The following is a 52,866-nucleotide window of genomic DNA, read 5'->3' as shown; positions in this document are numbered from 1 at the left end:
GGGGGGTTCCTTCATTCAAGCCGACGTCATCACGACGCCCGCAGCCGATGGGCGTGCATCACCCTCGTGTGCAGAAGGGCGATCGATCATGCCCGTATCGACCGCAAACCTAACTGTCGTGCCGCCCGGAGAATAGGTACATCATCAAAACCCAGTCACCTGTCATATACGACACGCCTCCGCACGGTGTTGTCCCACACGGGTGCTCGTCGACCGACATATAACCCGTATCTCATGGATCGGCCATGAGCAGCAGGGCTGGACGCGACCGCGGCGCGTGCTTGCGATGGCGAGGCCGGGACTCGGCGAGACGGCGCTGGTGGAATACGTGGGCTCCGGATGGGAGAGAGGCTGAAGGCTGGGGATGAGTGGACCGATCACGATTTGATCTTCACCACCCGGCCCGGAGGCGCATGGGGCGATCAGGCGGAGATCTTCATCAGTCCAAACTGATCAGGAGGGACGACCACCGCGCGATTCATCGAGGCCGAGTGCTCGGCGAATCTCATTCCGAAACGACAGCCACAGCACCCGGCATCGCCTCCGTTTGCAGAGCCGTTTCGACGATGCGGAGGCCGTATATCGCCAAGGTATGTCCGACCGGCGGCAAACCCGCCCGGCATGCCATCTTCCCGGAACGGGACGACATCACGGGGGACTGCAACCTGACCGGGTTGCATGATCGGCCCCCGCGAACCCAGCGGAGTAGACGGATAGCGAAGTATCTGAATGCCCAGCGTCAATGACAACTTAACATGATGTCTGCAGACTGGAAATCGGAAAAGCCCTTGCGGCCCACGAGACCACGTGGAAGAGAGCCGCCTGCCCCTGTGGAGGGAACACGGTGAGCAAAATGCTACTCCGCGCCATTCCGGCTTCCGTCGGCGTGCTGTCTGCACTATTGGCGACAGCGGCCGTACAAGGGCCGGCTTCGGCATCAGCACGCGACACCTACAAAGCCAAGCACGGGTCTGACACTGCGACTGTCTGGATCGCCTCCGAAACGATCTATGTGAACGACGGCGAGAAGGATGGACGTGATGTCGTCGGGCAGGTCAAATGGTGGGATTCTCGGTACGCGCAGATACGCGTGCACAACGTATGGGACCGCAAAGCGGACGGTGAAAGCGTCACGGGCAACGCCCCCGGCCCCGTACGCGGAATCCGGGTCTGCGAGAACGATGGGACGCCCGACGGCGCGTGCTCCGCATGGGTAGGCTGACCGGCCCTCGCGGAGATGGATGACTCGGGAGAACTCGCCTCCGGGTGCACGACACGCCACAACGCCGCGACCTCCTGATCGAGGAGGGCGTCAACCTCCGAGTCGTCCAGGGGGTCCTCCGCCACACCCGTGTCACCACGACAGAGCGCTACACCATGTCGCCACACTGCAGATGAAGGACGCCGGCCAGCGCGTGGACGAAGCCCTTTGGGGACCGGCCCTGACGGGCACCTGCAACCCTGATGTCCACAGGCAAGGAGAAGGCCCTCACCCGCTCTCAGGGTGAGGGCCACTCAACTGCGGAGGATCGGGGATTTGAACCCCGGATGGTGTTGCCACCAAACCGCATTAGCAGTGCGGCGCCATAGACCTGACTAGGCGAATCCTCCCGGAAGCCACCGCGGCTCAGCACAGCGTACCGGCCTTCAGGCGAGGCGGCAAAGCGATTCCCCGCCCGGCTTCGCCAAGAGTTATCAACAGGCTGTGGGTAACTGTCTGTGGATGAAGCCCGCCCACAGCGTGGACGGGCTTCGGGGCTGTGGATAACCCTACCCGCGGACGGCTGCGACCCCAACGGGCGTCAGGCGGGGTTGGCTTCGCCCTCGATCTCGATCTTGACCTTCTTGCCCACGAGCACGCCGCCCGTCTCCAGGGTCTGGTTCCAGGTCAGGCCGAACTCCTCGCGGTCGATCTCCGTGGTGATCGTGTAGCCCCACACGGCCTGGCCCCACGGGTTGGTGCCTGCGCCGCCGTACTCGACCGTGAGCTCGACCTCCTTGGTGACGTCACGGATGGTCAGGTCGCCGGCGACGGTGAACTCGTCGCCCTTGTGCCCGACCACGCGCGTGCTCCTGAAGGTGATCTCCGGGTATTTCTCGGCGGACAGGAAGTCGTCGCCGCGCAGGTGGCCGTCGCGGTCGGCGACGCCCGTGGTGATGCTGTCGGCCTTGATCGTGAGCTCGGCGGACGACTCGAGCGGGTTCTCGGCGATCGTGACCGAGCCGCTGAAGGTGTCGAACGAGCCGCGGACCTTGCTGACCATCATGTGCTTCACCACGAAACCGACGCGCGTGTGGGCCACGTCTAGGTTGTAGGTGCCGGCGGCCGGGATGGTCAGGGACTCCCAGGTACGAGTGCTCATAGGGGTTCTCCTCAGAAGGGGGTTCCGGTGCAGTTATCTGCGACAACAACTATGTACACGAGGAATATTCCGAACGTCAACTATCGTCGGTTAGGCTGTGAGTGTGCTGAACTTCGACGACCCCCGGCTGACGGCCATCGGACTCCTGAGCGAGGCGTACGCCGGTCTGATGGCCCGCTTCCAGCCCGTGCTGACTGCGGCGGGGTTGTCCGAGATCGACTTCGAGACCCTCATCCGGCTGGCCCGCTCGCCTTGGCAGCGGCTGCGGATGAGTGATCTCGCCGCCCAGACCGGGCTGTCCACCAGCGGCGTGACCAGGGTCGTCGACCGGCTCGAACGCGAAGGGCTGGTGCGCCGCGAGGCGTGCCCCACCGACCGCAGGGCCTCCTACGCGGTGCTGACCGACGCCGGGCGCGAGCGGCTGGAGACCGTGGTGCCGCAACATGTGCAGGACATCGACGACTGCTTCACCGGGCTGCTGAGCAGGTCCGAGTTGGAGGCGTTCCTGGGCAGCCTGCGCAAGATCAGAGCCGTCGTACGCCCCTGCGCCACCGCCGGCGCGGTCGAAGCGGAGGCCGAGGCGCCGGCCTCCTCGTGAGGAGAGGGCCGTCGCCGGCTTCCTCATGACGAACGCGGAGAAACGCGGAGAGAGGCGTCCGGCCTCAGCGTGACGGCAGCAGGGCGCTTCTCAGCTTGGCCATCGCCCGCGACACCGTGCTCTTGACCGTGCCGACGCTGATCCCCAGCGTCCTGGCGATCTCCGGCTCGGTCATGTCCTCGTAGTAGCGCAGCACGATCGCCGCCCGCATCCGCTCGGGCAGTTCCTCCAGCGCCTGTTCGAGCTGCTCGTGCACCTCGCCGCCGCCCACCGGCTCGGACATGGTCGCCTCGGGCAGGTCGGCCGACGGATATTCCTCCAGCTTGCGGCGCCGCCACTGCGAGATGTTGATGTTCACCATGGCCCGCCGCACGTAGCCGTCGAGTGCGCCCCTGTCCTCGATGCGATCCCAGGCCAGGTACGTCTTGGTCAGCGCGTTCTGCAGCAGGTCCTCGGCGTCCAGCGGATGCCCGGTGAGCTGGTTGGCCGCGCGCAGCAGTGCGGGCCCGCGGGCCTGCACGTACTCGCGGAACTCGTCTTCCCAGCCGGTGGTCTGCATCGTGGCCAGAATCGCAGCCCGATGCCCTATTGGGCCTGAACCGGAATTCAGGTTTCGGCCCGCCCACGACAAAGGTCCGTCAAGGTCGGTGGCGGTTTGTACGCCGCCGGGTGTCTAGTCACTTCCCCGGGGTTGCGTATTTTGCTCTTGTCTGCCCCGGTACGGTGTAAGCCACCCCCAAGTCGTGTGAATCTAGTACCCGACGAGGGAGGGGCGCATGGGGTATCCGAGCGTTGAGCGCCGCCGGGTGCTCGCCGCCGCCGTACTGGGTCGCGATTCGGATCCCGCTCCGGACAACGCGGACCCTTTACGCGCCGTCGCCGGCGAGATTCTGGACGTCAGCCCGCACCTGATCATCATCGAGACCCCCGGCGGCGCCGAGGAACGGCTCGTGATCGCGCCGTGGGCCACCGCGTGGCACGGGCGGGACGCGGCTCCCACCGACCTTCCCGTAGGGGCCATGGTCATGATGCGCGCCTTACGCGACGGGCGGGTGGTGGAGCGGATCTGGGCCGACGCCACGCGCGTCACGGGAACGATCCTGTCCATCCAGGGACGCAGGGACCTGACGGTCGAGCTCGACTGCGGCCCGCACCGCGGCCACCGGACGATCACCATCCCCTACCGGGCTTCAGGACGGATCCAGGTACGGCATCCCAAGTTCGAGCCCGGTTACCTGTTCGACGCGATCGGGATCAGGCAGGACGGCGGGAGCCTGGCGCTGCTCCCCGCGACCTCCCAACCTCCTTACCCGGCGCGGGCCGTGCCCTCGCCACCGCACGTGCACGCGGGGATGGCGGGCGGCATCTCGGGCACCGCCACCTGGTCCGACACGTTCGACGAGGAGGAGCGGGGCGCGGCCTACCCGATGCTGGAGCGGGCCGACACCGGCTGCGCCCAGGCGGGGGTGTCGTGCGCCGGGCTGCCGTACCTGTCGGTCGGGTCGCTGCTCCGGGTCACGAACGTGTGCTCCGAGCGCGCCGCCGACGTGCCGGTGGTGGCGTGCGGATGTCTGGCCGGGCGGTTCTGTGACCGGTGCGTCGAGTGCGACACCTCGCCGCGCGGGCGGATCGTCGAGCTGTCGCCGTTCTCCTACGTGGAGCTCGGCGGTGACCTGGTCAAGGGGTGCTTCAACGCTCAGATCGGATTGGGGTGACGCACGTGTGGGAATCGCAGCTCCCGCTGCTGGTCGTGCTGCTCGTTCTGGGCACCATGGCCAAGGTGATCACGGTGCGCTCGGGGGGTGAGCCGGGCGCGCTGTCCAACCTGGGGCCGGCGGTCCTGGTGCCGGGGCGCCTGCGGGTTCCGGCGCTGCTGGCGTGCGCGGCCGGCGAGCTGGTGCTGGCCACGGGCCTGCTGGTGACCGACCACGCGATCTTCAGGTGGGCGACGGTCGCCTTCTTCGCGATGTCCACGTACGTGCTGCTGGAGCTGCGCAGGCGGCGGCCGGACGCGGGGTGCGGCTGCTTCGGCGAGGTGAGCTCGGCGCCGGTCGGGCTGCGTTCGATCGGCCGGACCGTGGTGTTGACCGGGATGGCCGGGGTCTCGGTGCTGGCACCGGTGCCCGGGTGGGTGGCCGTGTCGCACCCGTCGTGGCTCACGGCCGCGGGGATGGCCCTGCTGCTCGGGTTGTCGCCGGAGATCGACGAGCTGATCGAACGCGCCCGCTTCCGTGCGCCGTGCGAGCGGCGGCGCGGCCCGTCGGAGTCGGCGACGCTGGCCCGGCTCAGGTCGAGTGGCGCCTGGCGCACCCATCGGGACGGGCTGGCGTCGCCGGAGCCGTACGACAGCTGGCGCGAGTTGTGCTGGCGGTTTTTCGCCTTCCAGAACCACGACCACGACGACGTCGTCTTCGCCGTCTATCTCAGCGGCCGGCGCCCGGCGGTGCGGATGGCCGTGGTCGGTTCGGAGGGCAGCGAATCTCTGACGGAATATACGCCAGTATCGGCCTGACGCTAGAGAGCGTTAGATTTCGCTCGACAGGCAGGCTGATATAGCTCTATTGGGCTGTCTAGCTTCCCCACTAGACAGCCCAATAGAGGTCTAGGGGCGTCGCTCAAACGGGTTGAGCGCGCAGGAACTTGCCGAAGTGCGGCACCGTGAACGCGATCAGGCCGCGCTCGGCGCTGTAGATGAGCCCTTTCTTGATGAGGCTGTCGCGGGCAGGCGAGAGGCTGGACGGCTTGCGCCCGAGGGCGTCGGCCACCTCGGCGGTCGCGACCGGCTCGTCGCCGATCTGCGCCATGGCGTGCATGTAATCGCGCTCGGCGGGGGTGGCCCGCTCGTAGCGGCTGCCGAAGAACCCGACGGCGAGCTCTTCCTCTGCCTCCGGGGCGGAGACCTTGACGTCGTCGATGGTGATCGGGCTGCGCGGCGCGAGATCCCACGCGACCTTGCCGTAGGCCTGGACGAAGTAGGGATAACCGTCGGCGGCTTCGTAGAGGGCGTCGAGCGCCTCCTGGGTGAACTCCACCTCCTCCTCACGCGCCGGCAGGATCAGCGCCATGTCGGCGGCGTCGCGGTCGAGCTTGTCGATGCGCGCGTAACGGAAGAGCCGCTCGGAATAGCTCTTGCTGGCCGACAGCACGCTCGGCAGGTGCGGCAGCCCGGCGCCCACCACGATCAGCGGCCCGCCCGACTGCGACAGCTCGTGGCAGGCGGCGCAGAGCGCGGAGACGTCGGCGGGCTGCACGTCCTGCATCTCGTCGATGAACAGCGCGATGCCCACCGCCAGGTCGGTGGCGACGCCGGCGGCGTCGACGAACAGCTCGGTGAGGTCGATCTCCAGGTCGCCGGAGTCGGCGCGCCCGCGGCTGGCGGGCACCTCGATGCCGGGCGACCAGTGCGAGGTGCCCTTGGCCGCGGACGGATCGCGCATGGCGAACGCCTTGAGCACCCCGAGGAACTCCTCGATGCGCTCGGGCGCGCGGTGACGCGGGGCCAGCTCGCGGATCGCCATGTGCAGGGCGGCCGCGACCGGCCGCCTGATCGACTGGTCGGGCCGGGCCTCGATCTTGCCCGTGCCCCACAACCGCTGCATGGCCATGGACTTGAACGTGTTGAGCAGGACGGTCTTGCCGACCCCCCGCAGGCCGGTGACGACCATGCTGCGCTCGGGCCGCCCACGGGCCACTCGCTCCAGCACGACCTCGAACTGCTGCAGCTCTCGATCGCGCCCGGCGAGCTCCGGCGGACGCTGCCCGGCGCCGGGGGCATAGGGGTTGCGCACAGGATCCACGCTCTCGGACTCTATTGCCGGATATAGCGGCCGTCTTAGATTTGGGAAGAAAGTGCTACGGCGTGTCCGGACAGGGGCCAGTGCGAGCACCGTCATCGGACACACCCCCTCTCACCAGGCCGAACCCTTGTTCGATTGCGGTACTGAAGACTGTAGCGCGGACTCGAACATCTATGCGATGGTTTCGAGTAAAGATCTTCGCAACAGCTCGACGCGTCCTGCTGAAGGCGGCGAACTTGGCAGCCGCGCCACCCGGGCAATAGCGTTCGGGACCATGCGGACCTTCGCGAACGTTCAGGAGCTCAAGGTGGCCGTCGGCGAGACCTTCGGCCCGACCGAGTGGCAGACGGTGACCCAGGACCAGGTCAACCTCTTCGCCGACGCCACCCATGACCACCAGTGGATCCACGTGGACGTGGAGCGCGCCAAGGAGGGCCCGTTCGGCGGCACGATCGCGCACGGCTATCTGAGCCTGTCGCTGCTGCCGTCGTTCATGTTCGAGATGGTCAAGGTCGAGGGCATCGCCATGGGCGTCAACTACGGCCTCAACAAGGTCCGCTTCCCCCGGCCGGTGCTCGTCGGCGCACGCATCAGGGCCACCGGCGAGCTCACCGACGTCAAGGGCACGCCGGCCGGCTACCTGTCCAACCTGAAGATGACGATCGAGATCGAGGGCGAGAAGCGCCCGGCCTGCGTCGCCGAGACCCTCAGCCTCTACGTGCCCGCCCAATAGCGTCAGAGGACGATCGCCGCGATCGCCGCCAGGCCGATGAGGGCGAGGTAGGCCAGCACGAGCCGGGTGTCCCTGAGCAGGCACTTGCTCCGGGTCAGCCCGGCTCGCCGCGCCCTCCAGTAACCGGCGAACCCCAGGACCGCGAACGCCAGCACCGCCCACGGCCCGAGCAGCCAGGCCAGCAGCGCGACGGTCGCGTACACGCACAACCGGAGCGGATCGTACGGCTCCTTGTTCACAACACCACCTCGAACGGGGCGCGGGGCCGCGCGGCCACCGCGGACAACCGCTGCCGGGAGAGCTGCGGCCAGGCCTGCACGGCGCAGAACGGCGCGCACTGGTCCTGCTCGGCGCGCGTCCCCACGTGCACGCAGCACTGTGTGAGCCGCTCCTCGATCATGGTCGAGATGTCCATGAACGGTTTGACGGTGATGCGCACGATCCGCTCCCCCATCATCCTGCGCAGCTTCTTCCGCCGGCCCGGCAGGGCCGACGACGCCAGGGTGAGGAGGGTGGAGACGCCGAGGTCGCAGTTCTCGCAGATGTTGCGCCACAGGTCGCCGATCTGGGGGTGCGAGAGCGACGACTGCTCCGACAGCAGCCCGAGCAGGGACTCCTGTACGGCCAGCCGCAGCTCGCGCGGGATCTCCGAGTCGGCGATGCGGTTGGAGACCAGGCCGAGGTTCTCCTTGAGCCGGTCGTGGCCGATCAGCGCCGTCAGCGAGCGCCACTCGCGGGCGTCGTCGCGGATGAGGTAGCCGACCGAGCAGCAGTGCGGGTGGGAACAGGGCAGCGCGGTCAGGTCGCGCCAGGTGACCAGGCCGCCGGTCTGCGGGCCCAGGCGGCTCAGCACGCCCGTGTGCGTGAGGCGGTCCTCCGGGTCGATGGTGCCCGACCTGCCGGAGCCGAACTGGGGCTGGAGTGACACGCCTCCGACGTACGGGGTGTCGAGGGCGAGGCGTACGACGTCGCCGATCTCACCGTCGTTGACGCCGAGCGCGGCGGTCATGACGAGGGTGGTGAAGATCTCGCGTCCGGACAGGCGCTGCACGGCCTGGGCCTTGATGCGGGTGAGGTCGCCGCCCCTGTGGTGTTTCGAGGCCTCGGCGGAGCCGTCGTACTGGAGGTAGACCTCGACCCGCTCCCTGTGCTCGGTGAGCAGGTCGAGCAGGGCGTCGTCCCTGGCGATGAGGACGCCGTTGGTGTTGATCAGGATGCGGGTGACCGGGCGGTCCGCCAGCTCGGCCAGGAGGGTGCCGAGCTCGGGGTGGAGGGTCGGCTCGCCGCCGCTCAGCATGAGGACGTCGAGCTTGCCGTTCTCGCGCTGGAGGCGCTGGTCGACGTTCGCGAGGATGTCGGGGACGGGGACGATGCCGGTCAGGTCGGGCGAGCTGTCGGCGAAGCAGGTGGGGCAGCGCAGGTTGCAGGCTTCGGCGATGTCCTCGAGGAGGATGCAGGTGTGCTGGGTCTGCATCTCGGGGAGTCCGTGGAGGTAGGCCTCGGGGATCGGGAGGAAGTTCCCCGACATATCCGGCATGTGCTGCTTGGTGGGGGCGGTCCATTCCTCCAGGTACGCCAGGATTTCTGGGTCTTCGTCGTACAAAGTCCGGATATATCCGTGTTCTCGGCATCCGCGTTCCAGCCAGACCTTGCCGTCACGCTCGGCCAGATAGCCGCTCAGCCGCTCCACCCGGTCGAGGTCCCGGCCATGGCACCTCGGGCAGAACGCGTTGACGTACCTGAGAATGCGGTCGCCCCGCAACCCCATCCCTGTGCTCACGACAGGACCTTCCGGTTGAAGAGGGAAACGTAGTAGCCGCGCCGCCAGCCGTACCCGAGCCTGAGGGCGAGCAGCAGCACGCCCGGGATCAGGAACCACTGCGGCCTGGTCAGATCCAGCCAGACCGTCTCGTTGGCCCTGGTGAACTCGACGAGGAAACGGAAGACGGCGTACGCGGCGACGTAGAGGGTGAACAACTCCCCCGGCTGGGTGAGCCGTCCGCGGGCCCAGAGCAGCGCGGCGAACGCGGCGAGCTGGAAGACGATCTCGTAGACGAACGACGGATGCATCGCCTGGCCGGTGAGGCAGCCGGGGCATTCGGGGGTGGTCGCCGGGGCGTGCACGCCCCACGGCAGGTCGGTGGGCCTGCCCGGCGCCTCCGTCAGATGGCAGCCGATCCGGCCGACCGCCATCCCCAGCGCCACGGCCGGGGCGAACAGGTCACCGGTGCGCTCCTTGTAGCCGATGAGCTTCTTGGCCACCAGGACGCCCGCGTACGCGCCCGTCAGGCCGCCGAGAATGCTGCGGGAGCCGTACAGCCAGAGGTCCTTGGCGTCGAGCGTCTCCAGCCAGCCCGCCAGGCGCATCCCGATGGCGCCGCCCACCAGAGCCCCGGCGACAGCGATCAACGACTGCTCGCTGAGCGCCCCACGCCTTCTCGCCTCCCGCACGAAGACCACGGAGGCCACCAGGACGCCCAGGCCGACGAAGATCTCGTGGTAGGGCATGCTTCAGCCGTACAAGCTGGGGTTGAGCCCCGTGCAGAGGCCGGCGGTCAGGATCGACCAGAGCGCCCACCCGATCATCAACCCGAGACCGGTGCCCCTCGCCCAGACCTTGCCGCGGACCAGGCACAACCCGATGCCCGCGCCCAGGCCGACCAGGGCGAGCACGGCCGCGCCGACGATCACGTAAGGGGTGGAGCTGCCCTCGGCTTCCATGGCGGCGACGAAGACGGCGAACCCGAGCACCGCGTTGATGAGGCTGTAGACGGTCAGGCCGACGAACACGAACGCGACCAGCACACCGGTGGAGGCGCCGCCCGACGGGGGCGGCGGGCCGTACGGGAGGTGCTGGTAGGGCGGTTGTCCCTGGTGCGGACCTTGCGGGCCTTGGGGCGGACCCTCGTGCGGTGGTCCGTGCGGCGGCCCTTGAGAGGGAGGCCCTTGGGACGGAGGCCCCTGCGGTGGCACCCACCGCTGCTCCGGCCCCTCATCACCCGGCGTGCTCACTGACGCTCACCTCCTAGTCGGGATCAGACTAGGAGGAACCGGTTGACATTGGCCAACAGGCCCCGGCTAGGCATACAGCTCCGTGCACAAGCGACGCCGGCGCCCGCCCGATCGTCCCTCCCCGACGAGGCTTTCCGGTCAGCCAGCCTTATGCCCCTTCCGAGTAGTAGATCGCCGCCTGCACGCGACTCTTGAGGCCCAGCTTGTTGAGCACCCGGCTGACGTGCGTCTTCGTCGTGGCCTCCGCCATGTCGAGCTCTCTGGCGATCTCGGCGTTGGACAGGCCCCGCCCGACGCAGGCCAGCACCTCCCGCTCCCGCGGCGTCAGAATCTCCGGGCCGGGGCGCGGCTCCCTGCGCGGCGCCTGATCCGCGAAAGCGGCGATCAGCCTCCGCGTGACACCGGGCGAGATGAGCCCGTCGCCCCGCGCCACCAGCCGGACCGCCTCGACCAGCGCGTCGGCGTCGGTGTTCTTCAACAGGAAGCCGGCGGCCCCGGCCCGCAGCGCCCCGAAAACGTAGTCGTCCACATCGAACGTCGTCAGGATCAGCACATCACACACCCCCGACAGTTCCCTGGCGGCGGAGATGCCGTCGAGCCTCGGCATGCGTACGTCCATCAACACCACATGCGGCCGCAACTCCCGGGCCATCGCCACGGCCTGCTCCCCGTCGGCCGCCTCACCGACCACCTCGATGTCGTCCACACCGTCGAGGATCAGCACGATCCCGGCCCTGACCGCCGCGTGATCGTCGGCCACCAGCACCCTGATGCTCACCCGCGCACCTCCACCACGTCACCCCTTCTCACGACTTCTCACCAGGAGCCGCGGGAAGCACCGCGGCCACCCGCCATCCGTCTCCCCGAGGACCCGCCTCGAAGGAGCCCTCGACCAGGGACGCCCGCTCCCGCATCCCGATCAGCCCCGCCCCGGCCCCTGGCAGCCGCGCGTCGCTCCCCTGGACCGCGTTGACGACCGTCAACGACACCTGCTCGGGGCCGTAGGACACGACGACCTCCACCAGCGGGTCGCCGTGCTTGAGCGCGTTGGTCAGCGCCTCCTGCAGGATGCGGTAGCCGGCCAGATCGACGGCCGCAGGGATCTCGCGCGGCTCGCCCTCGACCCGGAACTCCGCCTCCATGCCCGCCCGCCTGGCCCTGTCGACCAGGCTCTCCGCGTCAGCCAGCCGCGGCCGGGTCGCCTCTTCCGCCTCATCGCCCTCCTGTCGCAGCAGCCCGATCATCGCCCGCATCTCGGCCATGCCCTTCAGGCTGTTCTCGCGTACGGACTCCATGATCTTCTGCACCGTCGCCCGATCGAGGTCCTTGCGCGAGAGCGCGGCCGTGGACTGGATGGCGATGGCGCTGAAATGGTTGGCGATCATGTCGTGCAGCTCGCGAGCCATCCGGGTGCGCTCGGCCGCCACCGCCGCCTGCCGATCGAGCTCGGCCAGACGCGCCACCTGCTCGGCCCGTTCCCGCTCGGCCGCCGCCCGATCCCGCTGCTCGCGCAGCACCATCGCCGTGAGGACCGGAGTCACCAGCACGAGCCCCGCCTGGATGCCCATGACGGCCGGCACGAGCCAGTCACCCTCGACGAACCCCGTCACCGCCCCCACGACCACCGCCAGCACCGAGCTGACGCCGAGCAGCCACCGGGCCAGCCTGGCCGGCCCGTAGAGCGCCGCGGCGTACAGGTTGTCGGTGAAGACGAGAATGGTGCCCAGCGACGGACCCACCGCCACGTCGAGGGCGATCCCCGCCGTCCCCAGCCCCAGGCACAGCAGCGGCGCCCGCCGCCGCACCAGAACCGCGGCACAGGTCAACGCCAGCGGCCCGGCGAGCCACCATTCGGGCAGGCCACGCTGGAAGTGCGCCCCGCCCGCGATCAGCACCAGCCCCGTCGCGAACGCGAGCCCGGCACCCAACGCCACCCGTTTCATGTCCTCATCCCACCACCCTCCGGACCCGGTTCCCTCCTGCTGCGCGACCGCCTGTGGATACACCCTTCGATGTATCCACAGTCTCGTTTTCACTGACGATGTGCCGGCCCGCCCCCGGCCGGAGACTGGAACACGTGATTGTCGCCATCATCATCGGCTGCGAGATCGGCTTCTGGATCCTGCTGGCCCTCGGACTGGCCTCCCGCTACCTCTGGCACCGCCGCACGCTGAGCACCGCCCTCCTGCTCGCCGTCCCCCTCCTGGACGTGATCCTCCTGGCGGCGGCCGTCATCGACATGCGCGGCGGCGCCACGGGCGACGTCCGCCACGGGCTGGCGGCGGCGTACCTCGCCTATTCCATCGTCTTCGGCCACCGCACCATCCGCTGGGCCGACGCCACCTTCCACCACCGCTTCGCCGGCGGCCCCCCACCCTGGAAACCGCCCGCCGGGGGCATGGCGAGAGCCCGGTACGAATGGGTGCTGTGGCTGCGCATCGTCCTGGCGTACGGGATCGCCTGCGTCGTGCTGCTCGGCCTGGTGTGGCTCGTCGACGACCCGGCGCGTACGGAGGGCCTGGTCGCTTTCATGGAAGGGCTGTTCAAGATACCGCTGATCGCCGTACTCTGGCCGCTCAGCTACACGCTGTGGCCCCGCAAGGTGGAATCGGCGAGCTCATGATTGCGGCATGTGGTTCGAGGCACTCCCAAGGACCCGCTATGCTGGTCTAGCAACAAGCGGCCGTAGCTCAATGGATAGAGCATCTGACTACGGATCAGAAGGTTACGGGTTCGACTCCTGTCGGCCGCGCACCTGGTCAAAGGCCCTCCGGGATGATTCCGGAGGGCCTTTTGCGTACGGCAGCGCAGCCCGGCACAGCCGATCCCCCCGCGAACAGCCCATGCCGATGGGACGCCCGCCACTGAGGTGCCGGCGAGCCCCTCGAAGGCTGTGGACTCGAGCCGCAGAAAAGGCCTGCTCAACTCGCACCCTGCCGGTCTCCAACAGCCCCTCTTTGCCGAGATCGCAACGAGCCCTTTCACCTCAGGATGAAAATTTCATAAGAATGCAGAAACTTTCTTGTCAAGGGTCCTTTAATGATCAATGATCGCCGAGTAAGGGAACTTTAGGCATAAGCACCAAGGGAGGCAGCCGTGAAAAAGAGTCACCGCGCCGCCAGGGCAGCGCTCGGCCTGACGGCAGGACTGGCCATCACCTTGGCCGGCAGCCCACCCGCGTCGGCGGCCACATGGGACCTCTGGGGGGAAAATCAAATCTGCATCCAACATCCCCACTCCCACTGGACATACTTCGTAGCCGCCATCGTCGGCAGCTGGTCGTCGACCGTTCACGTCACGCTGGAGGACCTGCCCCCCGGTGCGGTCGTCACCAATGCCGACGCGATTCCCCCCGGCTCTAACTACACCAGGCCCAACGGTTCGACAACGCTCAACGGCTGGGTCACCGCAGAGTTCGAGCCGCTGCCGATCGGCGTCTACACGGCGCAGTTGACGGCTTCGGACGGGACGCAGACTCTGTCCGACCCCGTCACCATCACCGTTAAGGAGCGCTGCCCCTGAAACGCGCATCCACAAAATATGCTCGGAAGTGGGCAAGGGATCTGCTCTATTCGGTAGGTGTATCAGCCTTTGCATAGCGGCAAAACACCGTCCGCGGCGCCCGATGGCTATGTGGGTGAATCCGAGAGCCAGATGTCAGTCAGTTTGAGAGCCATTTGGTGACCAACTGGGCCTGGAGTGTCGGTGAAAACGAGTGCCATGCCCCAGCGGGCGGGGCATGGCTCGGCTGGACCCGCTGGTCACGCAGGTGGCGCACGCGCTCCACCGCGCCGTCGCCGATGTGCACGGGCCGGCACTCGCGCGGCCGCCGTCGACGAGCTGGACCTGGCGGGCTACCACCTGCTGCCCGCCACCCGCGCGGACCTGCTCACCCGCCTGGGCCGCACGGGCGTCCGGCGGACGGAGGCCGCGCGGAGGCCTGGCCGACGAGGCCGTGCAGGTGGGCGTAGGCGACCGCGTGGATCCGGTCGCGCAGGTGCAGTTTGCCGAGGATGCGCGACACGTGCGTCTTGACGGTCTCGTCGCCGATGCCGAGGCGGTCGGCGATCTCGGCGTTGCTGTGGGCCTCGGCCAGCAGCAACAACACCTCACGTTCCCGGGTGGTGAGAAGATCCAGGCCGGTCGGGGTGGGGGGCGGGGCGATGCCTTCGGCGAGGCGGGCGCTGAGGCGCCGGGTGACCGACGGGTCGATGAGGGTGTCGCCGCGGGCGGCCACCCGGATGGCTGCGATCAGTTCCTCCGGCGGCAGGCTCTTGAGCAGAAACCCGCCGGCTCCGGCCCGCAGTGCACGATGGACGTAGGTGTCCTGGTCGTAGGTGGTCAGCAGGATCACCTTGGTGGTGTTGGCGGGGTCGGCGAGTATCGCCTCCGTGGCGCGCAGGCCGTCCAGGCGCGGCATGCGGATGTCGATGATCGCCACGTCGGGACGCAGCCGCGACACTTCGTCGACCGCGCTCCGCCCGTCGGCAGCCTCCCCCACGCATACCAGGTCGGCCTGGGTGTCCAGGACGGCGCGCAGGCCGGAGCGGAACATGGCGTGGTCGTCGGCGATCAGGACGCGCAGGGTCACGAGGGGTCCAAGGGGAAGGTCACGGTGGTGATCCAGGTGTTGCCGTCGGGGGCGGGCCCGTAACTGGTCGACCCCGCGAACATGGTGACACGGTTGCGGATGCCCTGCAGGCCACGGTGAGGCGAGTCCGGCCGGGCGCGGATGGCGGGGGCGTTCGCGCCGAGGGGGTTGGAGGTGGTCACGGTGAGCCCGGCGCGGTCGTAGCGCAGTTCGACCTCCGCGACGCCGCCGGCGCCGTGCCGCAGGGCGTTGGCCAGCGTCTCCTGCACCACCCGATAGGCGGCGATGTCCAGTGACTCCGGCAGCCGGGACGGAACGCCGTGGACGCTCACCCGCGCCCGCAGGCCCACGGCGCACAGGGTGTCGAGCAGTTCGGGCAGGTTGTCCAGCCCGGGCTGGCTGTCCTCCTCGGCCGGGTTGCCGTGCAGGACATCCAGCAGGCGTCGCAGGTCCAGCATGGCGGCCCGGCTGGAGGTCTCCACGGCGGTCAGCGATGCCGTCAGGTCCTGGGCGCCGGCCGTCGTGGTGGCCCGCATCCGGGCCACCCCCGCGTGCATGCCGATCGCGCTGACGTGGTGCGAGATCACGTCGTGCAGGTCGCGGGCGATGTTGCTGCGCTCTTCGGCGATGGCCGCGGCCATCGCCTGCCGGGCTTCGGCCTGTTCCCGCTCGGAGCGCTGCTCCAATTCGGCGATGTAGGCGCGGCGCGCGGTGGTGTAACGCCCGACGAGCCAGGGCAGCAGGGCATCGCCCAGGACGTTGAGCAGGAACCGTCCCTGCTCGAAGGGCGCCCCGCCGAGGATCGGCCGCATGGCCGCGCCCGCGGTCAGGCAGAGCAGGGACACCACCGCCGGCGCCCGGTTCAGCCAGGCGCCGACCCGGTAGGCGGAGATGAGCATGCCCGCCCTGTTCAGCAGGGGCACCGGCCTGGGCTCGGCGGGCCCTGCCTGACCGGCATGGGCGAACAGGACCGCGCCCGCCACCATGACGGCCGCCTGGGCGACGGCCACCACGCCCGACAGGCGCGGCGCGCCGGCCAGGGCCGCGTCCACCACGACGATCGCCGCCAGCACGGCCCAACTCCACACCGCCGGAGCGGGGCCGTATCCCATGAACAGGGCGAAGGCCAGGACGTCCACCCCGAGGGTGACAGCGGCGATCATGATCGCCTGGCGGGTCAGCGACCCGCTGACGTCGCGGATGCGGACCGGCCCTGCCCCGCGCCCGCCACGCCCTTCGCTGCCGGACACCGGCACCCCTCCCGTCCTGCGCCGCAACGGGCCCGCGGCTACGTGGGCGGGCCACCATGATCACCCATAATGCCTGGTCATGCAGCATAGGTGGGTCCCCCGTCCGGGGGACCCCCATCCCCTGACACCGTGACGACAGCGGCAGGCGGGCATCCCTAGGCTGCCCGCACGATGAACGACACCGCAGCGCGCACGATGACGGGGCACGACAGCACGGCTCCTCCGCCACGCCGCCTCCGCGCCGTGCTCGCCGTCCTGCTGAGCGGCGTGACGCTGCTGCTCGTCCTGGGCCCGGTGGCCGAAGCGGACTCCGCCGACGGCGCGGACCTGCACGTCGCCCAGACGCTCGGTGATCGGGAGCTGACCGTCATCCTGCGCCGCGTCACCGGCGTGCCCGGGCCGCTGCACGTGGACGTGATCACCCACACGGGCACGGCCGCCGGCCGGCTCGACCTGGCGGTGGTCCCCACCGGCGTCTCCGCCTCCGCGTCCGCCGGCTCGGCGTCGGGCACGACCGTCGACACCGCCGTGGTCACCTTGGGCAGCCGGCCCGGCACCTACTCCGCGGTGCTGGACGTCACCCGGGCCGGGCCGTGGGAGTTGTCGCTGCGCGACGAGAAGAGGACCGCGACGATCCCCTTCGTCGTGCCGAAGCAGGTGACCTCGCCGCCCGAGACCGCGGTGTACCTGGGGTTCAGCGGTGCCGGGCTGCTGGTCCTGGTCGCCGTCCTGGTCGCCGTGCGCGCGCGCCGCGGCTGGTGGACGCTGGTGCCGGGCGGCGCCCTGGTCGCCTGCCTGGCCGTGGCGGTCACCGGCGCGCTGCTGTCGTCCCGGCTGCCGCTGCCGCCGTCCCAGGGCGGGCAGGTCGACGCCACCATCGACGGCGTCACCGATCCCTATGCGTACGTGGAGCAGCAGGTGAGCAACTATTCCCGCCCGCCGGGCACGCTGCTGTTGTCGTCGTCCACCAACCGAGCGGGACAGGTGGCCGATCTGCGGCTCGCCCTCTCCGACGCCGCCACCGGCCTGCCCCTGGACGACATCGTCGTGCACGACGGGGCGCTGCTGCATCTGCTGGTCGTCAGCCCTTCGGGCCGGTTGCGGCATCTGCACCCGGTGCGGACCGGGACCGGCGTGTACGAGGTCCCGTTGTCGCTGCCCGAGGCCGGCCATTACGCGCTCTCCGCCGAGTTCGCCCGCCGGGGCGGCGGCGTCCAGCAGGTGCGCTCCGCCACCGGCATCGACGCGGTATCGGCCGCCCCCGCGCGGACGGAACCGGGCGGTCTCCAGGTGGGCACCGGTCCGCGGACGGTGGCCGGCGTCAAGGTGCGGCTCACGGCGTCCTCGCTGGTGGCGGGCGAGACGGCCGTGCTGACCGCCCGCGTGGGCGACACCGCGACCCTGCAGCCCTGGCTCGGCATGATCGGGCACCTGATCGTCGTCGGCCCGCTCTCTCCTACGGCGGCGGCGGGGACGGGGACGCAGGGTGCCCAGGTCTGGGCCCACTCCCACTCCATGGGCGCGTTGCCGGACGGCCCTCACGAGATGAGCGATCCGGCGGGCACGGGGCACGCGACGCATTCATCCGCCCATGACATGGACGCGGGCATGCCCGGGATGAGCGGACTGACCTCCGTCAACGGCGACAGCACCGCCGACGAGACCGTGGCCGCCTACGGCCCCGACGTCTCCTTCGTCTACACCTTCCCGGCGGCCGGCCACTACCGGGTCTGGATCCAGGCCGAACGCGGCAACACCATCCTGACCGTCCCGTATCTGCTCCACGTCACCGGCGCCGCGGATAAGACGCCATGAGCCGGCGGTTCCTGGTCGCCGCGGTGCTCCTGGCGGGAACCCTGCTCACCGCGTTGTCGGTGCGTGCCCTGTGGGCGCCGTGGTCCGGCACGGCGCAGCCCGCCTCGGATGCCCCGCCCGGTGCGGCGACGCTCACCGGCGGCACCGCCCGCGAGACGGTGACATTGACGGTCTCCACGCCGGTCACCGGCACCACGGCTGTCGACGTCCGGCTCGTGCCGCGCGACGCGGCGGCGACCGGCGGGGCCCCACCGGTGGTCACGGTCTCTGCGGTGCTGCCCACCGCAGGTCACGCGGTACCGGACCACCCCGCTGCGCGGACCGTGGACGGCCGTTACCACGTGGCGGACCTTCCGCTGATGATGCCGGGCCGCTGGCAGGTCGTCGTCGCCGTCGACGGCGACGGCCGCCACGACCGGCTCGTCTTCCCGCTCACCGTCCCCCGTTGATCCCCCCGAAAGGCATGAGCCTGATGGCCCCTGTCCCCGCATCCACGTCCCGGCAGGCGGCCCCGGCCGGCGCGTACACCGTGCTGGCCGGCACCCTGTTGTCGCTGGTCGGCGTCAACTGGGACGTGCAATGGCACGTCGACGTCGGCCCGGACACCTTCTTCACCCTGCCCCACCTCCTGCTGTACTCAGGAAGCGCCGTCGCCGGCGTCGCCAGCCTGGTGATGGTGCTGGGCGCCACCTCCGCGCAGCGGGCCGGGCACCCGCCCGATCCCACGGTCGGCGGCAGCCCGGTCCGGGTTCTCGGCGGCACGTTCACCGCGCCCCTGGGTTACCTCGTCGCCGGGATCGGCGGCGCGTTGTTCCTGCTGTACGGCCTGCTCGACCTGTGGTGGCACTCCCTGTACGGCTTCGACGCCGTCCTGGACTCCCCGCCCCACGTCGCCCTGTTCATCTCCATCAGCCTGACCATGCTCGGCAGCGTCATCGTCTTCGCCGCCGCCCGCGCACGACGGTGGGGGCAGATCGGGCTCATCACCAGCATCCCTGTGCTGATCATGTTCACTCCCCTCACCACGAGCGCCTTCAACAGGCTGGGTCTGCCCGTCAGCCCTCAGCTCGCGAGCAGCGTCTTCTTCGCCGTTTGTTTCGTCCTGATGGGCGCGATGACGCTGCGCCGCTCGCGGGTGGCCGTGTCCATCGCGGTCGTCCTCGGCCTCATGCAGCTGTTCCTCTGGTGGTTCGCGCCGTGGGCGGCGCGGGTTTACGCGGACTACGTGCGCTTGCCGCTGCGCGACAACCTCCTGGACGTCCCGCCGCAGTTGCCCTCGGGCATCCCGATGTTCCTGCTCGCCGCGGCCCTGGTGATCGAAGGGCTGCTCCGGCTCGGACGCGGGCGCGGCTGGCCGGCCCGCTGGCTGCCCCAACTCACCGGCGCGGCCGGCGGCCTGGTGGTGAGCCTGTCGATGCTCGTGCAGACGTCGCTGCTGCGCGCGGGAGGGCCGATGGGCCGGCCCGCCACCTCCGTGACCTCGGTGGTGGCCAACGTGCTCCTCGGGCTGGCACTTGGCGCGCTGGCCGGGTTCCTCGCCGCCCGCTTCGCGGTCCTGCTGCACCTCAACGCTCCCGCCCCCGCCCTCGACCAGGAAGGACGCTGAACCGATGCGTCTCACAACGCTCCTCGCGCCCTGCGTCGTCGGCGCGGTCGTGCTCCTCGCCTCCCCGGCCGCTCAAGCCGAGCCCGAGCCGGAGCAGGCGTACGCGCCGGTCGGGGTCGTCCACACCGAGCGGGTGCAGGCCGGCCCCTACCACCTGACCGTTGGCTTCTCCACCTGGCCGCTGCGCGCCATGCAGTCGCTGGACTTCACCTTCGTCCCCGACGGAGGGCTGACCGGCAAGTCCGGCACCCTCAGCATGACGGGCCCCGGCATGAAGCAAGGGATGCGCAGGACGAGCCCGCTGTCCCGCCACCCACGCAAACGGGACGTCTGGGGCCTGGACATCCACGCCCTGCCCACGGCCGGGCCGTGGAGCTTCACCTTCACTGTGAACGGCCCGCAAGGCCAGGGCACGGCCACGCTCGCCGATGTCACCGTGCTGGAGCAGCCCGGCCCGCCGCTGGCACTGAGCTGGACGTTGTGCACGCTGCCCGTGCTCGGGCTGATCGCCTTCCTGGTCGCCGCCTGGCGACGGCACCGCCCGTCCCGCCGCCTCGCGACGCTGGGCCTCTGACAGCGCGGCGCACGCCCCGGCCAACCTCACAGGGCCATCTCTCAAGCAGAGGTCAGGTGGCCCCCGGCAGCGCGAGCGCGTCCGATTGTGACACCCGGCGGCCGGGCCGGGTCGCTTTTGACCCTGCTCGCAGGCCAGATGCAGCTTGGTGGTCCAGCCGCCGCGGGAACGGCCCAGCGCATGATCGGCCGGTTCGAGACGCTCGCCGCCGGGCGGCTCGGCCTGCAGATCCCCCTTTTACGCGCACCGGCGGCGTGCTGGTGCGCGCGGGTGATGGTGGAATCCACGCTGACGTTCCGGTGATGTGCCCGGCCGCATCGGCCATCGCCTGCAACGCGGTCAAGATCCGCTGCCAGGTCCCGTTGCGTTGCAACCGTCGAAACAGCGCATAGACCGCCTACCAGGATCCGTGGCAGGCGGGCACGTCGCGCCACGGGGCGCCGACTCGCACCTGCCAGCGGATCCCGTCGATCAACTGCCGCTTGCCGAACAGCGATGGCCGTCCCGGCCGCTTGGGCGCAGGTGGCAACGGCTCCAGCACCGCCCACTGCTCATCGGTCGGGTCGAACCGTCTCGTCACCGCTAGGGTGGCCTCCTCACGCGGAGTAACGCATCGATGTTCCCACCGTTATTCCTCAGGTGGCTCCCGAATTCACCAACACGACCCCGGCCCTCTCGGGCGGCACAGAGCCACTGACTGACATCTGGCTCCCCGTTTCACCTACAGAGCCAGCCCGATTTGGTCGCGGACGGTGGATCACTTCGCCGCTGATTAGGCAGGACGAAGAACACCTGCACGGTCGTGGCGGAGCGGGCAGCGACGCAACCGGGCCAGGATCTTCCAGGTCTTCACCCCTGTGGCGGTCAGCGCTTCGATCAGGCCGGCGACGCGGGCCGCGGTCAGGTCATGCGGGGCGCCCCTTGCGGAATGGCCCAGCAGAGCTGAGCGTGCTCTGGCTCCGGCACCCGAAAAGGTCAGAAGACACATGCCTAGGTCCAAGGCTGTAGGGTCTCTCGTTCGCGGGACCGAGGTGCGTGCCGGCGATCGCCACTAGCGTCCACTGTCATGAATGACACCGGGACGTTGGAAGAAGCGTACGGGCGGCTGCACAGGACGGGCCCCGAGTTCGACGGATGGCTGTCCAACCACGGTCCGATGGCGGTCGAATCCATGGTCAGACACGGATACAGCCGTGAAGTGCACCGTTGGCTCGACGCATACGTCGGCCGCCTGGACGAGCTTCCACGCGGCATCTCGCCGATCGACGCCGAGGATTGGCGCGAGGCGCTCGGCGACCCGAACCGTCTCGGCGACTGGCTGACGTACTTCGACAAAGAGTTGGGGCAGCAGCCGTGGCGTGCCGTACTGGAAACCTGGTGGCCACGATTGCTGCCCGGTATCGCGGCCGGAGCCACCCACGGGGTGATTCGCACGGGGCATGCGATCCATGCGTTGTTGCGGCAGCAGGACGAGAGGCGTCTTGCCGAACTGGGCCAGTCACTCGGTTACTGGGCAGCGCGCTGGCAGGCCATCGCGGGCGTCGACGCGCCGTCCGGCGCCGCCGGGCCGGAGCGCGCCTTCGCCGGGATCCCCCGCGTGCCGGACCAGAGCAAGGGCATCAACCATCGCCTCGAACAGCTGGCTGGCATCACCGAGTGGGGCTCCTCGCTCACCGCGCTCAAACCGGCCGCCGACGCCGAGCAAGCTCGTGCGCACCTCACCGGGCTCGCGGACGCGGCGACCCTGCGTTACGCCGCTCACGCGCACGGCAATCCCATCATGCTGGTCCACACCGCGACGGCGCCGACAGCCGTGCTGCGGGCTCTACCCGCGTTGCCTGCCGGTGTATGGGGCGCCAGCCTCAACGCGGCGTGGGCGGCAGGCGCCGCGGTGACCGCCGCCTACGCCCCGGGCGAACCCGCGCCCCGCCGGGATCTGCCTGTTGTCCCCGGATCGGCGGAGGAGGTGTTCGAACTCGCCGTCCGGCACGGGGATGAGCACGTGATCAAACTCGCCGACACGGCCCTGGACGTCTACCACCGCACCAACGATCCCGATGCCCTCGCCGCGGTGGTCCGCGCGGCCGCTCTGATCAAACCCTTCATCTCCTGAACCGGGGAACCGCCGGCCCGTGTAATGCGCTCAACCGGATCGAAAGCAAAGATAAATCGACGCACACTACCGTAGCCATGAAAACACAACGGCATCACAGGGGGAATTCAGCTCATGAATCTACCGAGATCAACGGCTGTCGCGCTGGCAGCTGTCGCGGTGATCGGGCCGCTCCTGTCGACGGCCTCGCCGGCGGCGGCGCAGTCGGTGAGTGCATGGAACTGCACCAGCCTCAGCGGTTCGGGCGAATCGACCGATGACAAGGGCGGCCGAGATGTATGGGCCGAGTGCCACAAGGGCAGCGAGTGGGTGCGGGCGTATTTCCGGGCATACGACGAGAGGTTGGAGCTCGAAGACCACCACGGCAGCGACCCCAACAGCGTGGTGGCCTACCTGACCGTGGCAGGCTCGGGAACAGCGAGGTTCGAGGGCGCGGGCAACCGGGACCTGAGCTACGACGAAGGCAAGGCGGTCTCCGTAAAAGTGTGCACCTCCAGCTCGTCGACAAAGGTCTGCCACACGGAGCACGGGGGAAAGACCTGACTGAAGCGATTAGCGCCCAGCCTTGGCGTGTGTTCTCGGATAGTGACACATTGGGGATCGGCGCTGGTGGGTGCCGGCGAGTCTCGCGCGGCTTGTGCAATCGTTCCTGGATCAGGAACTGGTTCTCGACCGGGGAAATGCGAACGCGGAGGCTCGGGGCAATCTGATGGCGTTCGGCTTCGCCCCGGAGGGCTTCGACGCCGGGTCCGTGGAGCGGGCTCTCGTCGTCGAGCCGAGTGGTCTGCCGTTCCGGGGCAGGTTTCGGCCTGTGGACAGTCCCGCACCGGTGCTCGCACTGATGGCCGCGGACACACTGCCGGGTGCGGTGCCGTGGACTGATCTGCGGGAGGTCACCGCCGAGGAGGACGCCGGCCCGGACGAGCAGATCGAGCACACCTTCCCGGTATTTGCCGTGCAGCTCACCCGGTGAAGTGGGTCGCATCTCGTGAAGTGGTGTGCGGCAGTAACGTACACGGGTTCGGCCTTGTCGGCCGCGCGCAGCTGAAAGGCCCGCCATCAGGACCTCTTCGAGGTCACGGCCGTGGACGCCATGGCCGGCAGGAGCGGCACGTCAGGTCGTGAGGGCGGCCGCAGCTTCCCGGTAGATGACGTCCGGGTCCTCGGACAGCCAAGCCTTCACCTGGCGGCTCCAGTCGTCGGCGAGGACCTCGGGCCGGTGCGCCTCGATCCCGTCGAGGGCCGCCGCGACGATCACCTCGGGGGCGCTCTTGTCGCCCTCGTACCAGGCCATCATGTCGGTGTCGGCAGCGCCCAGGTGCAGTCCCGTCACCAGGGTGCGCTGTTCGGCCAATTCCAGGCGTACGCTGTTGGTGAGCGCCCACTCGGCGGCCTTCGCCGCGTGGTAGGCGCCCGCACCGTCGACGGCGAGCCACGAGATCGCGGACATGACGTTGAGGATCGCGCCGCCGGCCAGTTGGGGCGCGAAGGCGCGGATCATGTTCAGGGTGCCGTAGAAGTGGGTGTCCATCTCGCGGCGAATCGTGTCCAGGTCCCCGGCGACCAGATTTGCTCCGCTCGAGATGCCCGCGTTGTTGATGACGATCTTCACGTCAGGTGCCGCTGCCGCCGCAGCGGCGATCGATTCCGGATCGGTGATGTCCAGGCGCAGCGGGACGACCCCCGGTACGTCGACGAGGTCGGGCCGGCGGGCCGTGGCGTACACCTTGCCGGCGCCGCGGTCGAGGAGGGACAGGACGAATTGCCGGCCCAGGCCCCGGTTGGCCCCGGTGACCAGCACGTGTGCTCCGTTGATCTGCATGCGGATACGCTAGAACCTCACATTGATGTCAGAGGCAAGTCCTGTGAGGGAAGTCACGGCGCGAGCGGAGCCGTCATGGAGTCATCGGCCAGGGCAAAGTCCGACGGGGACAAAGGCTCGATCGGTGCGCTCGTCTTCATGGTCGTTCTTGTCGCGCTTGTTGTCGGCGGGTTCGGCTGGATAGTGCACCGCAACTCGCAATGGGAGCAGATGCAACGCCGTGAGGCTGAGGGCCGCGTGCAGAAAACGGCGGCCGAGGTTTTCCGGGAATTCTCAGCGCTACCGGCGTCGGCCTCCAAGGGGAACTTCCACGAAGTCCTGGCCGGACGCGGGGTCGACCTCACGGCCTACAGCGCTCGGACCGATCGCACCGATGTGGTGATCAGAATCCACGCGTACGCCGATACACAGCATGGCCGGCTCGCCCACCTGCGGAAATGCTTCGCCTACACCCTCATGTTCTCGGATGCGGCCAAGTCGTCGTATCGGAGCGTGGCATGCGGGCCCGGATGGAGCGTCTGGGACTTGGCGATGTGACCTTCACGCTTGTTGCCGCTCCAGAATGCGGCATGTCGGTGGAATCAGCCGAGTTGTTCGGTCAGCCGTTCCAGACCACCCTTGATGAGCCGCGCATATTCGTCGTCGCCGAGCGCGCCGATCGTGGCCTGTGCGTGCTGGAGATGCTCACGGGCGCGGTCGAGATCGCCCAGCTTGCGGTAGCACTCGCCCAGGTTGAGGTGCAACGACGGGTAGAGGCCGGCCACCGGAAACGCCACCCCGGCGTGCGCCACCCGCTCATCGGTGATCGAATCGGCGGCGGCGAGCGCTCGCAGGTCCCACAGCAGCTCCTGCTGCACGTCGTCCTGCACGTCGGCCATCGAGTGGGCGAGGACGCAGATGTGCAGCGGGTCGCCCTGCTCGCCGCCGATGTCATCCCAGATCTGTGCGAACAGGTCGCGGGCGGCCTCACGCTGGCCTTGGTGGTGGTGCAGCTCCACCGCCTGGCCGATCCGGGTGAGCGTGGTGTCGGTGATCACGGTCACTCCTTCATCGGCGGGATGCGAACGTACATTGAATCATTTCACCGTTGACCCCGAGGGGAACTCCTCGATGCCGAGCACCAGCAGCAGCTCAAGCCGCTCGCGCGTCTCGGCGTCCGCGGGGGTGAGCACCAGCAGCTGCTGACCCTGATCGGGAGTGACCAGGGTCTCGCAGTCCATGGTCAGCCGGCCGACTCTCGCGTGCAGCACGGTCTTGCGGTCGGCGCGCCGGACCGCCACCTCGTGCTCGGCCCAGAGCCGGCGGAAGTCGGCGCTCGCGGCCTGCAAACGGTCGACGAGCCCCTCGACCACCGGGTCGCCGGACCGGCGGCCGGCGACCGCACGCAGGTCGGCCACCAGCTGGCGGGTCTGGTGGTCGTGCTCCTCGGACGGGTAAGTGGCTCGGGAGGCGGGCTCGGTGAACCAGCGGTACACGACGTAGCGCCGGTCGCCGGAGAAGCCGGTGTGGTCGCCTGTCAGCAGGAGGGCCGCCCGGTTCTGGGCGAGAACCTCGCTCAGGTCGGACAGCACCATGGCCGGGTTGTCACCGAGCAGGTTGAGCATGCGCATCAGGCCCGCGCGGGCCAGGCGGGCCACCCCGTCGGCGGGCGGTGGCCGGTGGCCGGCCAGGTGGAACAGATGGTCGCGCTCGTCGTCGGACAGGCGCAACGCCCGGGCCAGCGCGCCGAGCAGCTGGGTCGACGGCTGGCTGCTGCGGCCCTGCTCGAGGCGTACGACATAGTCCACCGACATGCCGGCGAGCATCGCCACCTCTTCCCGGCGCAGGCCGGCGGTGCGGCGGCGAGGGCTGTCGGCCAGACCCACCTCCGTCGGCCGGATCGCCTCGCGGCGGCGGCGGAGGAAGTCGGCGAGCTGGACACGTTGCATGCCTTCATCCTGCCTCGCGGGGCAACGGCCGAGCCAGGGAGCGGCTCTCCCATGATGAACGCTCCGCTTTCGCGCCTGCCTGCCCGGGCACAGCATGGTGGCGACATCGACAACGAGGGGTGAATGTGATGCAGCGACGAACCCTGGGCCGCACAGGTCCGGCCGTTTCCGCGCTGGGCCTGGGTGCGATGGGGATGTCGGACGCTTACGGCGCAACCGACCGGGCCGAGAGCATCGCAACGGTGCACGCCGCGCTGGACAGCGGCGTCACGCTGATCGACACCGGCGACTTCTACGCCATGGGCCACAACGAGATGCTGCTCGCCGAGGCGCTGCGCGGCCGGGACCGCGACAGCTACCAGCTGAGCGTCAAGTTCGGCGCCCTGCGAGGGCCGGGCCGCGAGTTCGGGGGGCAGGACAACCGTCCCGAGGCGGTCAAGAACTTCCTGGCCTACTCGCTGACCCGGCTGGGCACCGACCACATCGACGTCTACCGCCCCGCCCGCCTGGACCCGGCGGTGCCGATCGAGGAGACGGTGGGCGCGATCAAGGACATGGTCGACGCGGGATACGTACGGCACATCGGCCTGTCGGAGGTCGATGCGGCGACGATCCGCCGGGCGCACGCCGTGCACCCGATCGCCGACCTGCAGATCGAGTACTCACTGATCTCCCGCGCGGTGGAGGCGGACGTCCTGCCCACACTGCGGGAGCTCGGCATCGGCCTGACCGCCTACGGCGTGCTCAGCCGCGGCCTCATCTCGGGGCACTGGTCCGCCGACCGCGCCGCCCGCCCCGGCGACGTGCGCGGCTTCAGCCCGCGCTTCTCCGGCGAGAACGTGGAGCACAACCTCGCCCTCGTGGAGGCCCTGCGCCGGGTCGCCGAGGCGAAGGGCTGCACCGTCGCCCAGCTGGCCATCGCCTGGGTGGCCGCGCGGGGCGAGGACATCGTGCCGCTGGTCGGCGCCCGTACGCGGGAGCGGCTGGCCGAGGCGCTGCCCGCGATGGACCTGCGCCTCACCGCGGACGACCTCGCGGAGATCGAGAAGGCGGTGCCGCCGAACGCGGCCCGCGGCGACCGGTACCCGTCCGCGTTCATGGCCGACCTCGGCGTGGGCAACTGAACAGTCCGGCGGCGGTCACGCGGGGAAGTCCAGGCGGTAGAAGACGGCCATCCTGCGCATGAACGGCAGCGCTCTCGCCACCGCGACCAGCGCGCGGTAGCCGGGCTTGAGCCTTTCGTATCCCGGCAGGTCGAACGCGCTCAGTTCGGTGACGACGCGTAACCGGGGGTCGATGGCCTCGAGGTCGGCACGGTTGTCCACTCCCCAGTGCAGGGTCGCGCCGGCGAGCCGGACCACCCGGTTGATCTTCTGCCACTTGATGCCGCGCCTGCTGAACGCGTCGAACACGAACCGGCCGGAGGGGAACCGGTCGATGATCGCGCGGAACAGCGCGTGGCCTTCTCCCTCTTCGAGGTACATGGTCAGGCCCTCGGCGACGACCAGTACGGGAAGGTCGCCCTCCACCCGGTCGAGCCAGGCCAGGTCGGTGACCGACGAGGGGATCACGGTGTGGTGGTCGCGTGCCGGGTAGAGGCGCTCGCGCAGGTCGATGACCTCCGGGAAGTCCACGTCGTACCAGTGCACGCCCGGCCCGGGGTCGACGCGGTGGACCCGGGTGTCCATGCCGCACCCCAGGTGCAGCACGATCGCCTCCGGATGCTCGGCGAGGAAGTCGCGCGTCCAGTCGTCCAGGTGTCTGGCGCGCATGGCGACGGTCACGGCGTCGCCGCGCCTCAAGCCGACTTTCGTGAAGTCGGTGTCGATGGCGCGCATCGCTTCGAGCGCCATCGTGTCGCCCAGGATGGGGGTGGGGGATTCGGCGTCCACGGCCCGGCCGTACAGAGTGGCGAGCATCGTCGCCTTCTCGCCACTCAGCTGCACCTTCTGCATGGACGTCAGGCTACGCCCCTCGGTGTACGCGGACGGAGTGGTCGATGAGCTCGCGCAGCGCGCCGAGGTCGACGTCGGACAACCGCTTCAGGTAGAGGCATCCCTTGCCCGCCTTGTACGGCCCGAGGCGGGCGAGCGCCGCGGGACAGCGGTCCTCGTACCCGGCGACCAGGTAGACGACCAGGTGCGCCTTGCGCGGGGAGAAGCCGGTCAGGGGCGCGTCTCCCTCGTGGCCGCTGGCGTAGCGGTAGTGATAGGCGCCGAACCCGACGATGCTCGTGCCCCACATCGCCGGCGGCTCCCCGGTGATCTCCGCCATGAGCGAGGACACCTGCTCGGCGTCCGCTCGCCGGGTCTCGACCGGCACCGCGGCCAGGAACTCCTCGACCGATGCGCCGGTGGGGCTCATGGCGGGTGCCTTCTTCGGCGCTGGACTCATGAGGACATCATCCTCCACGTGGTCGCCGCGCGGGGCGCCGGTCAGGTCCCCGCGCGGGACCGGGTGTCAGGACAGGCGGCCCTTGCGGCGCAGGTATTCGGGGTTCTCGACGGCGCGGGCCATCGTCTCGATGGCCAGCTGGGCGCCGAGCTGGGAGGTGACGTTGGAGGCCACGTCCAGCATCGGGTTGATCTCCACGACGTCGAAACCGACGAGCTCGTGCTCGCGGACGATCGCGAAGATCGTCTGGCGGAGTTCCTCGTACGACATGCCGTCCGCCTCGGCGGAGGCGCATCCGGGCACGAGCGGCATGTCGAGCACGTCGATGTCGACGCTGACGTACACCTTCCTGCCCTTGGGCAGGGTCGCGAGCACGTCGTCGATGCCGGCCTTCCTGAAGCCCTTCATGGTGAACACGTCGTTGCCGTTGGCGCGGCTCTCGGCGAGGTCGTCCTGGGCGGCCCGCATGCCGCGGCTGCCGATCTGGACGATCTTCTCGACGTTCGGCAGTTTCCCGATCTTGAGCATGGGGCTGCCGTTGCCGTATTCGGCGCCGTGGATGAAGGGCCGGTAGTCGAGGTGCGCGTCGAAGTGGACGACGCAGACCGGCTCCTCGTAGGCCCGCACCACGCCGTAGGTGACCGAGTGCTCGCCGCCGAGGACGATGGGGACGGCTCCGGCCTCCAGGATCTGGGCGGTGTTGCGGGTGATGTTCTTGAAGGTCTGCTCGGGGTTGGAGTAGATGATGTCGACGTCGCCGCAGTCCACGATGCGCTGGTTCGCGGTTTCGTACTCGAGGAAGCGCCTGTCCTCCTCAATGTCGAAATATCCGGACCTGGCCTGCATGCGGCCGTAGCCGGCGTACCGTACCGACTGCTCCCGGATCGCCCGCGGTGCCATCCGCGCGCCCGGGTACCAGGGAGAGCCCTCGTCGTTGGGCACCCCCAGGATGGCCAGGTCGGCATCCAGCTGGGAGAGGTCGCTCACGATGGGCGACCGCTGGAAGCTCGGGATGCCAACGAACGGAAGGTTGAGCCGTAGATCCGACATAGTGCGTGATTTTCCTTCTTGTAGGTGATGCGTCAGGCATCCAGCCGCAGCTCAAGACGGCGAGCGACGCGGCTGAGCCCATAGTTGAGCAGGAAGTAGCAGACGGCGGCGAAGCCGAGCACCGCGAACGGCTCGGTCAGCAGCCGGGAGTTGGTGACCTCGACCCGGTGGAAGAACTCGAAGACCCCGATGATCGAGACCAGCGAGGTGTCCTTGATCAGCTTGATGAACTCCGACACCAGTGCCGGGGCCATGCGGCGCAGCGCCTGGGGCAGCACCACGTCACGCATCGTGCTCGCCTGGGACAGGCCGGAGGCGCGCGCGGCCTCCCACTGCCCGGGCGGCACGGAGGCGATGCCGGCGTGGACGATCTCCGCCAGATAGGCGCTGGTGAACACGCCCAGCGCGACCACACCCGCCCAGAAGGGGGTCAGGTCGAACCCGAGGTCCGCCAGGACGAAATAGCAGTAGAGGATGAAAACGATCAGTGGCGCGCTGCGGATGAGCTGGATGTAGCCGATCGCCGGCCACCGGACGAGCCGCGAGCGGGCCGAGCGCATCGCGCCCGCCAGCACGCCGAGCACGGAGCTGAGCACGATGGCCAGCACCGCCAGCTTCGCCGTCTCCCAGAGCCCGGCCAGCATGAACGGCAGGTTGTCGATGATCGCGCCCATGGTCACGCCTCCAACGCCGGCGTTGGGGTGGCGGTCCTGGCGCCCGGCCGCATCCTGGTCAGCATTCCCCGGACGATCAGAGCCAGCAGCGCGGACTCGGCCAGGCAGATCACGATGAAGATGACGAGCGCAGCGGTGTAGGCCTCGAATGCGGCGAAGGTGGCCGACTCGATCTGCTGCGCCTGGAAGACCAGGTCGGTGACGCCGATGGCCATGACGACGGAGGTGTTCTTGGTGGCGCTGATGTACTGGTTGCCGATCGCGGGGAAGGCCAGCGCGAACGCCTGCGGCAACACCACCGCGCGCATCGCCGTCCAGTAGCCGAGGCCGCCGGCCCTGGCCGCCTCCAGCTGCCCTCTGGGCACCGACTGGATCCCGCTGCGCAGCGCCTCCGCCACGTACGCCGAGGTGTAGATCGTCAGGCCGAGCAGCCCGGCGAGGAACTGGTTGCTGTAGACCGGGTTCAGCGGCGCGGCAGCGGCCCTGACAAGGTCCAGGCTGAACATGCCGAAGCTCCAGAAGACCAGCTGCACGAGCAGCGGCACGTTACGGAAGAACTCGACGTAGGCGGAGAGCAGCCAGCGAAGTGGCGCGAGCGCGGGTGCTGTCGACACGCGGCCGAGCGCCACCAGCGTGCCCACCACCGTGGAGCCGATGATGGCGAGCACGGCGAGCTGGAGGCTCACCCACGCGCCGTGCAGCAGGAAGCTCCTGCCCGGATCCTCGAGCACCACGGACCAGCTGAGGTCGTTGAACATGGCTCAGGACCCCGCGGGAAGGACACGGATCTCGTACGGCTCGGGCAGCACCTTGCCCCACCACTTGGCGTAGATGCGGTCGTAGGTGCCGTCCTCGGCCATGCCCATCAGCGCGGTGTTGACCTCGTCGCGGAGGGCGGCGTCGCCCTGGCGGAACCCCATGGCGAGCGGTCCCTGCGCGATCCCCGGGCTGACGATCTTGACCTGCTCGCCCGCCTTGTCGGCGGCCGACTTCAGGCCGGTGAGGATGCCGACGGTGGTGCTGACGGCGTCGGCGTCGCCGCGCAGCAGTGACTGCAGCGCCGTGGGCCAGGACTGGAAGCTGAGGATCTTCGCGCCCGGCGCCTTCTCCCTCAGCACGCTCTCTTCCGTCGAGCCCTGGACCAGCGCCACCGTCTTGCCGTCGAGCTGGTCGACGCTGGAGATCTTGGAGTCGCCGCGCACCATCAGGCGCTGGTCGTCCTCGAAGTACGGCTCGGAGAAGTCGACCGCCCTGTCACGCGCCCGAGTCGCGATCATGGTCGCGGTGATCACGTCGATCTTCCCGCTGTCCAGGTTGGCCACCCGGTTCTTCGGGTTGACCTCGACGAACTTCGGCCTGACCTTCAGCCGCTTGGCGACCTCCGTGACGAGGTCGATCTCGAAGCCTTCCGGCTCGGTTTCGCCCTGCCCGATCGACCCGAACGGCGGGGTGTCGAACTTGACTCCGAACACGATCTCCCCGCGTTTCCTGATCTTCTCCATCGAGTTGACTCCGGTCCCGCCCTTGGTCTCCGCCACCGGGGACAGCCCCGCCCTCGGGCGGTCACCGCAGGCGGTGAGCAGGAGCAGCGCGAGCGCCAGGCACACGACCCCTTTCATCCGTACAGGCACCTCTCTGTCAGATATGTGAGACCCGGCGCAGAAACTCCTGGGCCCTCTCGGTCGACGGGCTGGCGAAGAAGTCCTCGGGCGCGGCGCACTCCACGACGCGACCGCCGTCCATGAACACGACCCGGTCGGCCACCTTGCGCGCGAAACCCATCTCGTGCGTGACCACGACCATGGTCATCCCGCTGCCGGCCAGGTCGACCATGACCTCCAGGACCTCCTGGATCATCTCCGGGTCCAGGGCGCTGGTCGGCTCGTCGAACAGCATGATCGCCGGGTCCATGGCCAGCGCGCGGGCGATGGCCACCCGCTGCTGTTGCCCGCCGGAGAGCTGCGTGGGCAGGCTGTCCGCCTTCTCCGGCATCCCCACCCGTTCCAGCAGGTCCATCGCCCGGCGGCGGGCCACGTCCTTGGAGACCTTCTTCACCCTGACGGGGGCGAGCATGATGTTCTGCGCCACCGTCATGTGCGGGTAGAGGTTGAAGTGCTGGAAGACGAAGCCCACTCCGCTCCGCAGCTCGTTCAGGTTCGTGGCCTTGTTGTGCGGATCGCGGCCGTTGACCACGATCGTGCCGCCGGAGACGTCCTCCAGGGCGTTGATGCAGCGCAGCAGCGTGCTCTTGCCCGAGCCTGACGGGCCGAGCAGAACCACCACCTCGCCCTCGGCGACCGACAGGTCGATGCCGTTCAGCACCTCAAGGTCGCCGTACGACTTCTGTACGCCGGTGAACTCAATGATCGGCATCCGGCTCAGGCCCTCCGCGCGTGTCGTGTCCGGTAGGTCCGGGCATGCCCCAGGTGAGCAGCCGCTCGACGATGGGGGCGGTCTCTTCGGTGAGGAAGCGGCCGGCCTCGTCCAGCAATCGATCCATGTGGGCGCGCATCGCCTCCTCCGCCGCGTCCGCCCGCCCCGCGGCGATCGCGTCGGCGATCCGCTGGTGCTCGATCACCGTGACCTCGCCGGAACGGTGCGAGTCGAGCACGACGTCCAGGGCCGCCTCCAGGCGGTCGAGCGCCGGATCGAGGACGACGTCGAGCATGGCCTTCACGATCGGATTGCGGGTGCACCTGGCCACCCGGCGATGAAAGGTCAGCGCGATGTCCCGCGGCACTTCGTGAACGTCGGCGAAATGCCTGCCGTGCCGCTCGACCAGCCGGGTGAGCGCCTCCGCCGAGGAGCCGTTGTCCTGGGCGAGCGCCGCTTCCCTGGCCGCCTCGGGCTCCACCGTCCGCCGCGCACGCAGCAGGTTGATCAGCCCTTCAGAGGTACGTACCTGCGTGCCTTCCAGGAACCGGGTCGCGGTGGTGCGCCCGCGCAGCACCGCGGCGACGTGCTGGCGGCCGGACGAGGTGAGCATCCGGCCCTTGGTCCCCGCAGCCACGGTGAGCCCGCGCCGGTCCAGCAGTCGCAGCCGCCGGGCGACCGTGGCCTCGCTGATCTCCAGGTCGGTGTCCAGCTTCAGCGCCTGCAGCACCTGCCGCGCGCCCAGCGGTTCCGGCGCTCCGGCGAGCACCTCGAGGATGGCGTCAGCCGAGCGTTCCTCCACCTTCACCACACCACTCCCACCGGCGGACCACCCACGAGCCCATGTCCGTTATGTCCCGTTTTGTACCTCTTTGCCGCGTTGGTACATCAGTCAAATCTGACAGACGTCCGTCATGGGTTACAGGCGTGATGCATTTAGGTAAAGGTAAGGTTACGGCTGGCCTGGCGTGGGTTCCCGGCGACGGTCAGGCGGGAGCGGGGCGACGAACGGCGCCGGCGATTCCGACGTGGCTGCCCCGGCATGAGAGAGCACACCACCCGGTCCACCCGACCGGCACCAGGCCCTTCACATCGCCAGGACTTTGGCCTTGGCGTGCTCGTACTCCTCCGCGGTGAGTTCACCATGGTTCTTGAGATCGGCCAGACGAGTGAGTTCGTCGGCCTGTCCGGTCGTCCGCCCCAGGCGGCGTTCGACGGCTTCGTAGTAGCGGGACTCGCGTCCGGCCCTCACCGCGAGTTCTCTCTCGCCCATCCCCTTGCCGCGAGCGATCAGGTACACAAGGGCGCCCAGCAACGGCAGCACGATGACGAAGATCGACCAGCCCGCCTTGCCCCAGCCACTCAGCCTGTCGTCGCGGAAGATGTCGATGATGATCTGGAAGAGCAGCATCAGCCACAGGACCCAGAGGAAGAACCACATCATCGTGAGGAAGATATTGAGCAACGGATAATCATCCATTGGCCCTCGCCCCTTCCACCTAGCCTGTCCGGCGTTTCTGGATACGTCACCGGAGAGCCATAGGATGAAAGCAGTCTACGAAAACCCTCCCACCGCGAGCAAACCGCCAATCAAGAAAACGCGCGAAATGGCACGAGATTTTAGGATGGATCACCTCGACTTTTTCTCCGGCAGCCGCGGGAGATTACTGCGGTCGCATCAGGTCGAGGTCCTCGCCCCATGCGTCCAGCACCGCGCCGTGCCCGGCGTGCCGGGCCGCCGCCTCGACCTGGGCGAAGAGGCGGCGCTGCACGAGCACATCACCCGTTGCCGAGATGCGGTCGGCGGCGTCCAGCAACCTGCCGGTGTCCCAGCCCGGCAGCGGATGCCGGGTGAGCTCCCACTCCAGGTACTTGTTGTAGGGGCGGGGGCGGCGGTCCATGGCGAAGAGCAGTTCCAGCAGGAACCTGACGCTGTCGGCGGCGTCGAGCCGGGCGGCCAGCGCGTGTCCGTCGCGGTCGTTCTTGACGGATCGGTAAAGGGAGTTGGCGTACGCGTCGAGCCATTCGCCGCAGTCGCGGAACGCTTCGTCGGCGCCGAGCCGCGCCTTGGCCGCCACGATCCGGGCGATGCCTCCGTCGAGGCGGTCGAGCACGATCCTGGCGCGGGCGAGGGCGTAGCGCTCGAAGCCGGGCATGCCGACCGTACGGAACTCGGCGAGGGAGACGATGACGAGGTCGAGTTCGGGGCTGCGGTGGCCCGCGAACCGGGTGAGATCCGTGGTGGCGCCGTCGGCGAGGACGACGTACAGGTCGTGGTCGGAGTGCTCGGTAGTCATGCCGTCGTGGGCGTGGGAGCCCTTGAGCACGAGGCCGACGACGGCGGGGTCGGCTGCTGCGCGTTCGACGAACGCCTGGTAACTCGAGGGCATCGTGAGCTCCGATGAGACGCGTACGCGGGCGACTGGTCACAGCCGTGCAGATCGGGTCTATGGGGTCAAAGCAGGTGAGGTGCGATTGTGCCAGGTGGACTTCGCCGGGGGGCCTTCGTCTGACGGGACGAGGCATTTGACCGGCATCCGTCCACGCGCGGGTCCCGGCCGGCTGTCCGAGCCGGGGCCCTCGGAGCCAGGTCGGGTTCGTACTCTTCCGGGTCCTTCAGCCAATCCGGGCCACAGCGCGGAGGAAACAGTGCTAATCCTTCTCCCCACAGAGGGTCAGACCCGTGGAAAATCCTTAGTCGGGCCATTGTTGCCGGGCCCGCCCGAGCGCACCGAGGCGGAATGCAATCACCTCGTGATCGTGCGTCACAATTTCGGTCATCACGAATCACCGGCCGCATGAAACTTTCACCGCACCCCACGGCCATAATGGCGCTTTCCACCTTCCCCACCTGGTCACGCGCCGATTTCCAAGAAACCCACTGATACGAAAGCATCCGGCCGACGAATACCGGACGCGCGTTTCAGGGAGACACGACCAATGGCGACGTCACGGGGAGAATTCATGGGCGACCTCTTCGGCATGCTCAAAAACCGGGTCGACGACAACGCGAGGAGGGTGGTGGACGCCTGCGTCGGCGAGCTCGCCGGTTTCCAGGCGATCGAGCCGAGAGCGCGGGCGTCGATGATGGAGTTCGCGGTCGTCGTACGGCAGCGGACGGCCGACCTGGCCGCCTCCGGCGAGCCGCTGCTGGACAGCGACCTGGCCTTCATCGAGTCGGTCGGCGAGCAGCGCGGCATGCAGGGCGTGGCTCCGGGATGCCAGCGCGGCGCGCTCGCGCTGCACGCGGCCTTCACCATGCGAGAGATCTCCGAGGCGGCCGGGCCCGGCGACCTGACCGACACGATGCGCATGATCGACTGGCTGGCCCAGCAGGGCGCGACGGCGCAGGCGGCCTACACCCGCGGCTACTTCCGGGGATACGAGCGTTTCCTGCCGACCGCCTCGCGCGTCCACCTGCTGGCCACCATGGTGCTGCACGACGACCCCATGGCCGGCGGGCTGGCCGGCAGCCTCGGAGTGCCGCTGGCCGAGCACTACCTGGTCACGGTGGTCCGGGTGGCCACGGCGCCGCCGAAGGAGTGCAGGGAGGAGGTCGTGTGCACCCTGCTGCAGCGGCATCGCGTGCCGTTCGGATGGCAGGAGCCGGACGAGTTCGTGGCGCTCGTGCCGTACCACGGGGCGCGGCCGGAGCACCGGGCGGCCGCGGAGGGCTCAGGACTGGCGCTGGCGCGGGCGGTCGCGGAGGGCGTGGGACGGCCGTGCTCCGTCGGCATCGCCCACGGGCGCCGCCGCGCGCTCGTCCAGGCGGCCGCGCTGGCGCGGAAGGTCAGCCGGGTGGCGCCGATCGAGCGGGTGCCGCGCCGGTCGTACGGGGTGGCCGACGTGTTCGCGGAGCTCGGCGCGGTGGAGACGCCGCAGGTGGACCAGTGGTTACGGGAGACCGCGCAGCGGCTCGGCGACGGGCCGGAACTGGTGCCCACGCTGGACGCCTACTACCGCAACGACATGAACCGCCTGCGTACCGCCGAATCCCTGCACATCCATCCCCGCACCCTCGACTACCGGCTGCGGCGGGTGCGGGAGCTGGTGGGGATCGAGCCGGGCTCCACGCACGGCGTACGGGTGCTGAGCACCACCGTCACGCGGATGCTGGCGGGCGCGTGGACCGAGCACGGCCTGGCCTGACCGCGCCCGAGCCCTTTGACATCAGTGACAACCGTCCCCCGGCGGCCGCGGCGGAGATTTACGAGAAGTGACGATGACCGGCGCTCCTGGCTTGGCGAAAGTAGCACTGACAAGGCTCGGCCGGCCGCCAGGAAACCCAGCGAGAGGTTCGATCACATGGCTGTACATGCGAGAAGAACGCTCATCGGCGTGCTGGCCGCGATCGCGGCGCTGCTGTTCTCTGTCGCGCTCCACACGGGTTCGGCCGCCGCGGCGCCCGAACGCGGGTTCACCGACCAGTCGACCGAGCTTTCTGACGCCCAGGGCAAGGGCGGCGCCGGGCTGGCCGCCACCTACTCGTGCTCCCGCAGCGTCCCCATCCCCGCGTACTACGTCGACATCGACTGCTCGGTGTTCAGCGGGGCGATCAGGGTCGTGGTGATCTGCTCCGACGGTTACCAGTTCGCCAGCCCGATCATCTTCGCCGGCTACCGGTTCACCGGGCGCGGCACGTGCGGGCCGCCGTGGACCGTACGGACCACGAACGTCGAACAGGTGTTCTGACCGGAACATCCGTCACCGGAGCCACCCGGGATCGCCGGGTGGCTCTTTCAGCCTTCCGGATAGAAGAGGAACAACGTGCAGCCCGTCACCGTCTGCGGAACGTGCGAGGACCCCGCGGGGGCGTGGATGAAGGAGCCGGCCGGGTAGTCCCGGTCGCCGTCGTTGAAGACGCCGGAGACCACGAAGACCTCCTCGGGGCCGGGTTCGTGGACGTCGATCCCCTGCCAGCAGGTGTTCGCGTCCATCTCCAGCACGCAGGCCTTCGCGCCGTTGTCCCCGGTCCACAACATCCGCGCCCGGATGCCCGGGAAAAGCTCGCGAACCGGAGCGTCCTGGACGGCTGCCCACGCATAGGCGGAGGCGCTCTGTTCTGTCGTCATAGGGCCAGCCTGGCGGCCGGTCATGGCCCTCGCCGAGTGTCAGAAAAGACATCATGCGGTACTTTTACGCCATGCATCGGGTAACGGCGCTGATCCGCCCGCCGCAGTCCACTTTCGAGCTCGGCTGCGCGGCCCAGGTGTTCGGCATCGAGCGGCCAGGGCTCCCGAAGCGCTACACCTTCAGCGTGTGCACCGAGCGTCCTGGCCCGGTCGCGACCCATGCCGGCTACGACATGCTCGTGACCGACGGGCTGGACGCGCTCGACCGTGCCGACACCGTGATCGTCCCGGGCTGGCTGCCCGCCGATGTCCCGCCCGCGCCCGCGGTCGTTCATGCACTGCGCCGGGCGCACTCCCGCGGAACGCGGGTGGTCAGCATCTGCTCCGGCGCCTTCGCGCTGGCGCACGCCGGCCTGCTGGACGGGCGGCGGGCGACCACACACTGGGCGCTGGCGGACAAGCTCGCCACGCGTTTCCCCGAGGTGCGAGTCGACCCGGATGTGCTGTACGTCGACCATGGCGACGTGGCGACCAGCGCAGGCGCCGGGGCCGGCATCGACCTGTGCATGCACCTGGTCCGCAACGACCAGGGCGCCTGGTACGCCGCGCACATCGCACGGACCATGGTCATGCCGCCGCACCGCGAGGGCGGGCAGTTGCAGTACGCGGCGCCGCCGCACCCCGTCCAGATCGACGGCACGCTCGCGCCGTTGCTGGAGTGGGTCGCCGGAAGGCTCGGCGAAGCGGTCACCATCGAGAGCATGGCCGCGCACGCGGGCCTGTCGACGCGCACGCTCACCCGGCGGTTCGTCGATCAGCTCGGCACCAGCCCGGGGCAGTGGCTGCTCGCCCAGCGGATCGCCACCGCCCGGGGCCTGCTGGAGTCGTCCGACCTCCCGCTGGACGCCGTCGCCCGCCGCGTCGGTCTCTCTTCGGCCACCAACCTCCGCAGGCGTTTCCTCAACGCCCTGGGCACGACGCCCGGCGCCTATCGCCGGGCGTTCCGGGCCGGACCGCGATGACGCGGCGATCTCACTTGCTCCTGCCGGATTTCACGACGAGCCGTTGCGGACCGTTGACGTTGTTGGCGCTGCCGCGTGTCGAATTGTTGGACCGGTAGGAATCGATCACGTTGGAGAAGTTGCCGCTGTTGACCGACCGGCCCTTGCTCCAGTAATTTCCCGCCTTCTTGGCATTTCCCCGGGGCCGGATATTTCCGGTCTCCGCCGCGAAGGCCGAGGAATCCGCCACGAGCACCTGTTGCCCTGGAGAAGCCGGTGTGCCGGCCGCGAGCACCGCCAGCCCGCAACCGGCGATCAACAGTCCGGCCCTGCTCATATCGTTCGTCCTCCCGAAGGTCCGCGCGTGGTGCGTCATCGGCGCACCGAGTGGGTCTGGGCTCCGTTGGCCGCGTTGCCGCTGCTGGTCGCGTTGTTGCTGTCCGTGGATCCGTTCCCGTTCGCGAAGTTGCCGCTGTTGATGGGATCGCCTTCGTTGTGGTAATTCCCGCTGTTGGTGGAGTTGCCGCTGTTTTCAGCGCCGTTGATGCACTTCGTGGGCGAGTTGGACGAAGGAGAGTTGTAGGCGACCAGCCGGTTTCCGCAGAAGAAGCTGGGGACCATGGTGATGACCGTGCCCAGGTCGGCGCCGGCCAGCTGGGCCAGCTGGGACGGAGGCCGCGGTTCTGCCACCGAACTGACGGCGCCGGCCAGCACCACGCCGCAACCGGCCACCACGACCGCCGCCAGCCGCAACGCATTTCTCGCGAAAAATCTCACAAACGCCTCCGGTTTCGGGCCAGGAACTTCCCGTCGCCGCCGAGCGTAGAGTCACCCGCAAAAAGCGAACAACGGCGTCGGCACCCTGCCGGAGTTTCCGTGAAAGCCGGCTACACAAAATTTACCGGTGGAAAAGTCGCCGCGACGCGCGGGGAGACCTCGGTGCTGGGGATGATCACACCGGTCCGGCGTCGGCCGCGCCTGCCGCGAGCAGCCTCTCCGCCAGCTCGCGGCAGCGCCCGACGAGCTCCGGAGGGTAGAGCACCTCGAAGGCGTGCCCGAGCAGGAGCACGTGCATGAGCACGAAGTCGAGGTTGCCGCCGCCGCTGAGCACCTCGCACCGCCCGGCTCCGCACGGTCGCACCACGGCCGCCGACGGCGGGACCTGCGCGCGCACCGTGTCGGCCGGGGCGTGCACGAGAAAGCGTGCCTGGTGCGGGTAGACCCGGCTCGCCACGCTCTCCTGCACGTACGCCGCCGCGTCGGGCGCCGCGCGAGGGCTGAAGCGCCAGGTCCTGGCCGTCACGCCGGCCATCCGGTCGACGCGGAAGCTGCGCCAGCCGTCGCGGTCGAGGTCGTAGGCGAGGAGGTACCAGCGCCGGTCGGAGGCGACGAGGCGGTAGGGCTCGACCCGCCGCCGACGCACCTCGCCGCCTGACGGGTAGTCGAAGCCGGCCTCGACCTCGTCGCGGCAGGCTCGGGCCAGCGTCATGAGCATCTCGGGGTCGACCGGCGTGCGACCCCCGCCGAACGACTCGACCGAGCCGGAAAGGGCGCGGACCTCGTGCCGCAGCCGGGCGGGAAGCACCCGGTCGAGCTTGCTCAGCGCCCCCAGTGCGGCGTCGCCGGCTCCGGCGACAGCGCCGCCCGCGCCGGCCAGCAGCGAGACCGCGATGGCGATGGCCTCCTGGTCGTCGAGAAGGAGCGGCGGCAGGTCCTGCCCGCGGCCGAGGCGGTAGCCGCCACCGACGCCCTGGGTGGCGTGCACCGGATAGCCGAGGGTGCGAAGCCGCTCGACGTCGCGGCGTACCGTGCGCGGCGTGACCCCCAGCCGGCCGGCGAGCTCGGGACCGGTCCAGAGCTGGCGCTGTTGCAGCAGCCCGAGCAGGGTGAGCACCCGCTCGGTCGTCCCCCGCTCGTCACCGTTCGCCACGTCCATGACGTCCAGCCTGCCAGATAGCGGACCGATACTGTCCGCTAGTGCAGCGACAGTGAATCCATGGACACACGAACACCCGACTGGAACCGCTCCCTGCGCGAGCAGGCGGAGTGGCACTGGAATCACCACCTCAGGCCGAGGCTCGACGGCCTCACCGACGAGGAATATCTCTGGTCACCGGTTCCCGACGCCTGGAGCGTGCGGCCGCGCGGGACCTCGACGGCGCCCGTGCAGGCCGGCGCCGGGGATCTCACGATCGACTACGCCTTTCCCGAGCCGTCCCCCTCGCCTTTCACCACGATCGCCTGGCGGCTCGGCCACGTCATCGTCGGCGTGCTCGCCATGCGCAACGCGGCGCACTTCGGCGCGCCGCCCGCGTCGTACGAGACCTGGGAGTACGCGGGCGACGCGGCCACCGCGCTCGACCAGCTCGAGACCCAGCTCGACGTCTGGCTGGCCGGGGTGCGCGGCCTCGGCGAGGACGGGCTCCTGGTCCCGGTCGGCGAGAAGGAGCCCTACCCGGACGCGCCCATGGCGGATCTGGTGTTGCACATCCACCGTGAGCTGATCCACCACATGTCCGAGGTGTGCCTGCTGCGCGACCTCTACCTGCACACGAAAGCCGCGAACGGAGCAGCCCGATGAGCCGCGAGATCCAGGTCACCTTCGACGCCCACGACCCGAAGGCCCTGTCCACCTTCTGGCGGGACGCGCTCGGTTACGTCCACCCCGGACCGCCCGGGGTGGACCTGCCCGAGGGCGCCGACCCGCTGGCCGCGTGGGAGGACTTCCTGGAGCGCGCCGGCGTGCCCGAGGACCAGCGCAACGTGGCGTCGGCCGTCGAGGACCCGGACGGGCGGGGCCCACGCCTGTTCTTCCAGCGGGTGCCGGAGGACAAGGTGGCCAAGAACCGTGTCCACCTCGACGTCCGCGCGGCTCCCGGGCTGGAGGGAGACGAGCGGATGGCGGCGCTGGAGTCCGAGTGCGACCGGCTCGTCGCGTTGGGCGCGACGCGTGTCCGCCGCCACGAACCCGACCAGCAGATGAGCGCCGGATTCATCGTGATGACCGACCCCGAGGGCAACGAGTTCTGTCTGGACTGACCGCCCCCGCGGGAACGGGGGCGGCACGTCAGTCGAGAAGGGTCAGGCCGAGCAGGCCCGCCAGGCGGCTCAGCTGCGGCTGAGCGTTGCGGATGACGGTTGAGCCGCCGGAGGCGAAGGACTGCAGAATCCGTACGGCCGACACGTCGGCGAAGGAGAGGTCGCTGACGTCGATGATCAGGTGATCGTCGATGTAGCGGGCCTCGGTCAGCGTGCGCAGGACCTCTCCGCTGTTGCTGGAGTCGATCTCACCGATGAGACGGATCACGGAAGGCCCGGCGTTGACGGTGCAGGTGACCTGCAGGATGTGGTCCACGTACAACAGGTGCTCCGGCGTGGGCGGAGGCGCTGACAAGACCATGTCGCCCTCGTCGGCGCACGAGGTCTCGACAGTCGTGTGGCGGTCTCGGCGCACGTGCCGAGCCGCGTTCGCAGGGCGACGCGATCCGTAAGCCGGTCGCGGCTTGACGCTGTGCCTCGCGTGCGACATCGCATCCCCTCTGATCATCATGGGCGTCGAGCCTGGGCGGGCGGACACCTCTACGCTAAACTAGTAAGCAGAATACCGGAATAGCTTTTCTGCAATCAAACTTCGTGCAACGAGGTGCAGATCATCGTATGCTGCTGGTCAGCTCGACACCGGGAGGAGCCGTACAGGGATGGTAAAGGAAGGCGCACGCCGCGCAGCGTGGACGTTCCTGACCAACCATGCGCGGGTGCTCCTGGCGATCGCCGTCGACCCGCAGGTGAGGGTCCGTGACATCGCCGCATCGATCGGCATCACCGAGCGCGCGGCCCAGAGCATCGTCTCCGACCTGGAGGAGTCCGGCTACATCCAGCGCAACAGGGTCGGCCGCCGCAACCACTACCACATCGAGCCCGGCCTGAGCTTCCGCCACCACACGGAGGCCGACATGCCCGTTCAGGTGCTGATCGACATCTTCACCCACCGCGATCTCCCCGATGGCGGCACGCCCTCCCTCAAGGAGCAGGGCCAGGCCCGCTAGCCGCTGGACACGGGCGACGCCGATCTGTCACCATTCATCCATGATCGTGAGAAAGGACGACGCCACCCGCATCCGGTGAGCGTCCACGTGCAGCGGGAAGCTGCCGCAATCCGCGAAGCATGGCTGGGCCGGGCGTTGTCGACGCGGCCCGCCGACCGTCCGGCCGCAGAGGCCGCCATCTCGGGGCTCTACCGACTGATCGGCCTGCCCCCACCCCGTTTCCACTGGGTCTCGTCGCCCGCCAAGGGCCTGGCGACCGTGCCGCCGGGGACCCGCGCCTGGGAGAGCATCGACCGCCTGGCCGAGTGGCCCGTGCCCGGACGGCTGTCCACGCTGGCGAGCACGCTGCGCCACGAGCTCGACGCACGGGTCAGACCGCGTCGGCAGCCGCTCGACCAGATCGTCCGCCGTACGACGTTCTTTCCCCTACAGCGGTCCGTCACCAGCACCCTCGTCCCGGCGCTGAACGCGGCGCACGAGTCGCGGGCGCTCCGGCGCGTCTGGTACGACACGCTGTACGTCTCCTGGATCGCCGAGTACGACGCGCTGCGCCGTGCCGCCGGCGCGGTCTTCACCGGCGAGCAGCGGCGCCACCTCGGCCTGTGGACCGCCGCGACCACGTCGTGCGGCTGGTGGTGGCCCAGGGAGGACACGTGCGTGGTCTCCGAGCGTCCCGCCGCCCTGCACACCGAGGTGTGCGGCGAGAACGGCGAGGTCCGGCCGCACCACGCGGACGGCCCCGCCGTGCGGTACGCGGACGGCTGGGACCTGCACGCCTGGCACGGCATGCCGGTGCCCGCCTGGGTGATCACGGATCCGAACGTGCGGCGGATCGCGGACGAGCCGAACGTGGAGGTCAGGCGGTGCGCGATCGAGCACATGGGCTGGGCCGCGTACGTCGGCCAGGCCGGGCTACGGCTCGTCGCCACCGCGCCCGACCCCGGCAACCCGGGCTGCGAGCTGCGGCTCTACGACATGCGAGGGGGAACGAGGGTGCTCCTCGCCGTCAACGGATCCGTCGAACGCGACGGCCACCGGCGCCGCTACGGGCTCACCGTGCCGGCCTTCGACGACCCGATCGCCGCCGCCGGCTGGACCTACGGGCTGTCCGCCGAGCACTACTCCCTGCTCCAGCGCAGAACCTGAGGTGATGACCATGAACGTGACTCTTGCTTCCCTGACCCGGCGGACCGGTCTCACCGTGCTCGACCACCTCGAGCAGTCGGTCCGCATCCCCGTCGTCGACGGCCTCCAGGCCCAGGGCGACCTCATCGTCATCCCGCTCGCGATGGTCGCCGGCTCCGTCGAGGCCCGGCACCAGGCCGAGTGGGAGCCCGTGCCGTCGGCGGGCGTCGAGCTGCTGCGCGGCGAGGCCGGCGGCAACCCGCACACGCTCGTCGCCGACCCCGGCCCGTGCCTCTGGACGAATCAGGTGATGGACTCCGACCGGCTGGCGATCGGCATGTTCCAGGCGCACGCCACCGTCTACCTGCTGCACCCCGAGCATGGAGGCACGGGGTGCGCGCCGGGCACGTACGTGGTGCGGCGGCAGCGCGAGCGCGAAGGCCCCAGGATGCGCCTCGTCGCCGACTGACTCCGACCTCAGGCGCGCAGCCCGTGAACGTCCGCGAGGAGCTCGGCCGAGCGCATCCAGGCCTTCCTGTCGACCGCGGAGAACGCGACGATCAGCTCGTCGGCCTGGGCGTGCTCGGCGAAGCGGGCGACGTACGCCTCGACCTCGGCCGGGTTGCCGACGGCGGAGTATTTGGCCATCTGCACGATCTGCTGCCCGGCCGGCGACTCCAGGATCATGTCGGCCTCCTCCTGCGTGAACGTGCGCCCCCGGCCGAGGAACCGGGTGACCCTGAGCCGCTTGGAGGCCAGGAACTGCTCCTCGGCCTCCTCCGTCGTCTCGGCGGCGATCACGTTGAGCGCCGCGATGACGTGCGGCCGGTCGAGCTGCGCCGATGGCTTGAAGTCGCGCCGGTAGACGGCCACGGCCTCCTCCAGCGCGTTGGGCGCGAAGTGCGAGGCGAACGCGTACGGCAGGCCGAGCGCCGCCGCGAGCTGGGCGCCGAACAGGGAGGAGCCGAGGATGTAGAGCGGCACGTCGGTGCCCTTGCCGGGCGTGGCCTCGACGCCGGGGATGCGGGACTCGCCCGTCAGGTAGCCCTGGAGTTCGAGCACGTCCTGCGGGAACGAGTCGGCGGAGGCCGGGCTGCGGCGCAAGGCCCGAAAGGTCTGCTGGTCGCTGCCCGGCGCCCGCCCGAGGCCGAGGTCGATGCGCCCGGGGTGCAGGGTCTCCAGGGTGCCGAACTGCTCGGCGATGGTCAGCGGCGCGTGGTTGGGGAGCATGACGCCGCCCGCGCCGAGGCGGATGGTGCTGGTGTGCGCGGCGACGTGGGCGATCAGCACGCTGGTCGCCGAGGAGGCGATGCTCGGCATGTTGTGGTGCTCGGCGTACCAGATGCGCTTGTAGCCGAGCTCTTCCGCGCGCTGGGCGAGCGCCACGCTCGCGGTGAAGCTGTCGCGCGCCGTCTCGCCCTCGCCGATGTGCGCAAGATCAAGTATGGACAGCGGCAGAGCCATGGGTACGCGCCTTTCGAGGAGTGCGGATGGCTCTGTGCAACATCGTCCGGGGCGCGGATATTTCGCCGGGCCCCGGACGGGGCCCGGCAAATGATCAGGAGGCGGTGCAGGTGAGGGTGGAGGGCGTGCCGTTCTGGCCGCTGTGAGCGGCGAGGAAGCCGAACGTGGTGCTGCCGCCCGCCGGCACGGTGCCGTTCCAGCCGAGGTTGGTGACGGAGACGGAGCCGCCGCCGCCGGACAGGGTGCCGTTCCAGAGTTGCGAGATCGTCTGCCCGTTGGGGAACGTCCAGCCGACCTGCCAGCCGCCGATCGGGGACGAGCCGGTGTTGGTGACGGTGACCTCGCCCTGGAAGCCGCCCTGCCACTCGTTCGTCACCTTGTACGTCGCGGTGCACCCGCCGGGGCCCCCAGTGGGTGTCACAGTGGGTGTCACGGTGGGTGTCACGGTCGGCGTGACCGTGGGCGAGGGCGCGGCCATGGCCAGGTCGTACGCCCGCTGCGGCACGAACTGCCCGGCGGCCGCGATGCACCCGTCGGCCTCGCCGGGCGGCTTGACCCACAGGTAGGCGGCGATCGCCGAGTCACCCGTGTCCGTGGTGCTCCAGATGCCCGTCGCGCGTCCGGGCGGATCGCACCACTCGCTGCCGGAAGGGCCGTTGCCGTTGCGGCTGGTGTCGATGACCGCCTTCAGCCCGGACACGCCGGTCGCCGCGAGCACGTTCTTCGCGTACGACACCAGGCCGGGCGTGGAGCGGTAGTTGGAGGTGTTGACCGCGATGCCGTCGGCGCTGCCGGCCACGTCGGCGCCGTTCAGCCTGGTCGCGGCCTCCGAGGCGGACAGCCAGGCGTCGTGCCCGATGTCGAAGTAGACCTCGGCCTGCGACGACGCGGCCTTGAACTTCTTGCCCGCGTACGCCATGGAGGCCTGGACCTGGGCCTGCTCGGAGTTGTTCATGCAGTTGGACATGATGGCCAGCGCGTCGGGCTCCAGCACGATGGTGGCCGCCCGGCCGCCGATGCCGGCGGCGATCTGGTCGATCCAGCCCCGGTAGGCGGAGTGGTCGGGGGCGCCGCCCGCGCTGGGGCCGCCGCAGTCGCGGTTCGGCATGGCGTAGACGACCATGATGGGGTTCTTGCCCGCCGCCGCTGCCGCGCCGACGTACGCGTCGACCTGGCCGCGCACGGTCGAGGGGTTGTACGTGGCGAACCACCTGCCCTGCGGCACGGCGGCGATCCGGTCCCTGATCACGGGGGTACGGCTGTCGCCCGGGTTCTCGGCCACCCATTCGGCGGCGTTCGTCTGGGGGTCCACGTAGAAAGCGGAGTCGGCGGCCCTGGCTGTGGACGAGGAGAGGACGACCGCCCCCGCGGCGACCGTGGCGGCCGCGGCGAGGAGCACCCCCAGGAGGGGCTTCCTGCGAGACATGGGTTTTACTCCGTCCGTCATGTGGGAGCGCTCCCACCGGCACCCCGAATGTAGGGAGCCATCACCGCCCGCACCAAGACATCGGATCGGTCATCACACCATCGCCCCAGGCCAGAGCCGCCTCGGGAGCTGAAACTTTCAGCCGGCCAGGCACGCCTCGAAGACCGCGGTGAGGCGGTCGACGTCGGCCGGCGTGGGCTCCTGCGGGCCGAGGCGGCGCCGGGTGGCGCCGATGCCGAGGAAGACCGCGGTGGCCATGCGGGCCCTGACCTGCGCGTCGGGGCCGTCGAGACGCTCGGCGATGGGATTGAGCACGGCGGTGATGAGGCGCTCACGGGCCACGGCCCGCACCTCGGGGTGTGCCGCGGAACGTTCGAGCGCCCGCAGGATCGGGCTGTCCGGCGGTCGCCGCATGCGCTCGGCGGCGTATTCGGCCAGCCTGCGCGGCAGGGCCTCCGCGTCCCCCTCGAACAACGTGTTGAGCGTCGGCTCGCCCTGCAGGACAGCGTGGAAGAGCCCCGCCTTGGAGCCGAAATAGCGGCCCACCAGGGCGACGTTGGCCTCGGCCGCCGCGGCGATCATGCGTACGGTCACCGTCTCGTAGCCCTGCTCGCCGAACAGGGTGCGGGCCGCCTGCAGGATGCGCTCGCGCGTGGCCTCCCGGTCGCGCGGCCTGGCTCCCGCCTCCGTTGCCTGGCCGTCCATACCAGGACTCTAGTCGGCGGCGCGCGACCGCCGACCCACTTGCCGCGCGGCTAGTAAACGGGCGTATACTCCACTGAGTCACGACTGTTTCAGGGGGGATGTGGTGTCTTGGTAGCCCAGGCACATGCCGCGACCCCCACGAAGCGGCAGTACACCCACCGCGAAATCCTCGAGATCATGTCCGGGCTGATGCTCGCGATGCTCACGTCGATGATCTCGACATCCGTGGTGGGCACCGCGCTGCCGACGATCGTGGGGGAACTCGGCGGGCAGGATCAGTACTCGTGGGTCGCGAGCGCGACCATGCTGACGATGACGGTCTCCACGCCGTTGTGGGGCAAACTGTCCGACCTGTTCGGGCGCAAGCTGCTCTTCCAGACCGCTCTGGGGTTGTTCGTCGCCGCGTCGGTCGTCGCCGGGATGTCGCAGGACATGGGGCAGCTCATCGCGGCGCGCGCCGTGCAGGGCCTGGGCGTCGGCGGCCTGTCGGCCCTTTCCCAGGTGATCCTCGGTGACATCGTCTCGCCCCGCGAGCGCGGCCGCTACTCCGGCTACATGGGGGCGGTCTTCGGCATCTCCACGGTCGCGGGCCCGCTGCTCGGCGGGTTCATCGTGGACGCCGACTGGCTGGGCTGGCGCTGGTGCTTCTACGTCGTCGTGCCGTTCGCCATCGTGTCCTTCCTGGTGATCCAGAAGGTGCTGAAACTTCCGGTCGTCAAGCGGGAGACCTCGATCGACATCTGGGGCGCGACGACCATCACCGCCAGCGCGAGCGCCCTCATGCTGCTGCTGACGCTCGGCGGCAACGAGTTCGAGTGGAACTCGGTCTGGACCTACTTCCTCGCCGCGATCGCCCTGCTCATGCTGGCACTCGCCGTGTTGTCCGAGCGGACCGCCCGCGACCCCATCCTTCCGCCGCGGTTGTTCCGCAACCGTACGTTCGTGCTCACCAGCCTCGCCTCGCTGTTCGTCGGCATGGCGATGTTCGGCGCGATGATCTACCTGCCGCAGTACCTGCAGATCGTCAAAGGGCTCAGCCCGACCGACTCGGGTCTGATGACGCTGCCCATGGTGGCGGCGCTGTTCGTCTCCGGCGTGATCTCCGGGAAGATCGTCACCAAGACCGGCCGGTGGAAGCTCTTTCCGGTCGCGGGCCTGCTGGTGGTGGCCGTCGGGCTGCTCCTGCTGTCCAGGCTGCACGTCGACTCCAGCGAGTGGCTCATCGGGTTCGACGTCGCGGTGCTGGGCACCGGGCTCGGCATGTCCATGCAGATGCTCATCCTGGCCGCCCAGAACGGCTCGGAGCCGCGCGACATGGCCTCCACCACGTCGGGCGTGTCGTTCTTCCGCTCGCTGGGCGGCGCCGTCGGCGTGGCCGCGTTCGGCGCGATCCTGACCAACCGGCTCAAGGACGAGATGGCCGAGATGCTCAGGGCCGCGAACGTCGCGCTGCCCGGCGGCTCCGACGTCAAGCTCGGCAGCCCCGACGCCATCCAGCGGCTGCCCGAGCCGATCAAGCACATCGTGCTGGAGTCGTTCACCCGCGGCCTGGAGACCGTGTTCATGGTGGGCGTGCCCATCGCCCTGATCGGGTTCGTGGCCACGATCTTCCTCAAGGAGCTGCCGCTGCGCGGGTCGACCATGGCGGCGCCGCCCGAGCCCAAGCCGCTCGGCAAGGACGACCTGGTGCTGGCCGGGCTGCTGCTGGAGCTCGTGGCCCAGCGCATCGAGCGGACGAACGGCGAGCGCTCCGCGCTGCTCACCGCGGTCGCGAGGATGGCGCCGCCCGACGGCCGCTCCGAGCGGGAGCGGGCCAGGTCGGTCGCCCAGGACGTGTTGCGACCCACCTCGCGCGCCCTGATCGCGCAGGCCGCGCCACCGGAGAAGGACCTTGTCACGGGAGGAATCTCGCAATGATTCGCAAGTTTGTCGGCGCCGTCACGGCCGCCCTGGCCACCCTGGCCGGGTTGTGGCTGATGATCGCGCCTTTCGCCCTCGGCACCCAGCCGGAGGCCGGCGACTGGACGGACGCCACCCGTTCCGAGTTCTTCACCGGCATCGGCGTGGCCGTCGTGGGCCTGGCGGGCGCGATCGCGTTCGTGCTGGCCATCCACGCGGACCTGGTGGCGCGCGGCCTGGTGGAGGTGAAGCAGCGCGCCCCCGAGCCGGCGCCCGAGCCGGTGCCGGCCCCCGCGCCGCAGGCGTCGTCCGCGGAGCTGGCCACCCTGCTCGCCCCGCTCGTCGAGGCGCTGCGCGAGGACCTGAACAACACCCCTCGCCCGAACGGCAAGGGCTCCCTGGTCGGAGTGGAGGAGAACCGGTGAAGGCCAAGCTGGGCGTATCCGCCCTCGTCCTGCTGTTCCTCGGCGGCCTGTGGCTCGTCGCGGCCCCGTTCGTCGTCGGCTACCAGCCCCGCGGCGCGGCCTACGCGGACGCGACCGTCAACGACCTGTGGCTCGGCGGCTCGATCGCCGCGCTCGCGTTCGTGTCCCTCGTGATCTACGCGGCCGACGCGCTGCGCGAGCTCACCCGCCGCGGCAAGCACGCCGACACCTGACGAGACCAGCCGTGTTCGGCAGTGGCACGGACCCTCACGGGGAGCCGTTGGAAGGCCGGCTCCCCGCAGGGCGGTTCGAGATCGGCAAGGACGGCGCCGGCCTTCTCGTCGTGGGATACGACGGATCCGACCCGAGCCGCAACGCGCTCGCGTACGCGGCCGGGCTCGCCAGGAGAGACGACGCCGCGCTGGTCGTCGCCTTCGTGGAGTCGCTCTACAGCCCGTCACTGTGGTTCCTCTACGGGTCGCCCGTCATCCCCGACGCGGCGGCCGACCTGACCGAGGACCTCAGGGACGAGCTGAAGGGCGCGGGCGTCCCCTGGCGGTTCGTCAGCGTCCGCGGTGACGCGGCGCGGGAGCTGGAGACGCTGGCCGGCGCCTACAGGGCCGACGCCATCGTGGTGGGCCGCTCGCGCTCCCGCCTTGGCGGCTCGGTGGCGGCCAAGCTGGCCAAACGGGCTCGCCGTACGGTGCTGATCGTCCCCTGACCTGCTCCGACGTCGCATATGGTGGCCAGATGAAACGTACTGCCGCCATGGCGTTCGTGGTGCTCGCGTCCGTTTCCTGTGGGGCTCAGGAGCGGGGCGCCTCGCCCACGACCTCCGTTCCCGTCCCCCCTGCGTCCGATCCGCCACACGAGACGTCCAGGCCCGTGGCCGTCACGCCCGAGCCGACGGGCCCGCCGCCGTTCAGCGCCAAGGTCTCGCGGGTCACCCGCGACCGCCTGCCGTACTCCTGGAAGGCCGGCTGCCCGGTCTCCTACCGCGACCTGCGGCTGGTCACGCTGACGTACTGGGGATTCGACGACAAGCCGCACACCGGGGAGCTGGTGGTGCGCAAGACGGTCACCGACGACATCGTGACGGTCTTCGAGAAGCTGTACGACGAGCGCTGGCCGATCCGGAAGATGGAGCTGGTCGACGCGTACAAGGCGGACGACTACGACTCGATCGACGCCGACAACACCTCGGCCTTCAACTGCCGCCGGGCCACCGGATCGAGCAATTGGTCCAATCACGCCTACGGCGCAGCGATAGACATCAATCCCCGCGAGAACCCATATGTCACCGCCAGTGGCAACACCGCACACCAGAATGCGAAAAAGTTCACCCAGCGCCCAACTAAGGGTAAAGGTGTGATAAATCCTGGTGACAAGGTCGTCAAGGCGTTCGCCCGGGTCGGCTGGGAGTGGGGCGGCTACTGGTCGGGCACCAAGGACTACCAGCATTTCTCCAAGGGCGGAGGCTGAGCATCACGCCATGACGGCCAGAGACGGCGACGGCTGGACCGAATGCGGCCTGGGGCACCGCCACTGGGGCATCCACGGCGCGTCAGGACTTCTCATCGTCCACCATGACGACCGCGGCGTCCCGCACGTGCTCATGCAGAAACGCGCCGTGTGGAGCCACCACGGCGGCACGTGGGGCCTGCCGGGCGGAGCCCGGGACAGCCACGAGGACGCCGTCACCAGCGCGCTGCGCGAGGCCCACGAGGAGGCCGCGCTCGCCGGCGACGCGCTCCGCGTGCAGGGCGTCTACCTCGACGACCACGGCGGGTGGGCGTTCGAGACGGTGATCGCCGAGTCGGCCGAGCTGCTGGCCGCGGCGCCCGCCAACGCCGAGAGCGACGAGCTGCGCTGGCTGCCGCTGCCCGAGATCACCGGCAGAAACCTCCATCCGGGCTTCGCCGCGACCTGGGGTGAGGTGCAGGCGGCGATCAAGCCCGAGATCATCGTCCTCGACGTGGCCAACATCGTCGGCGCGCGGGCCGAGCACGGCTGGTGGAACGACCGGCTCGGCGCCGCGACCCGCCTGCTCCAGGACGTCTCCCGGCACCGGCTGGCGCATCCGGTGCTGGCCCAGTGGTTCCCCAGGATGGTGGCGGTCGTCGAGGGCGCGGCGAGGAACGCGCCGGACGTGCCGGGCATCCAGGTGGTCGCGGCCACCGGCAGCGGCGACGACGCGATCGTCGACGTCGTGCGCAGGGCCAGGCCGTGGGAGCGCGTGGTCGTCGTCACCGCCGACCGGGGGCTGAAGGAGCGGGTCGGCGCGCTGGGCGCCGAGACCATGGGCCCGAAGTGGCTGCTGGCCCAGCTCGGCACGTAGACCCCGCCAGCGGCCCGGCACGCCGGCCGTCCGCGCACGCGACACCGCGGACGCCGGCCCTGAGGCGCATCAGCCGTCGGCGCACTGTGGACGCCGGCTCTGAGCCGTGTCAGCCGTCGGCGGACGCGACGCTGTCGAAGGCGGCCTTGAGCCGCGTCACGTCGAGCACCCGCTGCAGCACGCCGTGCACCCCGACGAGCCGTAACGACCCCGCGTGCTCGGCCACCCGGCGCCGGTGCTCCACCAGCGCCCACAGGCCGCTGGAGTCACAGAACTCGAGCCTGGAGGTGTCGATGACGACCTGCACGAAGCCCTCGGTGTAGAGCTTGACCAACCACTCCTTGAGCAGCGGCGCCGTGAGCTTGTCGAGGTCGCCGTCGAGCCGCACCAGCGCGCGACACGGCCCCCGCTCCACCTCGACGTCTAGATCCGCCACCTCCTGAACGTACACCCCTGCCACCACAGCCGCTATCGTGGGTTCCGCACAGGAGGGTTCGCATAGTGGACGAGTGCAGCCGCCTTGAAAGCGGCCAGGTCAGCGATGGCCTCGTGGGTTCGAATCCCACACCCTCCGCCATGTGATGTCTCAGGACATCGGAAACCCTCGAACCTACGGGTTCGGGGGTTTCGTCGTGTTGGGGTTTGCCTGGGGTTGGTAGTCACGGGTGGGGT

At 69.5% G+C, this 52,866-nt stretch carries 65 protein-coding genes and 3 tRNA genes; 33 read left to right on the top strand and 35 right to left on the bottom strand.

Features of this window, described 5'->3' with window-relative positions:
* The first annotated feature begins 844 nt into the window (after positions 1-844).
* Positions 845-1,222, top strand: coding sequence for a hypothetical protein (locus ACZ6SA_RS34245; RefSeq protein WP_347646023.1), 378 nt, complete (start codon positions 845-847; stop codon positions 1,220-1,222).
* A gap of 300 nt (positions 1,223-1,522) precedes the next feature.
* On the opposite strand, the gene ACZ6SA_RS34240 is transcribed toward ACZ6SA_RS34245, so the two are convergent.
* Positions 1,523-1,611 (bottom strand) — tRNA-Ser (locus ACZ6SA_RS34240).
* A 191-nt stretch (positions 1,612-1,802) separates the two neighbouring features.
* Positions 1,803-2,363 (bottom strand): YceI family protein, encoded by a 561-nt coding sequence (locus ACZ6SA_RS34235; RefSeq protein ID WP_465832859.1) that lies wholly within the window; start codon positions 2,361-2,363, stop codon positions 1,803-1,805.
* Between the two features lie 103 nt (positions 2,364-2,466).
* Here ACZ6SA_RS34235 and ACZ6SA_RS34230 point away from each other — a divergent pair, with 103 nt between their 5' ends.
* On the top strand, positions 2,467-2,961 hold the full coding sequence (locus ACZ6SA_RS34230) for a MarR family winged helix-turn-helix transcriptional regulator (protein WP_347646021.1): 495 nt from the start codon (positions 2,467-2,469) through the stop codon (positions 2,959-2,961).
* A gap of 64 nt (positions 2,962-3,025) precedes the next feature.
* Here ACZ6SA_RS34230 and ACZ6SA_RS34225 read toward each other — a convergent pair whose 3' ends face one another.
* Entirely contained in the window at positions 3,026-3,520 is a 495-nt protein-coding gene (locus ACZ6SA_RS34225) for a SigE family RNA polymerase sigma factor (RefSeq protein ID WP_347646020.1), read from the bottom strand.
* Between the two features lie 217 nt (positions 3,521-3,737).
* Between ACZ6SA_RS34225 and ACZ6SA_RS34220 the strand changes: the two genes are divergently transcribed.
* Together ACZ6SA_RS34220 and ACZ6SA_RS34215 are read left to right on the top strand one after the other, a co-directional pair.
* Positions 3,738-4,676: a hypothetical protein gene (locus ACZ6SA_RS34220; protein ID WP_347646019.1), complete on the top strand. Its 939-nt coding sequence runs from the start codon at positions 3,738-3,740 to the stop codon at positions 4,674-4,676.
* 5 nt (positions 4,677-4,681) lie between these two features.
* Positions 4,682-5,473 (top strand): MauE/DoxX family redox-associated membrane protein, encoded by a 792-nt coding sequence (locus tag ACZ6SA_RS34215; protein ID WP_347646018.1) that lies wholly within the window; start codon positions 4,682-4,684, stop codon positions 5,471-5,473.
* A gap of 103 nt (positions 5,474-5,576) precedes the next feature.
* On the opposite strand, the gene ACZ6SA_RS34210 is transcribed toward ACZ6SA_RS34215, so the two are convergent.
* A complete protein-coding gene (locus ACZ6SA_RS34210; RefSeq protein WP_347646017.1) occupies positions 5,577-6,758 on the bottom strand; it encodes an ATP-binding protein in 1,182 nt (393 codons plus the stop codon).
* Between the two features lie 274 nt (positions 6,759-7,032).
* Between ACZ6SA_RS34210 and ACZ6SA_RS34205 the strand changes: the two genes are divergently transcribed.
* Complete coding sequence (locus ACZ6SA_RS34205; RefSeq protein ID WP_347646016.1) at positions 7,033-7,491, top strand: MaoC family dehydratase; 459 nt, start codon at positions 7,033-7,035, stop codon at positions 7,489-7,491.
* A 2-nt stretch (positions 7,492-7,493) separates the two neighbouring features.
* Here ACZ6SA_RS34205 and ACZ6SA_RS34200 read toward each other — a convergent pair whose 3' ends face one another.
* The 6 genes from ACZ6SA_RS34200 to ACZ6SA_RS34175 all read right to left on the bottom strand — a co-directional run bounded on the left by ACZ6SA_RS34200 (position 7,494) and on the right by ACZ6SA_RS34175 (position 12,446).
* A complete protein-coding gene (locus ACZ6SA_RS34200) occupies positions 7,494-7,730 on the bottom strand; it encodes a hypothetical protein (RefSeq protein ID WP_347646015.1) in 237 nt (78 codons plus the stop codon).
* Positions 7,727-9,271: a radical SAM protein gene (locus ACZ6SA_RS34195; RefSeq protein WP_465832854.1), complete on the bottom strand. Its 1,545-nt coding sequence runs from the start codon at positions 9,269-9,271 to the stop codon at positions 7,727-7,729. Before ACZ6SA_RS34195 ends, ACZ6SA_RS34200 begins: the two co-directional genes overlap by 4 nt.
* Entirely contained in the window at positions 9,268-9,999 is a 732-nt protein-coding gene (locus ACZ6SA_RS34190; protein WP_347646013.1) for a prolipoprotein diacylglyceryl transferase, read from the bottom strand. Before ACZ6SA_RS34190 ends, ACZ6SA_RS34195 begins: the two co-directional genes overlap by 4 nt.
* A 3-nt stretch (positions 10,000-10,002) precedes the next feature.
* On the bottom strand, positions 10,003-10,296 hold the full coding sequence (locus tag ACZ6SA_RS34185) for a hypothetical protein (protein ID WP_347646012.1): 294 nt from the start codon (positions 10,294-10,296) through the stop codon (positions 10,003-10,005).
* Between the two features lie 355 nt (positions 10,297-10,651).
* Complete coding sequence (locus tag ACZ6SA_RS34180; protein WP_347646011.1) at positions 10,652-11,281, bottom strand: response regulator transcription factor; 630 nt, start codon at positions 11,279-11,281, stop codon at positions 10,652-10,654.
* A 28-nt stretch (positions 11,282-11,309) separates the two neighbouring features.
* Complete coding sequence (locus ACZ6SA_RS34175) at positions 11,310-12,446, bottom strand: sensor histidine kinase (RefSeq protein WP_465832851.1); 1,137 nt, start codon at positions 12,444-12,446, stop codon at positions 11,310-11,312.
* Positions 12,447-12,580: 134 nt separating this feature from the next.
* Between ACZ6SA_RS34175 and ACZ6SA_RS34170 the strand changes: the two genes are divergently transcribed.
* The 3 genes from ACZ6SA_RS34170 (at position 12,581) to ACZ6SA_RS34160 (ending at position 14,025) form a co-directional block, all read left to right on the top strand.
* Positions 12,581-13,126, top strand: coding sequence for a hypothetical protein (locus tag ACZ6SA_RS34170; protein ID WP_347646009.1), 546 nt, complete (start codon positions 12,581-12,583; stop codon positions 13,124-13,126).
* A 56-nt stretch (positions 13,127-13,182) separates the two neighbouring features.
* A tRNA-Arg gene (locus ACZ6SA_RS34165) sits at positions 13,183-13,255 on the top strand.
* Between the two features lie 344 nt (positions 13,256-13,599).
* Complete coding sequence (locus ACZ6SA_RS34160; RefSeq protein WP_347646008.1) at positions 13,600-14,025, top strand: DUF5980 family protein; 426 nt, start codon at positions 13,600-13,602, stop codon at positions 14,023-14,025.
* Positions 14,026-14,392: 367 nt separating this feature from the next.
* Here the strand turns inward: ACZ6SA_RS34160 and ACZ6SA_RS34155 are convergent, their stop codons facing one another.
* On the bottom strand, positions 14,393-15,094 hold the full coding sequence (locus ACZ6SA_RS34155) for a response regulator (RefSeq protein WP_465832848.1): 702 nt from the start codon (positions 15,092-15,094) through the stop codon (positions 14,393-14,395).
* Positions 15,091-16,344, bottom strand: coding sequence for a sensor histidine kinase (locus ACZ6SA_RS34150; RefSeq protein WP_465832846.1), 1,254 nt, complete (start codon positions 16,342-16,344; stop codon positions 15,091-15,093). Before ACZ6SA_RS34150 ends, ACZ6SA_RS34155 begins: the two co-directional genes overlap by 4 nt.
* 171 nt (positions 16,345-16,515) lie before the next feature.
* Here ACZ6SA_RS34150 and ACZ6SA_RS34145 point away from each other — a divergent pair, with 171 nt between their 5' ends.
* The 5 genes from ACZ6SA_RS34145 to ACZ6SA_RS34125 all read left to right on the top strand — a co-directional run bounded on the left by ACZ6SA_RS34145 (position 16,516) and on the right by ACZ6SA_RS34125 (position 20,642).
* Entirely contained in the window at positions 16,516-18,159 is a 1,644-nt protein-coding gene (locus tag ACZ6SA_RS34145; RefSeq protein WP_465832844.1) for a hypothetical protein, read from the top strand.
* Entirely contained in the window at positions 18,156-18,608 is a 453-nt protein-coding gene (locus tag ACZ6SA_RS34140) for a hypothetical protein (RefSeq protein ID WP_347646004.1), read from the top strand. Before ACZ6SA_RS34145 ends, ACZ6SA_RS34140 begins: the two co-directional genes overlap by 4 nt.
* Complete coding sequence (locus ACZ6SA_RS34135) at positions 18,605-19,765, top strand: hypothetical protein (RefSeq protein WP_465832842.1); 1,161 nt, start codon at positions 18,605-18,607, stop codon at positions 19,763-19,765. The genes ACZ6SA_RS34140 and ACZ6SA_RS34135 overlap by 4 nt, the downstream gene beginning before the upstream one ends.
* Before the next feature lie 4 nt (positions 19,766-19,769).
* Entirely contained in the window at positions 19,770-20,339 is a 570-nt protein-coding gene (locus tag ACZ6SA_RS34130; RefSeq protein ID WP_347646002.1) for a hypothetical protein, read from the top strand.
* A gap of 117 nt (positions 20,340-20,456) precedes the next feature.
* Positions 20,457-20,642, top strand: coding sequence for a hypothetical protein (locus ACZ6SA_RS34125; protein ID WP_347646001.1), 186 nt, complete (start codon positions 20,457-20,459; stop codon positions 20,640-20,642).
* A gap of 94 nt (positions 20,643-20,736) precedes the next feature.
* Here the strand turns inward: ACZ6SA_RS34125 and ACZ6SA_RS34120 are convergent, their stop codons facing one another.
* Positions 20,737-20,919, bottom strand: coding sequence for a transposase (locus ACZ6SA_RS34120; protein ID WP_465832839.1), 183 nt, complete (start codon positions 20,917-20,919; stop codon positions 20,737-20,739).
* Between the two features lie 486 nt (positions 20,920-21,405).
* On the opposite strand from ACZ6SA_RS34120, the gene ACZ6SA_RS34115 reads away from it, so the two are divergent.
* The 3 genes from ACZ6SA_RS34115 (at position 21,406) to ACZ6SA_RS34105 (ending at position 23,425) form a co-directional block, all read left to right on the top strand.
* Positions 21,406-22,452 carry a questin oxidase family protein gene (locus ACZ6SA_RS34115; protein WP_465832837.1) on the top strand — a complete coding sequence of 349 codons (1,047 nt, stop codon included), beginning with the start codon at positions 21,406-21,408 and terminating at the stop codon, positions 22,450-22,452.
* A 159-nt stretch (positions 22,453-22,611) separates the two neighbouring features.
* Complete coding sequence (locus ACZ6SA_RS34110) at positions 22,612-22,995, top strand: hypothetical protein (protein WP_347645997.1); 384 nt, start codon at positions 22,612-22,614, stop codon at positions 22,993-22,995.
* Positions 22,996-23,089: 94 nt separating this feature from the next.
* Complete coding sequence (locus ACZ6SA_RS34105; RefSeq protein WP_465832835.1) at positions 23,090-23,425, top strand: hypothetical protein; 336 nt, start codon at positions 23,090-23,092, stop codon at positions 23,423-23,425.
* A 141-nt stretch (positions 23,426-23,566) separates the two neighbouring features.
* Here ACZ6SA_RS34105 and ACZ6SA_RS34100 read toward each other — a convergent pair whose 3' ends face one another.
* Positions 23,567-24,274, bottom strand: coding sequence for an SDR family oxidoreductase (locus ACZ6SA_RS34100; protein ID WP_465832833.1), 708 nt, complete (start codon positions 24,272-24,274; stop codon positions 23,567-23,569).
* A gap of 75 nt (positions 24,275-24,349) precedes the next feature.
* Here ACZ6SA_RS34100 and ACZ6SA_RS34095 point away from each other — a divergent pair, with 75 nt between their 5' ends.
* Complete coding sequence (locus tag ACZ6SA_RS34095; protein WP_465832831.1) at positions 24,350-24,811, top strand: hypothetical protein; 462 nt, start codon at positions 24,350-24,352, stop codon at positions 24,809-24,811.
* A 44-nt stretch (positions 24,812-24,855) separates the two neighbouring features.
* Here the strand turns inward: ACZ6SA_RS34095 and ACZ6SA_RS34090 are convergent, their stop codons facing one another.
* Both ACZ6SA_RS34090 and ACZ6SA_RS34085 read right to left on the bottom strand, forming a co-directional pair.
* Positions 24,856-25,311, bottom strand: coding sequence for a tetratricopeptide repeat protein (locus tag ACZ6SA_RS34090; protein ID WP_465832829.1), 456 nt, complete (start codon positions 25,309-25,311; stop codon positions 24,856-24,858).
* 39 nt (positions 25,312-25,350) lie between these two features.
* On the bottom strand, positions 25,351-26,202 hold the full coding sequence (locus ACZ6SA_RS34085; RefSeq protein ID WP_347645993.1) for a helix-turn-helix transcriptional regulator: 852 nt from the start codon (positions 26,200-26,202) through the stop codon (positions 25,351-25,353).
* A 128-nt stretch (positions 26,203-26,330) separates the two neighbouring features.
* On the opposite strand from ACZ6SA_RS34085, the gene ACZ6SA_RS34080 reads away from it, so the two are divergent.
* Positions 26,331-27,326 carry an aldo/keto reductase gene (locus tag ACZ6SA_RS34080; RefSeq protein WP_347645992.1) on the top strand — a complete coding sequence of 332 codons (996 nt, stop codon included), beginning with the start codon at positions 26,331-26,333 and terminating at the stop codon, positions 27,324-27,326.
* Positions 27,327-27,341: 15 nt separating this feature from the next.
* Here ACZ6SA_RS34080 and ACZ6SA_RS34075 read toward each other — a convergent pair whose 3' ends face one another.
* The 10 genes from ACZ6SA_RS34075 to ACZ6SA_RS34030 all read right to left on the bottom strand — a co-directional run bounded on the left by ACZ6SA_RS34075 (position 27,342) and on the right by ACZ6SA_RS34030 (position 35,083).
* On the bottom strand, positions 27,342-28,157 hold the full coding sequence (locus ACZ6SA_RS34075; RefSeq protein ID WP_347645991.1) for a class I SAM-dependent methyltransferase: 816 nt from the start codon (positions 28,155-28,157) through the stop codon (positions 27,342-27,344).
* Between the two features lie 10 nt (positions 28,158-28,167).
* Complete coding sequence (locus ACZ6SA_RS34070; protein WP_347645990.1) at positions 28,168-28,596, bottom strand: DUF1801 domain-containing protein; 429 nt, start codon at positions 28,594-28,596, stop codon at positions 28,168-28,170.
* Positions 28,597-28,662: 66 nt separating this feature from the next.
* Positions 28,663-29,646, bottom strand: a complete 984-nt coding sequence (locus tag ACZ6SA_RS34065; RefSeq protein WP_465832825.1) for an arginase family protein — start codon at positions 29,644-29,646, stop codon at positions 28,663-28,665.
* 32 nt (positions 29,647-29,678) lie between these two features.
* Positions 29,679-30,320 (bottom strand): amino acid ABC transporter permease, encoded by a 642-nt coding sequence (locus ACZ6SA_RS34060; RefSeq protein WP_347645988.1) that lies wholly within the window; start codon positions 30,318-30,320, stop codon positions 29,679-29,681.
* 2 nt (positions 30,321-30,322) lie between these two features.
* Entirely contained in the window at positions 30,323-31,078 is a 756-nt protein-coding gene (locus ACZ6SA_RS34055) for an amino acid ABC transporter permease (protein WP_465832823.1), read from the bottom strand.
* A 3-nt stretch (positions 31,079-31,081) separates the two neighbouring features.
* Positions 31,082-31,939 (bottom strand): transporter substrate-binding domain-containing protein, encoded by an 858-nt coding sequence (locus ACZ6SA_RS34050; RefSeq protein WP_347645986.1) that lies wholly within the window; start codon positions 31,937-31,939, stop codon positions 31,082-31,084.
* A 19-nt stretch (positions 31,940-31,958) separates the two neighbouring features.
* A complete protein-coding gene (locus tag ACZ6SA_RS34045) occupies positions 31,959-32,693 on the bottom strand; it encodes an amino acid ABC transporter ATP-binding protein (protein WP_443154376.1) in 735 nt (244 codons plus the stop codon).
* The gene (locus tag ACZ6SA_RS34040) at positions 32,680-33,501 is read right to left on the bottom strand and encodes an FCD domain-containing protein (protein WP_347645985.1); all 822 of its coding nucleotides are present in this window, start codon (positions 33,499-33,501) and stop codon (positions 32,680-32,682) included. Before ACZ6SA_RS34040 ends, ACZ6SA_RS34045 begins: the two co-directional genes overlap by 14 nt.
* Positions 33,502-33,780: 279 nt before the next feature.
* Complete coding sequence (locus ACZ6SA_RS34035) at positions 33,781-34,173, bottom strand: SHOCT domain-containing protein (protein ID WP_347645984.1); 393 nt, start codon at positions 34,171-34,173, stop codon at positions 33,781-33,783.
* Positions 34,174-34,357: 184 nt separating this feature from the next.
* Entirely contained in the window at positions 34,358-35,083 is a 726-nt protein-coding gene (locus ACZ6SA_RS34030) for a hypothetical protein (protein ID WP_347645983.1), read from the bottom strand.
* Between the two features lie 574 nt (positions 35,084-35,657).
* Here ACZ6SA_RS34030 and ACZ6SA_RS34025 point away from each other — a divergent pair.
* Positions 35,658-36,842, top strand: coding sequence for a PucR family transcriptional regulator (locus ACZ6SA_RS34025; protein WP_465832819.1), 1,185 nt, complete (start codon positions 35,658-35,660; stop codon positions 36,840-36,842).
* A gap of 156 nt (positions 36,843-36,998) precedes the next feature.
* Entirely contained in the window at positions 36,999-37,385 is a 387-nt protein-coding gene (locus ACZ6SA_RS34020; RefSeq protein WP_465832817.1) for a hypothetical protein, read from the top strand.
* Positions 37,386-37,432: 47 nt separating this feature from the next.
* Here ACZ6SA_RS34020 and ACZ6SA_RS34015 read toward each other — a convergent pair whose 3' ends face one another.
* Positions 37,433-37,765 carry a cupin domain-containing protein gene (locus ACZ6SA_RS34015; protein ID WP_347645980.1) on the bottom strand — a complete coding sequence of 111 codons (333 nt, stop codon included), beginning with the start codon at positions 37,763-37,765 and terminating at the stop codon, positions 37,433-37,435.
* A 71-nt stretch (positions 37,766-37,836) separates the two neighbouring features.
* Between ACZ6SA_RS34015 and ACZ6SA_RS34010 the strand changes: the two genes are divergently transcribed.
* Positions 37,837-38,787, top strand: coding sequence for a helix-turn-helix domain-containing protein (locus ACZ6SA_RS34010; protein WP_347645979.1), 951 nt, complete (start codon positions 37,837-37,839; stop codon positions 38,785-38,787).
* A 10-nt stretch (positions 38,788-38,797) separates the two neighbouring features.
* Here the strand turns inward: ACZ6SA_RS34010 and ACZ6SA_RS34005 are convergent, their stop codons facing one another.
* From ACZ6SA_RS34005 to ACZ6SA_RS33995, 3 genes are all read right to left on the bottom strand, one after another.
* A complete protein-coding gene (locus ACZ6SA_RS34005; RefSeq protein WP_347645978.1) occupies positions 38,798-39,103 on the bottom strand; it encodes a hypothetical protein in 306 nt (101 codons plus the stop codon).
* 35 nt (positions 39,104-39,138) lie between these two features.
* Entirely contained in the window at positions 39,139-39,543 is a 405-nt protein-coding gene (locus ACZ6SA_RS34000) for a hypothetical protein (RefSeq protein ID WP_465832814.1), read from the bottom strand.
* Positions 39,544-39,718: 175 nt separating this feature from the next.
* Positions 39,719-40,702, bottom strand: coding sequence for a helix-turn-helix transcriptional regulator (locus ACZ6SA_RS33995; protein ID WP_347645976.1), 984 nt, complete (start codon positions 40,700-40,702; stop codon positions 39,719-39,721).
* A gap of 60 nt (positions 40,703-40,762) precedes the next feature.
* On the opposite strand from ACZ6SA_RS33995, the gene ACZ6SA_RS33990 reads away from it, so the two are divergent.
* Together ACZ6SA_RS33990 and ACZ6SA_RS33985 are read left to right on the top strand one after the other, a co-directional pair.
* Positions 40,763-41,347, top strand: coding sequence for a DinB family protein (locus ACZ6SA_RS33990; protein ID WP_347645975.1), 585 nt, complete (start codon positions 40,763-40,765; stop codon positions 41,345-41,347).
* The gene (locus ACZ6SA_RS33985) at positions 41,344-41,805 is read left to right on the top strand and encodes a VOC family protein (protein WP_347645974.1); all 462 of its coding nucleotides are present in this window, start codon (positions 41,344-41,346) and stop codon (positions 41,803-41,805) included. The genes ACZ6SA_RS33990 and ACZ6SA_RS33985 overlap by 4 nt, the downstream gene beginning before the upstream one ends.
* 28 nt (positions 41,806-41,833) lie before the next feature.
* Here ACZ6SA_RS33985 and ACZ6SA_RS33980 read toward each other — a convergent pair whose 3' ends face one another.
* Complete coding sequence (locus ACZ6SA_RS33980) at positions 41,834-42,166, bottom strand: STAS domain-containing protein (protein ID WP_347645973.1); 333 nt, start codon at positions 42,164-42,166, stop codon at positions 41,834-41,836.
* A gap of 298 nt (positions 42,167-42,464) precedes the next feature.
* On the opposite strand from ACZ6SA_RS33980, the gene ACZ6SA_RS33975 reads away from it, so the two are divergent.
* The 3 genes from ACZ6SA_RS33975 to ACZ6SA_RS33965 all read left to right on the top strand — a co-directional run bounded on the left by ACZ6SA_RS33975 (position 42,465) and on the right by ACZ6SA_RS33965 (position 44,406).
* The gene (locus ACZ6SA_RS33975; RefSeq protein WP_465832811.1) at positions 42,465-42,812 is read left to right on the top strand and encodes a helix-turn-helix transcriptional regulator; all 348 of its coding nucleotides are present in this window, start codon (positions 42,465-42,467) and stop codon (positions 42,810-42,812) included.
* Between the two features lie 87 nt (positions 42,813-42,899).
* A complete protein-coding gene (locus ACZ6SA_RS33970; protein ID WP_347645971.1) occupies positions 42,900-43,958 on the top strand; it encodes a DUF6745 domain-containing protein in 1,059 nt (352 codons plus the stop codon).
* Positions 43,959-43,968: 10 nt separating this feature from the next.
* Complete coding sequence (locus ACZ6SA_RS33965; protein ID WP_465832808.1) at positions 43,969-44,406, top strand: hypothetical protein; 438 nt, start codon at positions 43,969-43,971, stop codon at positions 44,404-44,406.
* A gap of 8 nt (positions 44,407-44,414) precedes the next feature.
* Here ACZ6SA_RS33965 and ACZ6SA_RS33960 read toward each other — a convergent pair whose 3' ends face one another.
* The 3 genes from ACZ6SA_RS33960 to ACZ6SA_RS33950 form a co-directional block, all read right to left on the bottom strand.
* A complete protein-coding gene (locus ACZ6SA_RS33960) occupies positions 44,415-45,401 on the bottom strand; it encodes an LLM class flavin-dependent oxidoreductase (RefSeq protein ID WP_347645969.1) in 987 nt (328 codons plus the stop codon).
* 94 nt (positions 45,402-45,495) lie between these two features.
* A complete protein-coding gene (locus ACZ6SA_RS33955) occupies positions 45,496-46,827 on the bottom strand; it encodes a glycoside hydrolase family 6 protein (protein ID WP_465832806.1) in 1,332 nt (443 codons plus the stop codon).
* A gap of 138 nt (positions 46,828-46,965) precedes the next feature.
* Positions 46,966-47,532 carry a TetR/AcrR family transcriptional regulator gene (locus tag ACZ6SA_RS33950; protein ID WP_347645967.1) on the bottom strand — a complete coding sequence of 189 codons (567 nt, stop codon included), beginning with the start codon at positions 47,530-47,532 and terminating at the stop codon, positions 46,966-46,968.
* Positions 47,533-47,640: 108 nt separating this feature from the next.
* Here ACZ6SA_RS33950 and ACZ6SA_RS33945 point away from each other — a divergent pair, with 108 nt between their 5' ends.
* Genes ACZ6SA_RS33945 through ACZ6SA_RS33920 form a run of 6 tightly spaced genes read left to right on the top strand, consistent with a single transcriptional unit; the run spans position 47,641 to position 52,194 of the window.
* The gene (locus ACZ6SA_RS33945) at positions 47,641-49,449 is read left to right on the top strand and encodes an MDR family MFS transporter (RefSeq protein WP_465832803.1); all 1,809 of its coding nucleotides are present in this window, start codon (positions 47,641-47,643) and stop codon (positions 49,447-49,449) included.
* On the top strand, positions 49,446-49,856 hold the full coding sequence (locus ACZ6SA_RS33940; RefSeq protein ID WP_347645965.1) for a hypothetical protein: 411 nt from the start codon (positions 49,446-49,448) through the stop codon (positions 49,854-49,856). The genes ACZ6SA_RS33945 and ACZ6SA_RS33940 overlap by 4 nt, the downstream gene beginning before the upstream one ends.
* Positions 49,853-50,089: a hypothetical protein gene (locus ACZ6SA_RS33935; protein WP_347645964.1), complete on the top strand. Its 237-nt coding sequence runs from the start codon at positions 49,853-49,855 to the stop codon at positions 50,087-50,089. Before ACZ6SA_RS33940 ends, ACZ6SA_RS33935 begins: the two co-directional genes overlap by 4 nt.
* Before the next feature lie 47 nt (positions 50,090-50,136).
* Complete coding sequence (locus tag ACZ6SA_RS33930) at positions 50,137-50,577, top strand: universal stress protein (protein ID WP_465832801.1); 441 nt, start codon at positions 50,137-50,139, stop codon at positions 50,575-50,577.
* Between the two features lie 29 nt (positions 50,578-50,606).
* Positions 50,607-51,338, top strand: coding sequence for a M15 family metallopeptidase (locus tag ACZ6SA_RS33925; protein WP_347645962.1), 732 nt, complete (start codon positions 50,607-50,609; stop codon positions 51,336-51,338).
* Between the two features lie 10 nt (positions 51,339-51,348).
* A complete protein-coding gene (locus ACZ6SA_RS33920; RefSeq protein ID WP_347645961.1) occupies positions 51,349-52,194 on the top strand; it encodes an NUDIX hydrolase in 846 nt (281 codons plus the stop codon).
* 109 nt (positions 52,195-52,303) lie between these two features.
* On the opposite strand, the gene ACZ6SA_RS33915 is transcribed toward ACZ6SA_RS33920, so the two are convergent.
* Positions 52,304-52,630 (bottom strand): STAS domain-containing protein, encoded by a 327-nt coding sequence (locus ACZ6SA_RS33915; protein ID WP_443154396.1) that lies wholly within the window; start codon positions 52,628-52,630, stop codon positions 52,304-52,306.
* Between the two features lie 51 nt (positions 52,631-52,681).
* On the opposite strand from ACZ6SA_RS33915, the gene ACZ6SA_RS33910 reads away from it, so the two are divergent.
* Positions 52,682-52,771, top strand: a tRNA-Ser gene (locus tag ACZ6SA_RS33910).
* Positions 52,772-52,866: the final 95 nt, after the last annotated feature.

The organism is Nonomuraea sp. NPDC049378, assembly GCF_055586745.1.
This window is presented reverse-complemented; position numbering and strand designations above follow the sequence as displayed.

Coding starts and splice junctions, on each gene's coding strand:
- ACZ6SA_RS34235 (WP_465832859.1), bottom strand. CDS start 2,363: ATGAGCACTCGTACCTGGGAGTCCCTGACCATCCCGGCCGCCGGCACC.
- ACZ6SA_RS34225 (WP_347646020.1), bottom strand. CDS start 3,520: ATGCAGACCACCGGCTGGGAAGACGAGTTCCGCGAGTACGTGCAGGCC.
- ACZ6SA_RS34220 (WP_347646019.1), top strand. CDS start 3,738: ATGGGGTATCCGAGCGTTGAGCGCCGCCGGGTGCTCGCCGCCGCCGTA.
- ACZ6SA_RS34205 (WP_347646016.1), top strand. CDS start 7,033: ATGCGGACCTTCGCGAACGTTCAGGAGCTCAAGGTGGCCGTCGGCGAG.
- ACZ6SA_RS34190 (WP_347646013.1), bottom strand. CDS start 9,999: ATGCCCTACCACGAGATCTTCGTCGGCCTGGGCGTCCTGGTGGCCTCC.
- ACZ6SA_RS34175 (WP_465832851.1), bottom strand. CDS start 12,446: ATGAAACGGGTGGCGTTGGGTGCCGGGCTCGCGTTCGCGACGGGGCTG.
- ACZ6SA_RS34145 (WP_465832844.1), top strand. CDS start 16,516: ATGAACGACACCGCAGCGCGCACGATGACGGGGCACGACAGCACGGCT.
- ACZ6SA_RS34140 (WP_347646004.1), top strand. CDS start 18,156: ATGAGCCGGCGGTTCCTGGTCGCCGCGGTGCTCCTGGCGGGAACCCTG.
- ACZ6SA_RS34130 (WP_347646002.1), top strand. CDS start 19,770: ATGCGTCTCACAACGCTCCTCGCGCCCTGCGTCGTCGGCGCGGTCGTG.
- ACZ6SA_RS34115 (WP_465832837.1), top strand. CDS start 21,406: ATGAATGACACCGGGACGTTGGAAGAAGCGTACGGGCGGCTGCACAGG.
- ACZ6SA_RS34100 (WP_465832833.1), bottom strand. CDS start 24,274: ATGCAGATCAACGGAGCACACGTGCTGGTCACCGGGGCCAACCGGGGC.
- ACZ6SA_RS34095 (WP_465832831.1), top strand. CDS start 24,350: ATGGAGTCATCGGCCAGGGCAAAGTCCGACGGGGACAAAGGCTCGATC.
- ACZ6SA_RS34085 (WP_347645993.1), bottom strand. CDS start 26,202: ATGCAACGTGTCCAGCTCGCCGACTTCCTCCGCCGCCGCCGCGAGGCG.
- ACZ6SA_RS34080 (WP_347645992.1), top strand. CDS start 26,331: ATGCAGCGACGAACCCTGGGCCGCACAGGTCCGGCCGTTTCCGCGCTG.
- ACZ6SA_RS34075 (WP_347645991.1), bottom strand. CDS start 28,157: ATGCAGAAGGTGCAGCTGAGTGGCGAGAAGGCGACGATGCTCGCCACT.
- ACZ6SA_RS34070 (WP_347645990.1), bottom strand. CDS start 28,596: ATGAGTCCAGCGCCGAAGAAGGCACCCGCCATGAGCCCCACCGGCGCA.
- ACZ6SA_RS34065 (WP_465832825.1), bottom strand. CDS start 29,646: ATGTCGGATCTACGGCTCAACCTTCCGTTCGTTGGCATCCCGAGCTTC.
- ACZ6SA_RS34060 (WP_347645988.1), bottom strand. CDS start 30,320: ATGGGCGCGATCATCGACAACCTGCCGTTCATGCTGGCCGGGCTCTGG.
- ACZ6SA_RS34055 (WP_465832823.1), bottom strand. CDS start 31,078: ATGTTCAACGACCTCAGCTGGTCCGTGGTGCTCGAGGATCCGGGCAGG.
- ACZ6SA_RS34050 (WP_347645986.1), bottom strand. CDS start 31,939: ATGAAAGGGGTCGTGTGCCTGGCGCTCGCGCTGCTCCTGCTCACCGCC.
- ACZ6SA_RS34045 (WP_443154376.1), bottom strand. CDS start 32,693: ATGCCGATCATTGAGTTCACCGGCGTACAGAAGTCGTACGGCGACCTT.
- ACZ6SA_RS34035 (WP_347645984.1), bottom strand. CDS start 34,173: ATGGATGATTATCCGTTGCTCAATATCTTCCTCACGATGATGTGGTTC.
- ACZ6SA_RS34030 (WP_347645983.1), bottom strand. CDS start 35,083: ATGCCCTCGAGTTACCAGGCGTTCGTCGAACGCGCAGCAGCCGACCCC.
- ACZ6SA_RS34025 (WP_465832819.1), top strand. CDS start 35,658: ATGGGCGACCTCTTCGGCATGCTCAAAAACCGGGTCGACGACAACGCG.
- ACZ6SA_RS34020 (WP_465832817.1), top strand. CDS start 36,999: ATGGCTGTACATGCGAGAAGAACGCTCATCGGCGTGCTGGCCGCGATC.
- ACZ6SA_RS34015 (WP_347645980.1), bottom strand. CDS start 37,765: ATGACGACAGAACAGAGCGCCTCCGCCTATGCGTGGGCAGCCGTCCAG.
- ACZ6SA_RS34010 (WP_347645979.1), top strand. CDS start 37,837: ATGCATCGGGTAACGGCGCTGATCCGCCCGCCGCAGTCCACTTTCGAG.
- ACZ6SA_RS34005 (WP_347645978.1), bottom strand. CDS start 39,103: ATGAGCAGGGCCGGACTGTTGATCGCCGGTTGCGGGCTGGCGGTGCTC.
- ACZ6SA_RS33995 (WP_347645976.1), bottom strand. CDS start 40,702: ATGGACGTGGCGAACGGTGACGAGCGGGGGACGACCGAGCGGGTGCTC.
- ACZ6SA_RS33990 (WP_347645975.1), top strand. CDS start 40,763: ATGGACACACGAACACCCGACTGGAACCGCTCCCTGCGCGAGCAGGCG.
- ACZ6SA_RS33985 (WP_347645974.1), top strand. CDS start 41,344: ATGAGCCGCGAGATCCAGGTCACCTTCGACGCCCACGACCCGAAGGCC.
- ACZ6SA_RS33980 (WP_347645973.1), bottom strand. CDS start 42,166: ATGGTCTTGTCAGCGCCTCCGCCCACGCCGGAGCACCTGTTGTACGTG.
- ACZ6SA_RS33975 (WP_465832811.1), top strand. CDS start 42,465: ATGGTAAAGGAAGGCGCACGCCGCGCAGCGTGGACGTTCCTGACCAAC.
- ACZ6SA_RS33965 (WP_465832808.1), top strand. CDS start 43,969: ATGAACGTGACTCTTGCTTCCCTGACCCGGCGGACCGGTCTCACCGTG.
- ACZ6SA_RS33960 (WP_347645969.1), bottom strand. CDS start 45,401: ATGGCTCTGCCGCTGTCCATACTTGATCTTGCGCACATCGGCGAGGGC.
- ACZ6SA_RS33955 (WP_465832806.1), bottom strand. CDS start 46,827: ATGTCTCGCAGGAAGCCCCTCCTGGGGGTGCTCCTCGCCGCGGCCGCC.
- ACZ6SA_RS33950 (WP_347645967.1), bottom strand. CDS start 47,532: ATGGACGGCCAGGCAACGGAGGCGGGAGCCAGGCCGCGCGACCGGGAG.
- ACZ6SA_RS33940 (WP_347645965.1), top strand. CDS start 49,446: ATGATTCGCAAGTTTGTCGGCGCCGTCACGGCCGCCCTGGCCACCCTG.
- ACZ6SA_RS33925 (WP_347645962.1), top strand. CDS start 50,607: ATGAAACGTACTGCCGCCATGGCGTTCGTGGTGCTCGCGTCCGTTTCC.
- ACZ6SA_RS33920 (WP_347645961.1), top strand. CDS start 51,349: ATGACGGCCAGAGACGGCGACGGCTGGACCGAATGCGGCCTGGGGCAC.